Origin of the sequence: Acinetobacter sp., from assembly GCF_041911495.1 — a bacterium.
Taxonomy (GTDB): Bacteria; Pseudomonadota; Gammaproteobacteria; order Pseudomonadales; family Moraxellaceae; genus Acinetobacter.
In genome coordinates, this window is the sequence record NZ_JAYROT010000005.1 from 1 (window position 1) to 57671 (window position 57671).

The following is a 57671-nucleotide window of genomic DNA, read 5'->3' on the forward strand; positions in this document are numbered from 1 at the left end:
TTGGATGAAGTACAAGATTATGCAACAAACTGGTTGTGGCATTACAACCATGAAAGACCACATCAAGCTAACAAAGGAAAGCCACCTCTAATGGCTGCTTAACCTCTACTTTTAACTTCGGTTATTTATGGGAGGATTACCATATAAATATGGTAGTTATCAATCAAAACAAGATTCAAAGAGACTGGATGAGTATTTACCAAGCAGTAAAAGAATTTATTTAATGAAAAAGAATGGAGATATGTATGTCTACTGAAAATCTGATCGGACTAGGGAAAAGACTTGTAGAAGAATTTAAGTTAGAGGATAAAACCGATACATTATCTCAATGGTTGCTTCATTATTTAGCAGAATTATTTGAACGATATAATCTACCCACTTCTCCAGAAGAAAAGCATATAGTAGCTTTAGAAATAAAAGATACTATTTTCAAGTTATGGGATTTTCGACATCAACAGTCCCATTCTCAGAGTAGTTTCAAAAATACAAAGTCTTTAATTTCAACATTAAAGAAATTGAATTTAGATAATGATGATGTTTTCTACTCAGGGTTAATTGATTTTATAAATGCAGAAAGTACTTCAGATCAAAGTAATCCTGACTATTGGTACAGTTATGCGTTAGAGCTCGATAAAGCATCACGCTTCTTGATAAGAGATTGTATCCTCAAAGGCTATGCTATCACTGAAACTGATAACCAAGAAATTGCTAATCTCATTAAGGAGTTTGAGACATTAGACTCGTATGAGAATTTACTGAGTCGTTTTTATAATGATCAATCTAGCGAAGATAAAGAAATTAGAAATATTAAAAAAAACATTTCTAAAATAGAGGAGTTGATGGATGCTTTAGTTGAGCTAAAGACTACTTATGAGGGAAAATTAAATTCATAATAGGTCTACATTACTAGTGACTTTAGTTGAAACCAAGTTCTTTAATAGATGTTTGCGATTTAAGTTGATTTATTCTGCTTACTATATGCTTACTAAAAATCAAAAATTAAAAAAACACCTAGGATTGGTGCAACTAAGTGGTTGATTTATTTGGTGGGCCCAGACAGACTTGAACTGTCGACCAACGGATTATGAGTCCGCTGCTCTAACCAACTGAGCTATAGGCCCTAGATAAAATTCAAAACACGTTTTCGTTCATTTTATAAGAATTTTACGCATTGAATCGGCGCTCATCTTAAACAAGTTAAATCTAAAAGACAAGCGCCACAGCATGCATTCGCTTAAAGTTAAATCAAGCAAATGTTGATGCGAATCAATTAGAACATTGCATCTTCGAAGTTTGCGGAAATCTTATGCACGGATAAATCTGCACCACGGAATTCCTCTTCTTCAGAAAGGCGTAAACCCATGATGAGTTTTAGACCGCCATATACGATAAAGCCACCAGCCAAAGCAAAGACAACCGCAAGTGTTGAACCAATGAGCTGTGACATCATACTTACGCCACCAAGTCCGCCAAAGTATTCCTGTCCCAAAATACCCACGGCAAGTCCACCGAATAAACCACAGACACCATGTAGAGGCCACACACCAAGCACATCATCTACTTTGAGCTTGTTTTGTGTATATGTGAACAGTTTAACGAATATCGCACCTGCAATAATACCAATGATTAAAGCCCCAACAGGGTGCACCACATCAGAGCCTGCGCAGATTGCAACTAAGCCTGCTAAAGGGCCATTGTGCAAGAAACCAGGGTCATTTCGTCCAACAAAGTTTGCACTTAGCGTACCACCGACCATCGCCATCAATGAGTTGATCGCAACCAAGCCTGAGATTGCTTCGACACGTTGCGCACTCATCACGTTGAAGCCAAACCAACCAACGATCAAAATCCAAGAACCTAAGGCAAGAAAAGGAATAGACGATGGTGGATGAGCAGCAATCCGCCCGTCTTTTTTATAACGTCCAGAACGTGCACCAAGCAGGATCACTGCAATAAATGCAATCCAACCACCCATTGCATGCACAACGATTGAACCCGCAAAATCATGGAAGCTTGCACCAAAGTTTTGCGTTAACCAATCTTGTAGACCAAAGTTACCGTTCCATACAATCCCTTCAAAGAATGGATAAACGAGCGCAACGAGTAGCAAAGTCGCGATCGCTTGAGAACGCATTTTTGCACGTTCAGCGATACCGCCTGAAACAATCGCAGGGATTGCAGCAGCGAAGGTTAGTAAGAAGAAACAGCGCATCAAATTGAAACCATGATCTTCGGTAAGCGCTGTCGCTGTATGGAAAAAGTGCAACCCATAAGCGATATAGTAGCCAACAAAAAGATAAGCAATCGACGAAATAGCGAAGTCTGTTAGGATTTTACTGAGCGCATTGACCTGATTTTTATGGCGAACCGTTCCAAGTTCTAAAAAGGCAAATCCAGCATGCATGGCTAAGACCAATACAGCACCCATGAGTAAGAAGAAAAGATCTACATTTTGCATATTTTGCTCAACTATGGTGCAAAAAATAAACTCTATAACGGAATAAGTTTTAATCTGCACCAAATTGGTTAAAAAGTATCATGTGAATAGAGCCCAATCTATAAACATGCATTATGTGAGCTAAAATAAAGCAAAAAACGCACCAACTTTTTATAATAATAGGAATATTTTTGAAATTGCACCAAAATAGTTGTTGTCTTGAGGTGGGGAGTCTACAAAGAAGAAAACATGCAAAGATCAAAGCACGCAAAAAAAAGAAATTGACGATGAAATGAAAAATGATTTTTAAAATATAAATTACATACAATAAAAAAGAGAGCCAATGGCTCTCCTTTTCACTTGATCAGTAAACTGATTACTGAGCAGCTTTTTCAGCAGGAGCGTCAGTAGCAACAGCTTCAGCAGCAGCGTCAGTAGCAACAGCAGCAGCATCAGTAGCAGCGTCAGCAGCATCAACAGCAGCGTCAGAAGCAGCAGCAGCAGCGTCAGTAGCTTGATCTACAGCAGCGTCAGCGCCTTCAGTAGTAGCAGCAGCAGCGTCAGCAGCAGCTTCAGCTTCAGTTGCAGCAGCGTTAGCGTCAGCAGCAGCAGCGTTAGCGTCAGCAGCAGCTTCGTCAGCTTTCTTAGCACAACCAACGAAAGTTAAAGAAGCAGCGATAGCAGTTGCAATAGCGATATTTTTGAATAACATGGCATCTCTCTCTATAAAGTTGAGATTAAAGTTAAGAACAATTTGTTAACTATCCCTCGCATTGGACGTTTTGCTAACAAGTCATTCAGCTTGGTTGTTATGCTATCACCATGCAAATTTATTTTCTACTGGGAAAATTGTAGCAGTTGATGAAAAAAACAAATTGAGAATGCGAAATTAAGTAGATTTGGCAATTATGACAAATTTACAGCATTATGATTTTTGTGTATTTTATTGATATATATAAAATAAATTTAAACGTTAAAAAAATAGGATTTGCTCAAATAATTGGAGTAATTGAGTGTAAAAAAGTGTAATGTTTGTCAACCAAAAATAAATTGTATAAAAAAACGCCAATTTTTGTGAAATTTGACGTTTAAATTAAGCTGAATTGAGCGAAATTATTGCTTACGTTTCATTTGATCGAAGAAATCATCATTAGTTTTTGCTTCTTTCATGCGATCTAGTAAGAATTCCATTGCAGCAAGCTCATCCATTGGGTGAAGTAATTTACGTAAAATCCAAACTTTACGTAGTTTATCTTCATCCATGAGGCGTTCTTCACGGCGAGTACCAGATTTCTTGATGTTCATGGCAGGGAAGACGCGTTTTTCTGAGATACGACGATCTAAGATAACTTCTTGGTTACCTGTACCTTTGAATTCTTCGTAGATAACATCATCCATCTTACTGCCTGTTTCGATCAATGCAGTCGAGATAATGGTGAGTGAGCCACCTTCTTCAATATTACGTGCTGCACCGAAGAAGCGTTTTGGACGTTCGAGTGCATGTGCATCCACACCACCAGTTAAGACTTTACCTGAAGATGGAATCACTGTGTTGTAGGCACGAGCTAGACGAGTGATCGAGTCGAGTAAGATCACCACATCTTTTTTGTGTTCAACAAGACGTTTGGCTTTTTCAATCACCATCTCTGCAACTTGTACGTGACGTGCAGGCGCTTCATCAAATGTTGACGCGATAACTTCACCACGAACAGTACGTTCCATTTCGGTGACTTCCTCAGGACGTTCGTCAATGAGAAGTACGATCAGGAAAACTTCAGGGTTGTTGCGAACAATCGACTGTGCGATGTTTTGTAGCAACATGGTTTTACCCGCTTTTGGTGGTGCAACGATGATAGAACGCTGTCCTTTACCAATCGGTGCGATCAAGTCAACCACACGTGCAGTCAAATCTTCAGTCGAACCATTACCCAACTCCATGACCAATTGCTCGGTTGGGAAAAGTGGCGTTAAGTTTTCAAATAGGATTTTATTGCGTGAATTTTCAGGTGTATCAAAGTTGATTTGATTCACTTTTAATAGTGCAAAGTAGCGTTCGCTTTCTTTAGGTGGGCGAATCGTGCCCGTAATGGTGTCGCCTGTACGTAAGTTAAAGCGACGAATCTGTGATGGGCTGATATAGATGTCATCAGGGCCTGCAAGATAAGAACCTGCTGCAGAGCGCAAAAAGCCGAAACCATCAGATAAAATTTCTAAAACACCATCACCAAAAATTTCTTCGCCGTTCATGGCGTGACGTTTTAATATCGCAAAAATGATGTCTTGTTTGCGATTACGAGCCATACCTTCAAGGCCCATAAATTCAGCAATTTTGATCAATTCGCCGATTGGTTTTTTCTTTAGTTCAGTTAAGTTCATACGAGGATATTCAGTGCTTTAGGCTGCGATAAAAAAATAAGATAGAAAAAGCGGGGATGATAAGTTCGCACGTCGCTTTGCAAAGATGCTGTATTGCGAATAGCAAAATACCTGCACAGATGCATTCAAAATAATTATTGAGGCTAAAAGCTAGATTTGATAAGCCGAGCGGCGATCTTATTGTTCATCAAATCACCTGACAAATGTCATGAATTGGAGGTGACTTAATTGATATAGAACTATAAGAGAGTCTAATTGCTTTGTCAATTGAAAATCTCACAGAATCCATGCTTTTACAGCATGATTTTTGATAACTCCTCTAAAATAGTTCTGTCTACTGTGTAGGAAAAATTTTAGATCATCATCATTTGTACGTTTTAAGCTTTAAGAAAAATGGTAAGAAAATCGCAATTTTCTTACCATCTGTATTTTGCTGACGTATATCTAACTTAGCTGCTAAATCTTATGACCGCTAAATCTTAGTTGTTAATTCAAAGAGCATGCTCTCGAATGAATACTTTAGATTTAGATGTTGCTAGATTTAGATGTTGCTATTGATAAATTCAACCAATTTTGATTTTGGTGCTGCACCAACTTGTTGTGCAACCACTTCACCATTTTTGAAAATCAAAAGAGCTGGGATATTACGGATGTTGTATTTCACTGCAGTATCTTCTGCAGTAGTTACATCGACCTTAGCAATTTTGAGTTTGCCATCATATTCGCCAGCCAAATCTTCAAGTACTGGTGCAATGGCTTTACATGGCGCACACCATGCTGCCCAAAAGTCTACAAGTACAGGGGTGTCGCTGTCTAAAACGTCTGATTTAAATTGCTCATCAGATGTATTAATAATTTTGTCTGACATGGATGACTCCAGTTATTCATTTGATTCGATATCAAGTGCACCTACTTTTTTGATCGGATGTTATTGATCAAGATGGGCAGTGATGCAACTTGGCTTAAGGGAATTATGATGGCATTCGATTTTTTTTCAAGTTTTTCAGCCGAATCAGTCATAGATAGTTTTAATGCTGATCATCGTAATTGGCGATATTTCTATCTAATCTTGCTTTTTATGGAGTTTGATACGTCAAATTTCAGGCGGTATTGGCGATATTTTTCGACAATTATTCTTTTAAAAAGATGCGTTGTCGATTAGGCTATGGAGGTGAGATTTCGGGATCTTTTTTGAGAATGTCAGATTTTTTGATTGATGATGAATTGCTTGCTGCAATTGATATGGGGTCAAATAGTTTTCACTTGGCAATAGCACGTGTTGATCACGGCGAAGTGAAAAAAGTTGCATCAATGTCAGAGAAAGTGCAACTTGCAGCAGGGTTGGATGAGAATAATTATTTGAGTGAGGCTGCGCAACAGCGTGGTTTGGCTTGTCTTTCACGGTTTGTAGGGCGTTTAAGCGCAGTCCCTCGCAATCGCATGCGTATTGTTGCGACCAACGCACTTCGTCAAGCTGAGAATGGCGACGAATTTATGCAAAAAGCAGCGGAAATCTTACCCAAACCAATCGAGATCATTGCCGGGCGTGAAGAAGCACGGCTGATATATCTTGGCGTGTCACATACCATGGCAAATGGCGGGCGTCGTTTGGTGATTGATATTGGTGGTGGTTCGACTGAGTTTATTATTGGTGAAAAGTTTGAGCCTTTGAATACTGAATCATTGCAAATGGGCTGTGTGGCTTATACTAAAGCGTATTTTCCTGATGGTGATATTAGTCAAAAAGCATTTGATAAAGCAGTCGTTGCTGCACGTAAAGAGCTCAGTGCAATCGCCAATACCTACATGAAAACAGGTTGGGACACTGTTGTCGGCTCTAGCGGTACGATCAAAGCGTGTCGTCAGATCATGGTCAATATGAATCTGAGCGATGAGCAAGACAATGTCACTCGTGAAGGTTTGCATAAGCTCAAAGATAAATTATTAAAAGTTGATCATGTCTCAAAAATTGATTTTGATGGCTTACGAGATGATCGACGTCAGGTTTTGCCAGCTGGATTGGCGATTTTGTATGCTGTGTTTGATGTCTTGAAAATTGAAAAATTGGCATTTTCAGACGGCGCATTGCGTGAAGGTGTGATGTACGATTTGCTTGGACGCTTCCGTCATGAGGATATTCGTGATCGCAGTGTACAGGCGATGATGGGTCGCTATGGCGCAGATCAAAAGCAAGCAGAACGTGTGGTAAAAACAGCGCAACAACTCTTCGATCAATCAGCAGAGGTTTTAGATTTATCAGTGGAAGATGGTGATCTACTACGTCGTGCAGCCTATTTGCATGAGATTGGCTTGGCGATTAGTCATGGTGGCTATCATCGTCATGGCGCATATCTACTACAGCATTCGGATATTCCCGGCTTTTCACAAATCGACCAAAATCATTTGTCCCACCTCGTTTCGCATCATCGTCGTAAGCTACGTCAAGATGCCTTGCATGATGTAAAAAAGGTCGGTTCTGAGCGTTTGGCATATCTATGTTTATTGCTTCGCTTGGCAGTTTTGCTCAATCATAGTCGCAGTGATGCGGATTTGCCTGCCTTTCATTTAAAGGTGAAAAATGAGCAGACTTGGCAATTGACGATTTCTGGTGATGTGAAACAATGGCCTTTATTGATCGCAGAGTTGCAAGATGAGCAAGCCCAGTTTAAACATTGGCATATTGAGTTGCTCATTGACTCCGATCAAGATATTGAAGAAGTTTAAAATGGTAAACTAGTTTGAGTAAGGTTTTAAATTATTCAAATGATGATTCAATTTAATATGTCTAAAATCGACTTAGAGATATAACCGAAGGAAAGAGTGCATCGCATGAACAGCAAGGCAAAAATATCTCCAACATGGCAAACTGTGCAGATCGCACGCCATGCAGAACGCCCACAGTTTTTGGACTATGCCAGTGAGATATTCACCGATTTTGATACTTTACATGGTGATCGTGTCTTCGGTGATGATGGTGCTTTGGTGGGTGGAATTGCACGTTTCTACGGTCAGCCTGTGATTGTGGTTGGTCAGCATCGTGGACGTAGCACTCGTGAGCGTTTGCAACACAACTTCGGTATGTGTAATCCTGAAGGTTATCGCAAGTCACAACGCCTTTTTGAAATGGCTGAACGCTTTAACTTACCCGTTTTTACCTTTATTGACACAATGGGCGCTTATCCCGGTGTTGGTGCAGAGGAACGTGGGCAAGCTGAGGCGATCGCAAAAAATCTTGCACAACTCTCTGCGTTAAAAGTCCCTGTGATTGCCACTGTGCTTGGTGAAGGTGGCTCAGGTGGTGCGCTTGCGATTGGTGTTGCCGATCATTTGACAATGCTTTCACACAGCATTTATTCGGTGATTTCACCTGAAGGCTGTGCCTCGATTCTGTGGAAAACTGCGGAGAAAGCAGAGCAAGCCAGTCAAGCGTTGGCATTGACCGCAGATCGGTTGCATCAGCTTGGTATTGTTGAAACGGTGATTGATGAGGGTGAGGGTGCGCATCTCAATCCAATCAAAGTGATGCACGCACTACAAGAACAACTTAAAATCCAACTCGACCGATTAATGCAAATGGATGCAGATGAACGATGCGAAGCACGCTACAAACGTTTGATGAAGTTTGGCAGCAACAATTTCGCCAGCGTTTAATCGCTCAAACGCAAACACCCGATCAAACTTCTCAAGACACTTCAATTGTTCTCGCATGTAGCGGTGGTATGGATTCCATGCTACTGCTTTATTTATTTGCTGATTTGACTGCAGAACAATTGAATCATTGTCGATTCAAAGTCATCTCTATTGACCATCAGCTTCAAGCCGATAGTGCAAAATGGTCAAACTTGGTTGTACAGCACTGTGAAAAACTGGCTGTACCCTGCAAAGTCATCCCAGTCGATGTGGCAGACGGCAATCTTGAAGCGGAAGCACGTAAAGCACGTTATCAAGCTTTTGAAAATGAACTACAAGAAAATGATGTACTAATCCTCGGACATCATCAACAAGATCAAGCCGAAACTTTGCTAATGCGCTTATTTCAAGGTGCAGGGGTGCGAGGTTTGTCTGTAATGCAGGAATGGCAAGCTCGAACCATTAAAAACTCAAATTTATCTGATTTTAAAAAATATTTTATTTGGCGACCGCTTTTATCATTGTCAAAAAAACAGATTCAGCAATGGGCTTCGCAGTTGGGTTTTGAATATGTCAATGATCCAATGAATCTTGATGATGAGTTTGATCGAGTTTGGTATCGCAATCAACTCTTGCCACTGATTGAACATCGTATTCCTCATGCGCAGGATAGTTTGTCGAGAACTGCAATCTTGATGCAAGATGCAGATCAAATTTTGCAGGAAGTTTTAGCTCAAGATATTCAATACTGTGTCGATGATGCGGGGCGTTTAAATATTTGCAATTTAAAAACATTATCTAAGCCACGTCAGCGACAACTTTTATCGGCTTGGATGCAAGCTGATGAAAACTACCGTCCACCGTTGGCGATGGTCGAGCGATTAAATGATGAGGTGATTGATGCACGGCAAGATGCCAGTAGCATGTTGCATTGGTCGCAAGCTTATTTTCTGCGTTATGAAAATGCGTTGTATCGTTATACAACAGCAGCGTGGCAAAGCTTACAGCAGTCAATTGATCCATTTGAAATTCAAATCTCTTTGAACAATGTCATTACATCGGTAGGGCATAATTTCCAAATAGATCGTGTTCAGGGTGAGCGCATTGGACTTAATTTTGATTTATTGAATCAGACTTTAATGTTGAAACCACGGAAAGGTGGTGAAAAAATTCGACGATATGGACGAAAAGATCACCGATTATTAAAGAAAATGTTACAAGAAGCCAAAATCGCACCGTGGTTTCGTCATCAAATTCAAATATTGATGTACCATAATACGCCGTTGGGTGTGTTTACACCGTTGGGATTTTGGTTGGCAGACAGTGGGTTTGTCGAACCAAATGGGTGGTTGCCAATGCTTGAGGGTGAATTTTCACCTGATGAATAGTGCGTAACAGAGCAACTGACAATTTGAATATTTATTTAAAATTTAAAGCATCGAGGTCAATGCTAACAATGGATCAGAATATTACGTTTATTGGTGGTGGCAATATGGCGCAGGCGTTGATCAGTGGAATGATCGCACGAGGTCTGCCTGCAACACGCATTACGGTGTCTGATCCTGTGTCTGAGATTCAAGAGGTTTTGCGTCAGCAAGATATCAATGTCACGGACAATAATGCCGAAGCGATCGCCAATGCAGATGTCGTTGTTGTTGCGGTGAAGCCTCAGATGCTTGCTGATGTATTGACGCCTTTGGCAGATTTGATGACCAATCAATTGGTGATTTCTATCGCTGCTGGTGCAACGATTGGCATATTTAAATCTCTACTTGGTGGTTATGATCGAATCATCCGTGTGATGCCGAATACGCCTGCATTGGTACAGAGTGGGGCACATGGTTTGTATGCACCTGATTATATTGGTCAAGCGGATCGTGATGTTGCATCGCAGATCATGGCAGCGACAGGTTTAACGATTTGGGTGGATAGTGAGAAAAAGATTGATGCGGTGACAGCGGTATCAGGTTCGGGTCCTGCATATTTCTTCTATATGATGGAAGCGATGATTCAAGCAGGGAGAAATCTAGGGCTAGATGAGAAAACGGCTTCGGCATTGACCTTGCAAACGGCACTCGGTGCGGCGCAAATGGCGATCACCAGTGAAAATACGCCTGCACAACTTCGTCGTAATGTCACCTCGCCAAATGGTACGACGCAAGCAGCGATAGAAACTTTTGATCACCATCAGGTGAGTCAGCATATCCAAGCGGCACTTGCCGCAGCGGAAAAACGTAGTGCAACTTTGGCCGAAGAGCTTGCAGAAAAGCTCAATACCAAATAAATTAGGGCGATTTTTTAATATTTTGAGAGAAATACTTTGGCGCTATTGCTTAACGTCTTGCTCAATGTAGTGATTTTATTGGTGTTCTTACGTTTCTTGATGCAACTTGCAGGGATTAACTTCTTTAATCCTGTGGTGCAGTCTACGATCAAGGCGACTAAGTTTGTTGATGTGTTGAATCGCTCACTTCCAAAGCCTGCGAAAGGTCGAATTAACTTAGCAGCGCTTATATTACTGATCATTTTGTACTTGGTGAAAGTATCTGTGCTCAGCAATATGGGCTTAGGGATTACGATCTTTGAGGTGCATTACAAAAATCTTGCATCAGGTGCAGATAGTTTGTTACTTGGTACGTTAATGGCTGTGACCGATGGTGTGGTGAGTTTTTGTCGTTATTTGATTTTTGCTGCGATCATTATGAGTTGGGTGGTGATGTTTACTCAAAAGAGTGGACCGTTTACCGAAGCTATTCAAGAGCTTGCAGAGCCATTGTTTGCGCCATTTCGTAAGGTCATGCCGAATATGGGAATGATTGATTTATCTCCTTTATTGGCGATCTTGGCATTGATTATTATTGATATTGTAATGACCAGTGTGTCTTTTGCAGTGATTGGTGGTTTTCATTAAATTTCTATTTTATAGATATTTACTCAGCAATAAAAAACCGACGCTTAATAAGGCGTCGGTTTTTTTATGTTTTGAATGTAGTTACTTAGAACAGATTCACAGGAATGTCCAAGAATAAACGCCATTCATTGGTGTTACCAATGTAAGTTGCGTCATATTCGTCATCTGCACGGTAGTAAGAGTGACGAACACGTAAACTTGCATCTTTGGCAAAACCACTTTGTACAGTGTATTTCACTTGGCTAAAGAATTCGTATTCTTCAGAGTTATCACTGACCAGTTGAGTGCGATCTAAACCGTCTGCAACATCAATGTCCCAACCATATACAGCTGCATTTGTCCAGTTCAGACCTTTTAAGCCGAAGTTGGCAAAGTTGTAGTTGTATTGCAGATGTACTGATTTTTCATCATTACCGATAAAGTCTGACAAATACGAGTTTGGTACGTAGATGGTTTGACCACCGTCAGCCATACCTTTACCACGATTATAATCATAGCCGACATTACCTGTATTTTGTTGGTAAGCCAACATAATGTTGTGTGGACCAGTGTTATAGCTCGTCGAAACACCCCAAATCGAGTTTTGATAGTCATCATCAGGATTGCCACGCTCTGAATATAATGCAGCATTCGCTTCTTGATCCCAATCGGTGTGATAACCACTGAAGTCGAATGTCCACGTACCTTTCGCAACGGGGTAAGTATAATTAGCATTGGCATAATGGCGTTCTAAACGATCTTTGTTATCCACACCGTAATACGCCAATTTAGTTTGATCATTCAGTTGATATTTCACGCCCCAAACCGTTGCACGATCGAGTTCGTTTTCATCGGTAGAGATTTGATCTGAAAATTGGTTTTTGGTGAACTTACCAGCGATCAATTCGACATTGTCAATTTCACGACTGTTGATCAATGTCCCTGTGAAATACTCAGGGACTAGACGTGCTGTGTTACTTGCCAAAACAGGCAAATCTAAAACTTGTGTACCATAACGCACATCTGTATTTGAAATGCGTGCTTTCACAAAACCGCCACCACGTAACCAGTGATCGTAGGGTTCACCTTGATCGTTACGTGGCACCATGTTGTTGCCAGAATTGTTATTGTCACCAAGTCCAACAGAAAAATCGCCTACAGCGCCCACACCGAATCCAACGATGCCTTTGGTGTAGCCTGAGTCCAAATTCACAATTGCAGTTTGTGCATATGAGCTTTCATCTTTTGGACCACTTTTCTTATCTCGGTGGATAAAGCCAGTACGGAATAAGACAGAGCCATCCGCATCTTCAACAAAACCTTTTGACTCAGATTGTTCGCTAGCGAAAGCGCTGCTGATCATTGCAGATTGAATGAGGAGCAACAGGGCAATTTTTTTCGGTTGCATCGGGTGAAGCCTTAAAAATACAAAGAGGCGGATTGTACAACAAATTTATAAAAAAAAATAAACTGATTCATTCCTATTGGTTATAAATTTAGCAGTTTTTGACTAAAGTATAATATTTTGTAACATCAGCCAGCGACAATAAATCATAAGAATTATTTGACAGTTACTAAACGATCGTTTAAAAATATAGTTATCAATTTAAAATATTGGAAGAGTACAATGAGTGCAGAACAAAATCATCAAGGCAAAGTGAGCCGTGAAATTATCCACGATCATATTTTATTGCTCGGACTTGATCGTGCCGAAAAGTACAATGCCTTTGATAGTCATCTGATTCATGCCTTAGCCGAAGAGTTAACCGCCTATGAAGCCGATGACAATTTGCGCTGTGTAGTGATCTTTGCACATGGTAAGCATTTCACTGCTGGGCTAGACCTGATGGAGCTGCAGCCAAAAATTAAAGATGGTGTGTTCAATTTTGACGCAGAAACCATCAATCCGTGGGGAATCAAAGGGAAACAACGTACTAAGCCGATGGTCGTCGCGGTGCATGGTTATTGCTATACCGCAGGCATAGAGTTGATGCTCAATGCCGATGTGGTCATTGCCAGTGAACAGACTGAGTTTGCGCAAATGGAAGTACAGCGTGGCATCATGCCGTTTGGGGGAGCGACGGTGCGCTTTGTACAGGCTGCGGGTTGGCAAAAAGCCATGCCATATTTATTGACTGGTAAAAAGTTTGATAGTCAAACTGCACTAGATCTCAATCTAATTTCTGAAATTGTCAAAGATGGTGAGCAACTTGAACTTGCGATTGAGATGGCACAAGAGATCAGTGCTGCTGCACCGCTTGCGGTCAAAGCGCTCATTGCAGCAGCGACCGAAGCGCAACTGCATGGACAGCAATACGCCTTTGATCGAATGAATAGTTATCTACCTGCATTGTTTGCTTCGCAAGATGCAATGGAAGGTGTGATGGCAATGATGCAAAAACGCCCACCAAAGTTTCAGGGTAAATAGTCGTTTTCTATTTATTCATTTTCAAATTTCATGATTTTAAATTTTGTCAAAACCATTTCCTTTTATCTAGAGAAATACGATGAATGCGCAAACACAATTCTCCCTACAAGCAGTAGACCAACAGTCGTTGACCTTTCAAGCCTTAGACAATTATGCGTTGTCGGGCGTTCGTTATCGTCCAAAATCGCAGATTATTGCGAACATGATTATCGCCAATGCGACAGGTGTGCCACAGGCGTTTTATCGTCGCTTTGCGCTGTATATGGCGGAACGAGGTTTTCAAGTGTTTACCTTTGATTATCGTGGTATTGCGCAGTCTGCACCGAAAAATTTAAAAGGCTTTGAGATGGATTATCTCGACTGGGGACAGTTGGACTTGTCAGGTGTGATTGATCAGGTTGCCAAAGACAGCGAAAAAGATGGCGTTAAGACTTTTCTCATCGGACATTCATATGGCGGGCAGGCGCTCGGTTTGGTGAATAATTCGCAGAAACTCACGGCGTGTATGACCTTTGGTAGTGGCGTGGGTTGGAAAGGTTATATGCCTAAAGTTGAAGCCTTTAAAGTGTCGATCATTTGGAATGTGGTCTTTCCTGCGATGGCGCTACGCTATGGCTATGTGCCGTGGAGCAAGCTGAAGATGGGTGCGGATTTGCCCTTAGGTGTTTATCAGCAGTGGAAGCAGTGGTGCAAATACCCAAACTATTTCTTTGACGATCCTGATATGCAATATCTGCATGCGCAATATGCCAAAGTGACCACGCCAATCATCGCTGTGACTTCGATCGATGATGAATGGGCGATGCCGATCTCACGTGATGCTTTGCATGTGCATTATAAAAATGCACAGTTGACCAATGATGATATTACACCGCAACAATTCGGCTTAAAGCAGATTGGACATATGGGTTATTTTCGTCAAGGCGCTGAGCAGATTTGGGATCATGTGATTGGTCAGTTTCAGCAGTATTTGTAATTTGAAAACTATTTAAGATGATGCAATTAGGACAGAAAAATCATGCGTCCAAATAAACTGAGTCGTAGCGAAATCATCAACCACTGTGCCAAGCAGTTTAAGCAACATGGCTATGCAGGCACCAGTATGCAGATGTTGGCAACGTCTTGTGGGCTGACGAAAGGTGCATTTTATTATTACTACAATAATAAAGAGCAGTTGTTGATGGATATTTTGCAAGAGATTCATCAGCAGTTGATTGGCTATTTAAATCCCATTGCGAATGATCAAAGCCTGAGTGTTGCAGATCGCTTCGCCACCATGCACAGCAAAGCGGTGCAGTATTTTTCCAATGGTGAAATTGGCTGTCTGATGGCGATTATTTCCATTGAGTCTTTACACACTTTAACGGAAGCCAAGCCGTTGATTCGTGATTTTTTTCAAGATTGGGAAAATGCCATGTATCCTCTGTTTGCGGAAAAGTATGATGAGGTGGAAGCACGACGACTTGCCAAGCAGAGTGTTGCGGACTATGAGGGGGCGATTTTGATGTATCGCTTTACCGAAGATACTTTTTATATAGAGCAGGTGGAAAGGCGGATCAAAGCCATCATTGGGTGAATAGGTTATGCGCTTTATCTATGAAAAGTTGAGCTACCCATTCGTTTGGATGCAAGCGGGTTTATTCTATTTTAAAATGAAAAAATTGGATGATCCCAAGGGGGAGCGAATTGTTCACATTGGATCGAGTGAAAAAATAGTCCGTATCCTCGTTGTTGGCGATTCATCTGCGCTTGGTGTGGGTTGCGATGAGATTTCTCAAAGTAGTGTGGGTGTGATTGCAGAAAGATTATCAGAGCAATTCACTGTGCAGTATCAAGTCTGTGCATTCACAGGTTTCGCGACGAAGCAAATATTTGAAAAAGTAAAAGAAATTCCAAAGCAGTCTTTTGATTTTATTGTGATTTCTTTAGGAACGAATGATATTTTACAGCGGACGAAATTGCCTGATTGGGTAAAGCAAATTACAGAGTTAATGACTTATTTGCAGATAAGTTTTTGTCCACAAAAAATATTTATCAATGCCGTGCCACCGTTTCAAAAGTTGAGTCATTTACCAAATTCATTTCGCACTTATTTATCGAATAAATCACAGAAAATGAATCAGTATTTATCTTAACTGTCTGTTGGAAGTTCAGCCTATCAATTTGTGGATATGGATTTTGATTTTCACGCTGACTACATTTCCGCTGACGGTTTTCATCCGAGTGTCTTACTTTATCAATTACAAGGTGAAAGATTAGCGACTTTTATGCTTGAGAAATTAGTGGGTGAAAATGACGTTGCTTAGGTAAAGTGCCTTAGACATGCCATTTTTATAATTTATTTCCTCAAAAAGTAAACCCCACGCCGTAGCGTAGGGTTTATCTATTTTTGCCTCACATCAGCTTAATGACGTGCGGCTTTACCTTCATCAACCGCTTTGACGATCGGTGTTTTCGGTAGTGGCTTCGGTTTCTCAGTCAATGCCAATGGCAAGATGTCATCAATGCTTTTCACCGCTTTGATGTCTAAACCTGCTTTTACATTGTCTGGGACTTCTTTTAAGTCACGGACATTATCCTCAGGGATAAACACTTGCTTGATACCACCACGATGCGCTGCAAGAAGTTTCTCTTTCAGACCGCCGATGCGTAGGGCATTACCACGAAGTGAGGTTTCGCCTGTCATTGCAATGTCAGCACGGATTGGAATCCCAGTAAACGCAGATACCAATGCTGTGGTCAATGCAAGACCCGCCGAAGGCCCATCTTTCGGTGTCGCACCCTCAGGCAAATGCACATGCACATCGGTTTCCTCAAAGCGAGAAGATTCGATGCCCAGCTCATCAGCACGAGTACGCACCACGGTCATCGCAGCAGTAATCGACTCTTTCATCACATCACCGAGTGAACCAGTCGTGATGAATTTGCCTTTACCTTTCACCGCAGCTACTTCGATGGTTAATAGCTCTCCACCGACCGAAGTCCACGCCAAACCATTGACACGTCCGATCTGCGCTTCTGTTTCTGCGATACCGTAATCGAACTTATGTACGCCTAAGTACTCAGGCAAGTTCTCTTGGGTCACTTCGATCTGCAAGTTTTTAGTTTTGTTCGCCACGGCTTGCTTCACGACTTTACGGGCGATCTTTGATACTTCACGCTCTAGACTACGCACACCTGCTTCACGGGTATAGTGACGCACAATGTCACGAATCGCTTCTTCGTGTACAGACAGTTCTTTTGCACGTAAACCATTGTCTTTGATTGCTTTTGGGATAAGATAACGATCTGCGATATTGACTTTCTCTTCCTCGGTATAACCCGGCAAGCGGATCACTTCCATACGGTCGAGTAGCGCTTCAGGAATGTTCATGCTATTGGCTGTACAGATGAACATCACTTCTGACAAATCTAAGTCCAAATCAAGATAATGGTCATTAAATTTGCTGTTCTGTGATGGATCGAGCACCTCAAGCAATGCAGAAGCAGGGTCGCCACGGTAGTCCTGTGCCATCTTATCAATTTCATCGAGTAAGAATAGTGGATTCTTTACGCCGACTTTATTTAAGGATTGCACAATTTTACCTGGCATCGCACCGATATAGGTACGACGGTGACCACGGATTTCCGCTTCATCACGTACACCACCAAGCGCCATACGGATGAACTCACGACCAGTCGCTTTGGCAATCGATTCACCGAGTGAAGTTTTACCAACACCTGGAGGACCAACTAAGCAAAGGATTGGACCACGTAATTTTTTCACACGTGACTGGACTGCAAGATATTCCACAATACGATCTTTGACATCATCCAAGCCATAATGATCCTCATCGAGAATTTGCTGTGCTTTATTCAAATTGATGCTGACTTTACTGGCTGTGTTCCACGGTGTATCAAGGATCACTTCCAGATAGTTGCGCACTACAGCAGATTCACTAGAAGCAGGTTGCATGCCTTTGAGTTTACGGAATTCGCTTTCAGCTTTTTTACGTACATGCTCAGGCAAGTCTGCTTCGGCAAGACGCTTTTCGATCTCGGCAACATCATCTTCACCGCCACCGTTCATGTCAGACAGCTCACGTTGAATGACCTTCATCTTTTCATTGAGGAAGTATTCACGTTGATTTTTTTCCATCTGACGTTTGACGCTGTCATGTAGACCTTGTTCGATCTCTTGCTCTTCCGACTGTTGAAGCAAATAGGTCATCAATTCTTGTAGATGCGCTTCAAAGTCATCAATTTCCAAGAATTTTTGTTTGACTTCAATGCTCAGCGGGACACGAGTCGCCACGAAAAACATGAGCTGTGCAAGATCAGTGATCTTTTCAGCCGCACTGATGAGCTCACGGGCATTACGCAATTTTGCTTCTGCATATTGTGCAAATAGTGCATTCAGCTCTTGCAAACGTGTTGTTTGCGTTTCTTCATTGAGCGGATTATGCATCGGGCTAAGTGCATGCTCAGCTTGTAGATACTCGTCACCTTCGATGATGGTTTCCAATTTTGAGCGATGTAAGCCTTCGATCAACACTTTGATGCAATTGTCATCATTTTCATGATTGACCACTTGCACGATGCGCGCCACCGTACCGTATTGGTACAGGTTGTTATGGTCTATGTCTTCGGTGAGCGAGTCTTTCTGAGCAACTACAAACACCGAATTGTCACTATTGCGAGCGATTTCAACCGCATTAATTGATTTTTCACGACCAACAAATAGCGCAATCTGCATGTGTGGATAAACCACAACATCACGCAATGCGAGTAAGGGTAAAGTTGCAGGAATCTCTTGTTCCTCAACGATCACTTGGTCTTTAACGATATCAGTCATATGCACTCCTAATGAGTGACAAATTATTTTGTCATAATTCATTAGTGAAGCATTTTTAAAAAAATACAAGGGGTATTGTTTGAAATTTTAAATGAAATGTTTGCTTTGCTTGTAATTTAAACAGTTTGTATGTGCAAACACTATTTTTCCCAAACCAAATCAGCGACTTCTTGCGGTTCAATATGCGTGATTTTTTGCCCGAAACCACGTAGCCACCATACCAGTTGTAGGTTAAATGGTACGGTTGCACTAATGCACTTCATGTCATCTTCAAGGTCGGTGATTTGTTGATCTTTAGATAATTTTGACTCCATAAAGGTCATGGCATCGTATTGGTGCATGTGAAGTTTGAGTTGGACTTCTTCAGTTGGTAGCTCAAGTTTGACACGGAAGCCAAGCGTACCTTTATCAATAAATTGATCAATATCAAAGCCAACAGGGTGCAACGCTCGACTATCCAAAACTGTCGCTGATTTAAAACGATGTAGGGCAAAAGTTTGTACATCAGATTTATCTTGACGTGTACAGACCAGATAAATAATTGCACCACGTTGAACTAGAGCGAGCGGATTCAATACATAGGTCTTTTCTTCTTTTTGTACATTGCGCTTCACATAGATACATTCCAGTTGGCGATCTTGTAGTAAAGCCTCGTAGACGGCTGTTTGTGCTTTGCGATCAACTAAAGGTGGAATGAGTGGCTGTGTCGCAGGAATGATCCGTACACGATTGATCCATTGACGTACATTGTTTTGGTGCGAAGACAGGCTTTTTCGAGCCAAATCAAACCACGGATTAATCTCAGCCAATAGACTTGGTGGTAATAAGTGTTTGAGGTGTTCCTCAACCATCATAAAGGTCACAGCTTGCGAGCTATTCATATGTGGAATGCTCTGAATTGGTGCATCGGATTTCCAACGCCAACCTTGCGGTGTTGCACCATTATTTTCAATCGGGAAGCGCTCGGCGATTTGATTTAAATCACGTTGAATAGTACGCAGGCTAATGTCGATGCCTTCACGTTGCAGTTGTTCTTGTAGCTCACGTGTACCAATCCATTTGCCATTGGGTAGGCGAGATAAAATCTGCCATTGGCGATGTAGACTGTTCCCTGTTTCTTTTTCTGTTTTGAGGTGTTCAACTTTGCTATTTTTCGATGGAGTCGTCATGCGCTGTGTCTGTTTTATATCAATTCATGCAGATGATTGAGATTGTGCATAAAAGCTTCTCTAAGGTCAATGTAACAATTTATCTCATTGAAACTTCATGTAAAAAATATTGGTGATTGATTTTCAATTTTCAAAATCATTGATTAGATATGCTAATTTGTTAGCTTGATTTAATACTTGCGTGATGAATATGGCATTCAATTTGCTTAATTGAATATAACAGGCAATTAGTAAAGCCATGAACCAAGAAGGGGGTGAATATGCTCGATACGATGGAAAAATCCGTGACCACAGCATCGCCCAACACTGTACAGCAAGCAGATGAGAATCAGACCAATTCTATCGGTGAAAATCGCTGTCAATTTTTCAATGAAATGCGTCATAGCGACGGCTCAATTCGTGAAGAATTTGCGCAAATCCAACAATGGCTCGCCAATAAATCTTTGGCAGAAATTGAATCGCTGAATCAGCAAGCGAAAGAACATTTTGTCTATCAAGGCATTACTTTTACTGTCTATAACGATGCGCAGGGTACGGAGCGAACCATTCCGCTAGACCTTGTACCACGAATTATTGCCAAGAAGCAGTGGGACATTGTGTCTGATGGTTGTAAGCAACGTGTCAAAGCTTTGAATGCGTTTTTACATGATATTTATCACGGTCAGGAAATTTTAAAAGAAGGCATTATTCCTGCTGAGCAAGTGCTACAACATGAAGCGTATCAGCCGTGGATGCTGAACTTTGAGGTGAAAGGACAGATTTATTCGCATATTAGTGGTGTGGATATTATCCGTGATGATGTCGGCGATTTCTTTGTCCTAGAAGATAATTTGCGTACACCGTCTGGTGTGTCTTACATGCTCGAAAGTCGCAAAATTAGTGAAAAGCTGATGCCTGAGATTTGCAGTCAATATCGCTTGCAAGGTATCGAACATTATCCGCAATTGCTCAAGCAGACTTTGCTTGAAAGTACCGATGTGGATCATCCGTTGATCGTGGTGCTGACTCCAGGACATTTTAACAGTGCGTTCTATGAACATGCGTTCTTAGCACGTGAGATGGATGTGCCGTTAGTTGGTGCGAAAGATTTGTTTGTGGAAAATGGCAAAGTCTTTCTAAAGTCGGTGAAAGGGCGTAAGCAGGTCGATGTGATCTATCGTCGTTTAGATGATGATTTCCTTGATCCGTTGGCATTCCGAGCAGATAGCGTACTTGGCGTAGCAGGGCTGATGTCTGCCTATCGTAACCGCACTGTGGTGATCGCCAATGCACCGGGTACAGGTGTTGCCGATGATAAGTCGATCTATCCCTATGTTGATGACATGATTCGCTACTATCTCAACGAGCAACCGATTTTAAAAAATGTGCCGACGTATCAATGTCGTAAGGCGGATGAGTTGGACTATGTACTCGCCAATCTTGAAAAATTGGTGGTCAAAGAAGCGCAAGGCTCAGGTGGCTACGGTATGTTGATTGGTCCTCAAGCTGAAGCAGAGCAGATCGAAGAGTTCCGTCAAAAGTTGAAATTCCGTCCGCATCTGTATATTGCACAGCCGACTTTATCCTTGTCAGTTTCACCGATCATGGGTGAGCAAGGTTTTGTTGATCGTCATATTGATCTGCGTCCATTTGTACTCAGCTCTCCGCAAGAGATGCGTATCGTCGCAGGTGGTTTGACACGTGTGGCGTTAAAAGAAGGCTCATTGGTTGTGAACTCCTCGCAAGGCGGTGGTATTAAAGATACGTGGGTGATTGATATTTAAAACTTTAACTTTAAATCATCTTTATAGATATAAAGCTACGGTATTAAGCATACATAGATATTAAGCTTAGATAAAAGCATCGTAAAGATCAGGAGAAATAACATGTTATTACTCAGTTCAGCTGCACAAAGTATTTATTGGTTGGGACGCTATTTGTCACGGATACAATTTGCCTGTCAGATGCTCCCATTCGAAAATGATCAAGAAGCGGTGAAATTTGCAAACGCATTTTGCCTACCTGCATGGGATGCAAATAGCTTGAATGCGATCTATCTCGACCCTGAACAGCCATTTTCTATTTCGACGCAGTTTTACAATGTGCAAAACAATATCCAGCAACTTCGTGCAGTGTTGACACCACATGCCTATTCCGAGCTGAATCAATTGACCAAACTCAAAGATAATCAGTCCGAGTCGGTTTGTGCTGTGATTGGCGCATGTGCAGAAGTGCTTGAGGCAGAAGAAGAACAAGTTTTTTTGTTCTATAGCTTAGGTCGTGAGATGGAAGTTTTAGATCAGCAATGCCGCCTAGAGCAAGTAAGCGAAAATCAAACGGAAAAGATTGCGTCTATACTATCGATACTCGATGACAATTGTTGGGGGTCATGTGAACGAACGTGGTCGGCATTCCTACAAGATCAAAGCATGAGTAGTTTGTACAACATTAATGATGATATTAGTGCCAAGTTTGAGGTGTGTGAATGAAACTGTTAATCAACCATCAAACTTTATATAGCTACGAAACGCCTGTAAAAAGTGCCATGCAATATTTGCGCATGATTCCGCAAGATACCGATCACCAAAAAATTCTGCATTGGGGGATCAGCGTACCCGGTGAAAAAATCCAACAACTTGATGGCTTTGGCAACCAATGGTTAACCTGTTCACAGCGATTTGAATATCAACAATTGATGATCATGGCGCAGGGCATGGTTGAGATTGACCCAAATGCGAAATATGCCAAAGATGATCGAATCAATCCATTGATCTATATGCAGACGACTAAGCAAACGCAGTGTAGCCCTGAGATGATCCAATTTGCCCATATGCACAGCGTCGATACAAAAAATGCGCATTTGATTGATCTTGCTGAAGCTTTACTCGACAAAATACCGTACACCGCAGGGCAGACTTCGGTAGAAACGACGGCATCGGAAGCCTTTGAACAAGGGCGAGGTGTTTGCCAAGATCATGCACAAGTTTTTGTCGCTATGGCACGTTATTTGGGCTATCCTGCACGCTATGTTTCAGGCTATCTGTTTGTCGAGCAAGGTCAACATCTTGCAAGCCATGCGTGGGCGGAAGTGTATATTGATGGCTATTGGCATTGTTATGATGTGAGTAATCAATTGTTCACGCCACAGTGTCATGTACAGCTTGCGGTCGGGCGTGATTATGCCGATGTTGCGCCGATACGTGGTGTACGTGAGCAAGGTGCGGAAGAAAGTATGGAAACCTTTGTTCAAGTCTTGGCGTGTTGATTCGCTTTGACTGAGTAAATTTTTGAATTAGGAATTGATGTGAAATGACCTACTGCGTTGCACTGCTTCTCAAGGAAGGCTTGGTTTTTATCAGTGATACTCGCACCAATGCGGGGGTTGACCATATTTCTTCATTTACCAAGCTATTTCGTTTTGGGATTGAAGGTGAGCGTTTTATGGTGGTGCAAACCGCAGGGAATCTTGCTACCACGCAGTCTGTTGTGACACGACTGCAACATCAGATCGCAGCGCAAATCGAACCAAATCTCAATACGGTTGGCAGTATGTTTGAAGCCGCAGAATTGATCGGCGCAAGCTTACGTCGTGTGCTCAAAAACGTATCTGAAAGTCCAGAACAAGAAGCAATGTATGGCTGTAGTATTTTGCTCGGTGGGCAGATCGCAGGGCAGGAGATGGAGCTCTACAATATTTATCCGCAGGGCAACTTTATCCGTGCGACTTTGGATACGCCGTATTTCCAAATTGGTGAAATCAAATATGGCAAACCAATCATGGATCGTGCGCTCAGCCACTATACGCCTTTAGATCAAGCTTTGCGTTGTTCGCTGATTTCTTTTGATTCCACGATTCGATCGAATGTATCAGTTGGTATGCCACTCGATGTTATGGTTTACCCTGCAAATAGCTTAAAACTTCCAAAGGGCAAACGAGTGACAGAAAATGATGAGTATTTCCACGAGATACGCAAAGAATGGTCAGATATTCTTAAACAAGGTTTGCAAAATATTGCACCGCCGACGACAGATTATTTTGACTGATTTTGTGGCTTAATCACTTTTAAAATGTGCTTTTAGAGCTTCCCTTTAAAGCACAGCACAAAGGTCTAATAAGCGGTTTGCATATCCCCACTCATTGTCATACCACGCAAAGACTTTGACCTGACGACCAACTACCATCGTTTGGGTAAGATCGACAATTAGAGAATAAGGCGAATGATTAAAATCACTCGACACAAGATATTCGTCGGTAGTTTGCATGATCTCATGAAATTGTGTTTTTGAAGCGTCCATCAAAGTTTGATTTACAGCTTGAGTATCTAGCTTGCTTTTCGCCACAAAAGTTAAATCAATCGCAGCGACATTAATGGTCGGTACACGGATCGAATAGCCATCAATACGATGTTCCATATGTGGCATGACTTGCTTGAGTGCACCAAGCGCACTGGACGTCGTCGGTATGATATTTTGCCCTGATGCTCTAGCACGGCGCAGATCACGATGGGCGTGATCAAGTACCGACTGATCGGCAGTCACTGCATGAATCTCTGTCATCAATGCGGTATCAATACCAAAAGCATCGTCCATGATCTTCACCAACGGCACGAGGGCTTGCGTAGTACAAGACACGCTGGAAATGATTTGATCGGTAGCTTTGATGTCTTGATGATTGACACCGTAGACCACCGCTGCATCGACGCTATCAAATGGTGCAGCACCAATAATCACACGTTTTGTACCTGCTTGAATGTGTTTCCCTGCATCAGCTCGTGAGCGAAACAATCCTGTACACTCCAGTACCACATCAATCGCTAAATCTTTCCAATTTAACTGGATAGGATCGGCGCATTGTAATAGTTGAATCTCTAAAGACTTCTGTGCAGTAGATACTTTTAAAATGCGTTGAGCATTGTCTTCAACAAGCTCTACTTGTCCTGCAAAACGTCCGTGCGTGGTGTCGTATTTCAACAAGTGCAGTAGCGTTTCTGCATCGGCAATATCATTGATCGCCACGATCTGAAAATCATAGCCTTGCGCATGCTCAAACCATGCACGTAGCACATTTCGACCGATACGACCAAAACCATTGATGGCGATACGTTGCATGGAATACCTCAAATAAAAAGCTGAAACTAAAATCAGGCGACACAAAAGAGAAGTGCTATGTTAAAGCAAAACTTAGAAATGTGGGAAATGAATCTTTTGAGATAAGGGTTTTTGTTGTATCTTGTTGCTTGGCGTACACAAAAAATTGTGTACATATGTTATTTAACATAATTTGAAGTTATGTGGCTTCCAAATAGCTTTCGTTCAAGGAATAAAAAATGGGGTTAAAAGTACACTCTTTACAAAATGTTCCTCAAACAGAAAATAGAGATTTTTTCATTTATTTACTTGATTATGGATGGCATGAACCACTATCCAAAACTTTAAGAGAGAACTTTGACTTAATGGCTAAAAAAGCTGCTGTAAATAGCGCAGTAGTTATTCAAGGAACTGAAATTGGACATTTTGAAGATGAAGTTTTTTCGTGGCATGGAATTAATGGTGTTGATGCAGAAGATTGTTTGCCAGCAATCTTGATTACAAATACACACCCCTCTCATTTTAGAGATAGAGGATTTAGACCTAAAAGGTTTTACGGGTTAAATGCAGACCCAAGTCAAACTCTGAAACTTATTTTAATTCCTTTGAAGAAAGTCTGTACAACAACTACCGATGTGGCATCTTTGATTGAAAAAATATTTTTAGATATTGAAAATGGAAAAGATTTAGTAAATTTTAAAGTGACAAAAGAATTAAAAGCAGGGGTTGGTAGAGCTTTTTATGACTCATTAATTCTTGAACCAAATTTTAATGGACTTGGTTTTAATATTAAGCAGTTTTTCAATTATTTTAAGTAGCAAACAAGAGTCCACGCTGTCTAATAGTTGGTTCTTCTACATTTCCCATAAAAATACACCACCAAACAATCATCCCCAAAACATCGTTGAACTCATGTAAAAACATTGGTCTTGACCCAAAACTTCGTTATAATTTAGCGCTTTTATGCCTTCGTCTACGTATTTTCATGCTTCGTGTGAAATTCGCATCGTCGATGAACTAATTTTTTATCATGCCCAATGTATGGAGTCACTTGCAGTGAGCACACCTTTGATGACCGTCGCTGATATTCGTGAAGCGTTTTTAAGTTATTTCGAATCAAAAGGGCATACACGCATCGCCTCAAGCTCACTTGTGCCAAGTGATGACCCAACTTTGCTGTTTACTAACGCAGGCATGAACCAGTTTAAAGACTGCTTCTTGGGACTAGAAAAACGTGATTACGTGCGTGCAACCAGTTCGCAAAAGTGTGTCCGTGCGGGTGGTAAACATAACGATTTAGATAATGTCGGCTACACCGCTCGTCACCACACGTTCTTTGAAATGTTGGGTAACTTCTCCTTTGGCGATTATTTTAAGAAAGATGCCATTCTCTTTGCATGGGAATTTTTAACCGTAACTTTAGCACTACCTAAAGATCGTCTATACGCAACGATCTATCATACCGATGATGAAGCTTTTGAGATTTGGAATAAAGACGTTGGACTAAGCGCAGATCGCATTATCCGTATTGGCGATAAAGGCGCAAAATACGAATCAGACAACTTCTGGGCGATGGGCGATACAGGTCCTTGTGGTCCGTGTTCTGAGATTTTCTATGACCATGGCGACCATATTTGGGGTGGTTTACCAGGTACGCCTGAAGAAGATGGCGACCGTTTTATCGAGATTTGGAATAACGTCTTTATGCAGTTTAACCGGACTGCAGATGGCGTGTTGCATCCATTGCCCGCACCGTCAGTCGATACAGGCATGGGTTTGGAGCGTATTTCTGCGGTATTACAACATGTCAATTCCAACTATGAAATCGACCTATTCCAACATCTATTAAAATCTGCTGCGGACATTATTGGCATTCAAGATGAAGGTCAGCCGTCGTTACGTGTAGTTGCCGACCATGCACGTTCGTGCTGTTTTTTGATCGCAGACGGTGTGAATCCATCGAATGAAGGGCGTGGTTATGTGCTACGTCGTATCATCCGCCGTGCGGTGCGTCATGGTAATAAACTCGGCGCAACAGGCACATTCTTCTACAAAATGTTGCAACCGCTCATCGAGGTAATGGGTCAAGCCTATCCTGAGCTTGAAGCCAATAAAGCACGCATCGAAGCGGCATTGATCAAAGAAGAAGAACAATTTGCCAAGACTTTGGAACAAGGTTTGAAATTGCTCGAAGGTGAGTTGGCGAATCTACAAGGTAAAGTCATTGCAGGTGAAACCGTCTTTAAACTGTATGATACTTACGGCTTCCCAACAGATTTAACTGCTGATATTGCACGTGAACGTGAACTCAGTATTGACGAAGCAGGCTTTGAAGTGGAAATGGCGGCACAGCGCCAACGAGCTCGTGATGCAGGAAAATTCAATGTCGATTACAACGCCATCGTCAAAGTCGACGGCGATACCCAGTTTGACGGCTACGATGCGACACAAGGTCAAGGTCAAATCATTGCGATCTATAAAGACGGCGAGCAAGTGGATGAAGTGGTTGAAGGCGATGAAGCTCTGATCGTACTGAATCAAACGCCATTCTACGCAGAAAGTGGTGGTCAGATCGGTGATACAGGGATATTCAAAAATGAAACAGGTATTTTTGAAGTCCAAGACACCAAGAAGTCAGGCGGTGCATTCGTGCATCAAGGCATTGTCACCGTTGGTCAACTAAAAGCATCACAAAAAGTTGAAGCGATTGTCAAAGCGGATATTCGAGCGAATACGGCAAAAAATCACTCTGCAACGCATCTACTCCACGCTGCTTTACGTCAAATCTTAGGTGCACATGTACAGCAAAAAGGCTCATTGGTTGCCAGTGATATTTTGCGTTTTGACTTTGCCAATGATCAGCCTGTGACATTTGCACAACTTCAAGAAATCGAGCGTTTGGTGAATCGTGAAGTGATTGCCAATACCCCAGTATTGACAGAAGTGCTTGACATCGAAACGGCGAAGTCCAAAGGCGCAATGATGCTCTTTGGTGAGAAGTACGGCGATGAAGTACGTGTATTGACCATGGGTACAGTGACTGATGAGCGTAATTTCTCTATCGAACTGTGCGGTGGTATCCACGTCAAACGTACTGGTGATATTGGGCTATTTAAGATCGTCTCGGAAGGTGGTATCGCAGCAGGTGTGCGTCGTATCGAAGCGGTCACAGGTAGCAAAGCGATCGAAACCGTACAACACGCAGAAAGTACCATTGCACAGATCAATGGTTTGCTGAAAGCGCAAAAAGATCAAACTTTAGAAAAAGTCCGTGCGACTGCTGATCAAGCTGCGCAATTGCAAAAGCAAATCGAGCAACTCAATCAAAAATTGGCAAATTTCCAAGCGACCGAACTCTTGTCAAATGTGCAAGAGATCGCAGGTCGCAAGACTTTGATCGCACAGGCGAATGGTATTGATGCGAAGTCTTTGCGTCATCTTCATGATAGTGTCAAATCAAAATTGGATGATGCGGTGATCGTTCTTGTGGGCACAGAGTCGGATAAAGTCAGTTTGCTTGCTTCAGTTGCCCAAGTACATCAAGGCGCAATCAAAGCAGGGGATATTATCAAACATCTTGCCAATGAATTGGGCGGTAAAGGCGGTGGTAAACCTGATTTGGCTCAAGGCGGTGCGCCGATGAGTGATCAAGTGGAAACTGTGATCGCAGGATTGAGTAATTGGTTATCTACACAATAATTGATGATCAAAATAATGCTTGATGGTTATTATTGTTAAAAGTGTTGTTAGGTTCTGATTTTAAATTTAAAAAATCAAGAATTTAGGTTTTAAGTATTTTGGGTGAATTTGGAATAATTCTATGGCTTTAATCGTTCAAAAATATGGTGGTACGTCAATGGGTACACCTGAGCGCATCTTGAATGTGGCTCGTCGTGTAAAGCGTTGGCATGATCATGGTCATCAAGTGGTTGTCGTTGTATCGGCGATGAGTGGTGAAACCAACCGCTTATTGGCTTTGGCAAAGGCAATTACTGAAACGCCTGATCCACGTGAGCTTGATCAAATGGTATCAACGGGTGAGCAAGTCACCATTGCAATGTTGGCAATGGCACTCAACTCGATTGGTACAGAAGCCAAATCATTGACAGGTCGTCAAGTCGGTATTCGTACCGACCATGCGTATAACAAAGCACGTATTGAAGCGATTGATACCGATGTCATGACGGACCACTTAAATGCAGGCCGTGTGATCGTTGTTGCAGGCTTTCAAGGCTTCGATTCGGAAGGGAATACCACGACATTAGGACGTGGTGGTTCGGATACTTCTGGTGTTGCACTGGCTGCTGCACTGAAAGCGGACGAATGCCAAATCTATACCGATGTAGATGGTGTCTATACCACTGATCCACGTGTCGCACCGAAGGCGAAGAAAGTAGATCGTATTTCTTTTGAAGAAATGTTAGAGATGGCATCGCTCGGCTCAAAAGTATTACAAATTCGCTCAGTCGAATTTGCAGGAAAATATCAAGTTCCGCTACGTGTTTTATCAAGTTTTGATAACGACGATGACGGCGCATTTGATGATCATTTTAAACAAACTGTCGGTACACTCATTACAACAGAATCGGAAGACACTATGGAACAACCTATTATCTCTGGTATTGCTTTCAACCGTGATGAAGCAAAATTAACTATTCTTGGTGTACCTGATGAGCCAGGCATTGCGTCAAAAATCCTTTCTCCTATAGGTGATGCCAACGTCGAGGTAGACATGATCATCCAAAACGTCGAAGAAGACGGCACGACTGATTTCACCTTTACTGTGAATCGCACAGAAATGTCAAAAGCCAAAAAGATTTTGGAAGATACTGCACAGAAGATCGGTGCACGTGAAGTATCAACACGTGATGATATCGTGAAAGTATCAATCGTTGGTGTCGGCATGCGCTCTCACGCAGGTGTGGCGAGCAAAATGTTTACCGCACTTGCAGATGAAGGTATCAACATCTTGATGATCTCAACGTCTGAAATCAAAATCTCAGTGATCATTGATGAAAAGTATTTAGAATTAGCAGTTCGTGCATTGCATACTGCTTTTGGCTTAGATCGTGAACATGGTGAAAGTAGCGCACGTGCTTAAAAAATAAGCACTTAGCGACAAATCTCAGGGCAAATGCGAATTAAATTTCAGTTTGCCCGACAATGTGCCACTATACTTCTATAGTGGCTCTGTTATATTAGTCCTTTCGATTTATATGCAAACAAATAAAAGCGGTTGTGCGAAAAGAAGTTTTTCTTTGCCTTGTATTTAGATTTGAAATTCATCAGTTTCACGCATATTAGCAAGGAGGCAATAATGCTAATTTTGACACGTCGTGTAGGTGAAACACTCATGATCGGCGATCAAGTGAGTGTAACAGTACTGGGTGTGAAAGGTAATCAAGTGCGTATTGGTGTTAATGCACCGAAAGAAGTTTCAGTACATCGTGAAGAAATTTATCAACGAATTCAACACGAGCGTGCGATGCATGAGCATCTTCAGCATTTAGATGATGATTTTAGCCCAAATTTTAACGACGACGACTACTCCCAGTTCAATCGTTAATCTCTCTGTAGTAATAAAACCATTGGTCGATATCAATGGTTTTATTTTGCCGAATTAAAAAGCACTGAAAATTCTCAAAATATAAAAATAATCAATTTTTTCATCTGTTTTCGACAAGTGGTGATAGATTCGATTGCACCTCAATGACAAACTTGTTAAGTTTATTGCATAAAATGTCATCAATGAAGATGAAAAAACAACAAATGCTGAAGGGGATGTCACATGAAACAGTGGTTTAAGCAACTGCTGCCGATGCTTGCAGGGATGGCGATTATCACTTCGCAATCGACTCTAGCGGTACAACCTGTTTCTGATGATGAACTCGCAGAAACAGCCAGTAAAAATTCTCTCGTCCTCAATGAAGCTGTTGCTGAAAATAAAGTATTCATTATTCAACAAGATCAAAGCCTAAGTGAAACTCCAAGTTATCAAAGTTTAAATATCTTAGCTCTACTCTATCCTGAAGATTTTGTTCGTGAGATTGGGCAACAACATGATTATTTCACGCGTAATTTTGGTAATGAATGGTATAGCTTCAGATGGGCTGGAAATTACGATGAGATTTGGGCGAATAATCAATATTACGAAATTCAATTTAATCATGAAACAGGATCATATGAAGCAAATAACGTGAGAGGGCGTGTTTGGACGATTGTTGAACCTTATTATTCCAATTCTGATGATTAAATTGGATGTTAAATAAAGCATTAAACTGTTGAAAATTTGTGCAAACTAACTGTCATACATAAGTTGTAGCAAGATGATAAACTTTAGTACTTGAAAGTTGGGGCAGAACCCTCTACAAATAGTCATAGGTTATCACAGGGAAAAACAATGAAGCTGTATTACACGCCAGGCGCTTGCTCATTGGCTGCACATATTATTTTGAATGAAATAAACGTCGATTTTGATTTAGAACGTGTTGATTTAAAGACACATACCACTGAAAAAGGTCAGGATTATTATGCAATTAATCCTAAAGGCTATGTACCCGCACTTGAAATCAATCCAGGCTTAGTGTTGACTGAGAATGTAGCTGTTTTACCATTCCTTGCACAGCATGATCCACGTCAGGATTTGATTCCACCATCGGGTCTTGGTCGTGCTAAAGTCCTTGAGTGGCTAGGTTTTCTCAATTCAGAAGTACATGATGCCTATGCGGTATTCTCCGGTCGTGAGTTAAGCGATGAAGAAAAAGCACGTGGCTATGCCGAGATTGATCGTTTATTGCAATTTGTTGAAGATTATCTTGCGGAAGTTGATACCGATTTTCTAGTCGATGACAACTTCGGTCCTGCTGATGCGTATCTATTCGTTTTGACCAACTGGTCGAAATCAATTGGACATGATTTGTCAAAATTTAAGGAAATTAACGATCTTCGTGATGTGGTATTCCAACGTCAATCTGTTCAGATCGCTATGCGTGATGAAGGTTTGATTAGCTAAAACTTTTTATAAATCAATGCGATTAAAAAAGCACCTATATAGGTGCTTTTTTACAACTTAGATTCTTCAACTTAGATTGTCAGTTTAGATTCTTCAATGTGAATCATCATTTATGACCTAAGCACATTGAATGCACTTGGATCACGAACCATGATTCATAATGATTTCATCATTTATTTATGATCATCAAACTCATTGTGCTGCGGTGCAGGGCGTGTGAATCCACCTGTTTTATACGCAAGGTAGAATACACCGACAGCAGCCCAAGTCAGACCTGCTTTCAATGATGTTTCATCTGTTTCAATCCATAGCGCAGCAATACTGATAAAGCCAAGCACTGGAATAATGACAAAATTCAAAATTTCTTTGAATGACTTGGTACGACGGTCACGTAGCGCATAGCGTGAAATGACTGACAAATTCACAAAGCTAAATGCAGTCAATGCACCAAAGCTAATCAATGAAATCACAAAATCCAAGCTCATAAAACCCGCAGTCAATGCGACAGCGCCAACGATCAAAATGTTATATGACGGTGTGAAGCTCTTTGGACTGATATGACCAAAGATTTTCTTATTGATAATGCCATCACGACCCATCACGTACATCAAGCGAGATACACCTGCGTGCGCAGAAATCCCTGATGCCATCACCGTAATAATTGCAAATGCTAAGACATAAGATTGGAATAGCGAACCACCGACCAAGAGTAAAATATCAGGCTGTGTCGCTTCGATATCAGCAAAGTATTTTGCAGGATCATTCGGGAAGTAGATTTGCATAAAGTAGGTACTGATAACAAAAATTACCCCAGCAATCAATGCTGTTAAGAATATCGCTTTAGGCAAAGTCTTTTCAGTATCTTTAGTTTCTTCAGCAAGTGAGCTTAAAGAGTCAAAACCTGTGAATGAGAAGCACAGTAAAGTCGCACCTGTGATCAATGCACCAACAGAGGTCAGCTCATTCCAAAATGGCTCCAAGCTCCACAGTTGATAGCGTGTTTCAGCGGTAATAGGTCCTTCGACATTCGAACCAAGTTGCAACTTGGTATAAATCAGATAGGTAAAGATACCGATGACAAGCAACTGTACAAAGACGATCAAGCTATTAAAATTCGCAACGAAACGTGCACCACGTAAGTTGACCCCAGTCATAAATGCAGTCAGTACAACCACCCAAACCCAATGATTAATACTTGGGAACAAGGCTTCTAGATAAATCACCGCAAGAATGATGTTGACCATCGGCGATAGTAAATAATCAAGCCATGAAGACCAACCGACCAAAAAGCCGACATTTGGATGGATCGACTTTTGTGCATAAGTATATGCAGAACCCGAAGAAGGGTAGCGACGGATCATATGACCATAGCTAATCGAGGTTAATAAAATCGCAACGAGGGCAATCAAATAAGAAGTTGGAACGTGGAAATTACTTTCGTCAGACACCAAACCAAACGTATCAAATAAAGTCATCGGTTGGATATATGCCAAGCCGATAATAATGACGTGCCAGAGTCCTAGCGTTTTTTGTAGCTTCACAGCCGATTGTGTACCAGCAAAATTAGACAATGTCGTTATCCCCTTGAGTGATGACTTCTTATGATTTAAAGCCAAGGATCGCGATGTATCAGGATCAACAACTGATCCCCCCAAAATACTTTTTAAAAAGAGCGCAACAAAATAACGCAAAACCTTAGCTTTTGTCAGCAACTCTAGGGCAAAAAATAGCAAAAATTTAGCCAAAATAAAGCAAAATAAGAAAAATTCTTAAAATAAATCGACAAGCTGTTTTTATGATAAAAAATTGTAAGCATAAAAAAGATGGCTAATCCATAGCCATCTTTTTAAAAATCATAAGCTTATTACTTTGCTTGTAAGAAAAGTTTTTTGAATCTATTAGATTTGCTGATTCACATCAATATTTTTACTTTCTTTCATACAAAGGAAAGCAATTAACGAGATCGTTGCTGCACCTGCAAGATAATAGCCTACAGCGTGTAAACCATAAGTCGTTGCAAGATAAGTGGCAATTAATGGTGCAAAAGATGCACCCAAAATACCCGCCATATTAAAGGTTAGTGCTGATCCTGTATAACGCACAGAAGTGGGGAATAGCTCGGATAGCACAGTACCAATTGGACCATACGTTAAGCCCATGATTGCCAAGCCCAGACATAGGAAAGCAAATACAGAACCGACGTTATTGGCAACTAATAAATCTGCAAAGAAGAAACCAAAAATGATACAAATAATACAGACTACAATCGAGGTCGCCTTACGTCCAAACTTCTCCGCCAAAATCGCAACGAGAGGAATAAATGCTGCAAAGGCAAAAGTCGCTAAAGTCACTAAGAGCAAGAACTGCTCACGTGGATAACCGAGTGCTTTAGTCCCCCAGCTTAATGAAAACACTGTTGTCAGATAGAACACCACAAAGGTACAAATCGCTGCTAAAGTCCCGAGAATCAATTGAGGCAGATTATTTTTAAAGACTGCTGCGACTGGGACGCTTTTTTCTTCTTGCTTATCCAAAACACGTTGGAATGCAGGTGTTTCATGCAGTTTCAAACGAATATATAAACCGACGATGACTAAAATCGCACTGGCTAAGAACGGAATACGCCAACCCCATGCCAAGAATTGTTCATCAGTGAGCACTGAACCTAAGAAAATAAAGAAACCATTTGCCAAAATCAAACCGAATGGTGCGCCAAGCTGTGGAAACATACCGTACCAAGCACGTTTGCCTTCGGGTGCATTTTCTGTGGCAAGGAGGACTGCACCACTCCATTCGCCACCAAGCCCAATCCCTTGTCCCAAACGGCAGATTGCAAGCAAGATCGCTGCGGTAATACCAATGTCTTGATAAGTTGGCAATAAACCAATGGCAATGGTGGATAGACCCATCGTGAGTAATGCAGCAACTAGTGTGGTTTTCCGTCCGATACGATCACCGAAATGCCCAAATAATGCAGAACCTAACGGACGTGCTAAGAATGCAATGGCAAAGGTCGCTAAAGACTGCAACACCGCTGTTTGCGGATTACTGGATGGGAAGAACAAATGAGGAAATACAATGACTGCCGCTGTGGCATAAATATAAAAATCATAAAACTCAATGGTTGTTCCGACCATACTGGCGGTGAGCACACGAGCCTTGGAGTTAGTTGGTTGCGTTGCAGTCGATTGCATGGTTGATCCTAGTTTTTCTCGTTTCAGCGGTAATTCACTTTTAAAGTCAGACAGTTTAACCACTTGAAAACGAATTACAAAGCAAAAACTGATCAAAGCCAAATTTTTAAAATACTCTTGATATTTTTAGATGATTTTTCAAAGTGCTTTACAACATCACCCAGATTGCAAAAAAGTGCGCCACTGCGCCAAGAATGACAAATAGATGCCAAATGACATGCGTGTAGGTATATTTTTTCATGGCATAGAAAATCGTACCAACGGTATAAAATATGCCACCAAGGATGAGTAACCGTAATGACAATGTACTGAGATAAGTACGCATATCATCAATCACAAACACCGCAAGCCAACCCATTGCAAGATATGCTATCAGCGACAATGCTTTAAAACGTTCGATAAAATATAGCTTAGACAACGTGCCTAAGAAAGCGATCGACCATAATGCCACCAATAAAATTTTCGCTTTCGGTGTAGGAATATATAGAGCAAGGAAAGGCGTGTACGTTCCTGCGATGAGGTAATAAATCGCCGTATGATCTAACTTCTTTAACCATGCACGACGCTCCATAGTCGTTGCACCGTGATACAAGGTCGAAGCGGAAAATAGCAAAACCATACTTAGACCATAGACCAACATGGTAAATCCTGCACCGAGCGATAGGGCATAGGCCTCTATACACAGTAGTAACGTAGCGATCATTGCGGCAAAAGCCGCTAAACCATGCGTAAGTGCATTCAGACGTTCTTCATGTGGATGATAGTCAAGTATTTCATCGACAATATCCTGAGTGCTGATAGATTGGTGATTTGAGCAGTCTAAATTGTTAAGCATAGGAATTTGAATCTGCGAAAGAATGCAATTACTATACACTTGTATTTTTAAATTAAAATGACAATTTTTACTTGTTCGCTTTATAAAACTGCAAATCAGACAATCAGCTTGCTACAAGACAATGTGTCAAAACATCTTTCCAAAGATTAGTGAAGATGCTTAAAACGTATGAATCAGTTAAAATAGTACCTTCGGTTTTAGTTTGAGTTCATGATAATGGCGATCAGTTTGCAAGGGCAAGCATTTGAATTTTTTCAGCATATTCAACATGCTTGGCAGTCGAGTACTTTGCAACGCTTGATATTGAACCAATATCAAGGAGATGAACCGAATCTGCAAAAGTTGATGATTCGCCCAATTAAACTCAAAGATGAATTGCAACTCCAAGTCGTGTATCGTTATCAAACCAAAGACATCACCAAAAACTATACATGGCAAGCGTTTGAATCATTGCTTACTGATTGGCTCGATCAATTTAAGCAAAGTAATTTGTTTACAGATCAAGCTGAATTTCAACTCAAAATTAAAAAGCAACAATGGCAATTGACGCAAACAAAAATTAAAACTACAAAACATACCGCATCTAATCCGCAGGAAAACATAAATACAGCGCAACAACATAATCGCCAAAAACAGCGTTGGATTGAACAAGATCGCCCATTTTTACAGTTAATTGGTGTGACCGATCAAAAGCATCAGATCATTCCAAGCATGTCGAGGAAGTGGAAGCAGATTAATAAATTTGTGGAGATTTTCGCAGGGGCAGTCAATCAAGCAGGATTTACTGAACATCAAAATTTACATGTAGTGGATTTTGGGTCAGGTAAAGGCTATCTGACTTGTGCCGTTTATGATTATTTACAAACGCATCAGTTTGCGCCACAGGTGACTGGTGTAGAGCTACGTCAAGAGTTGGTAGATTTTTGCCAAAATGTCGCCACGCAAAGTGATTTTCAACACTTACAATTCTTTCAAGGCGATGTGCGTAGTTATCAGCCAGAGCAAACGGATGTGATGATTGCGCTACATGCTTGTGATATTGCGACGGATTTTGCCATTCATACCGGGATCCGCTTGGGTGCCAAAGTGATTATGTGCGCACCATGTTGTCATAAAGAGTTGCGTCCGCAAATGCAATCGCCAACGGTACTATCCCCGATGCTGGTCTATGGCGTACATATGGGACAACAGGGGGAGATGCTCACCGATACCATTCGAGCTTTATTTCTACAAGCCTATGGCTATGACACCAAAGTGTTGGAATTCGTATCTTTGGAGCATACCAGTAAAAATAAAATGATTTTGGCGACGAAAAAGCGTAATGCGGAAAGTCAGCCAAATCAAAAAGTGCTACAGCAAATTGCTGATTTAAAAGCATTTTATGGTATACGCAATCATGCCTTAGAAAATTTACTCAGAGATCTGCCAGTCGATGATCGACATGGCTGTGCGTGCTAGCGGTGTAAAGCGCGACTTTAAATGATAAATGAATTGTCATAAAACTGACTTAAACTTTTCATGTGGCTGAAATATCAATGAATTATTTTAAGCATAGGTTAATTAAAAACACAGGACATGTGATGAAAATAACCCATGCGCTACAACAAAAAGTGATCGGCAAATATAAAGATATTCTTGAACATCAACTGTCGATCATCGAAGCACAGCAACAACAAATTGAAAAATTACAACGTGAGCTGAATGCATTTAAACAACAACACAGTTTTACTGAAGAAAGAACAACTTGGCAAACACTGCGCTTAAAAGTATTTAAGAGTCAGGATGTTGTCGTAAATCCACGAAAATCATAGATTAGCAATAATTATAGCTAACCAATTTATTCTAAAAACGAATTACATCGAGAATGAAACGCTTAATGCGCTTCATCCCAATTCTGACCTTGACCCACTTCAACCACAAGCGGTACATTTAGCGTGAGTACATCTTGCATGGTGTCTTTGATCAATGTTGTTGCATCAACAACATAATCTTCATCGACTTCAAAGACCAATTCATCGTGGACTTGCAGTAACAACAATGCACGACTTTGATCCAGTTTCTTTTCAATGGCAATCATCGCCAGTTTGATAATATCCGCAGCACTACCTTGTAATGGCGCATTGATCGCCGCACGTTCTGCGGCTTTTCGTACCATCATATTGCGAGCATGAATATCAGGTGTATACAGTCGACGACCAAGTAAGGTTTCGACAAAGCCTTGTTCCTGCGCAAGCTGACGCGTGCGTTGCATGTATTCGTAAATACCTGGATAACGCTGAAAATATTGTTTGATATAGTTTTGCGATTCTTCACGAGTAAAGCCAAGCTGACGAATCAAACCAAATTCGGACATGCCGTAGAGTAGACCGAAGTTGACGGCTTTGGCTTGACGACGTTGATCAGAAGTCACTTCATCCAGTGGAATATTTAGCACTTCTGAAGCGGTCGCTTGGTGAATGTCTTGTCCTTCGTTAAAGGCTTTGACCAATGCTTCGTCTTCGCAGAAATGTGCCATCAAACGCAGTTCGATTTGTGAATAATCGGCAGCGAGAATCACACGACCTTTCGGTGCAACGAAAGCTTTACGAATCTGACGACCAATCTCACCACGAATCGGAATGTTTTGTAGATTAGGATCAGTTGAAGATAGACGACCAGTTGTGGTGACGGCTTGATGATAACTGGTGTGGACACGTTGAGTTTTAGGATCTGCTTGTTCGACCAAACGATCGGTGTAAGTACTTTTCAGTTTAGCAAGGGTACGATAATCCAAAATGATTTGCGTGATTGGATGATCAATTTTTTCCAGTACGGCTTCACCGGTGCTGTATTGTCCCGAAGCGGTTTTTTTACCGCCTTTTAAGCCTAATTTATCAAATAAAATCTCGCCGACTTGTTTTGGTGAAGCGATGTTAAATTGCTCCCCTGCGATTTCAATGGCTTGTGATTCGTAGCTTTGCATGTCTTTTTCAAACTCTTGACTTAAGCTGGTCAAAAAATCTGGATCAAGCTGAATACCACGAGATTCCATATTGCACAACACTTGTGCTGTTGGTAGCTCGACACGTTCAAGTAGTGCTAAAAGTTCAGGGTGTTCAGCAAGTTTTTCTTTTAACACTTCAAATAAGCGATAGGCGACATGCGCATCTTCGCAGGCGTATGGTGCTGCGATGTTTAAATCAATTTGGTTAAAGGTCAGTTGCTTAATCCCTTTGCCTGCGACTTGCTCATAAGTCGTGGTCAGATGACTTAAATACAACCGTGCCACATCGTCCATATTATGACGAGTTGCTGTTGGATTGAGTACATACGAGCCGAGCATGGTGTCAAAGCCCCAACCTTGCAGTTGGATACCGTGATTGGCAAAGATATGTGCATCATATTTTAAGTGATGACCAATTTTCGCCACGCTTGGACTTTCCAAGATTGGTTTGAGTTGCGCCAAGATTGTTTCACGATTGAGCTGTTCAGGCGCACCGTCATAGTCATGCGTGAATGGCACGTAGTAGGCATCTTTGCTGTCGAATGCCACAGACAAACCGACCATTTCTGCAATACGATAATCTAAGCTGGTGGTTTCGGTATCGATGGCGAATTGCTGTGCATTTTCAAAACGTTTAAATAAGTGATCCCAATCAGCTTGATTTAAGACGGTGTGATAATTTGCTTGACCGAGCTGATCATCGTCGCTACTCAGTTGGGCATTGCTTTCTATATCATTATTGGCAGTTTCACTTCCATTGTCTTTAGACTTTGATTCAGTCTTTTTGCTTTGATTGGCTTGCAGATTTTTTTCATTATCAGGATTATTCGGATGGTTTAACGATTGTAATTGGGTGCGGAATTCCAGTTCTGTATACAGACGGCGTAGTTCATTAACATTGGGATTGCTCAGCTTGAGATCATCCCACGTCAAGGTCAAATCTATGCCTGTGATAATGGTCGCCAGTTGATGATCAAGTTTGATATTGTCGAGATTGTCTTTGATATTTTGGCTGACTTTACCTTTGATCTGATCGACGTTGGCAATGATGCTGTCGAGTGAGCCAAATTCATTGAGCAGTTTCGCTGCAGTTTTCGCCCCAACACCTGGCACGCCTTTGATGCCGTCGGATGCGTCACCCATTAAAGTCAAATAGTCAATGATCTGATGCGGATGCACGCCGAATTTCTCAAATACGCCTGCCTCATCAAGCTGACGTTCTTTAAAGCTATCTTCTAAGGTGACGTTGGGATTGACCAGTTGCGCCATGTCCTTATCGCCAGTAGAAATCAGCACTTGATGACCTTCGGTAAGCGCACGTTGCGTCAATGTACCAATAATGTCATCAGCTTCAACACCCGCCAAGCTATACAGCGGAATGCCAAGCGCACGAATCAAATCATGTAAATACGGAATTTGCTCGCCGAGTTCGTCAGGCATCGCAGGGCGGTCGCCTTTATAAATCGGTGACAGTTTATGCCGAAAGGTCGGCTCTGGTGTATCAAAAATCACCGCCATATGCGTTGGTTGGATACGGCGCATCAGCTTTTGAATCGCCGAGCTTGCGCCACGCACTGCATTGGTGTGTAGACCTTGTGAAGTGGTCAACGGCGGTAGGGCGTGAAAAGCACGAAATAAGAAATAAGACCCATCAACCAAAACAAAAGGTGGCATGTGTGATTCCATTGATATTTTAAAGACTGGTTATAGTGTACCGCAAAGCTGATTTACTGCAATGTGATGTGCGCAATAACAAATCAAGCTTTACGCTTTGTTATAAATCAGTTACATCAACAAAAAGACATGCTAAATTGTTTTTTAATAGAACATGAAAATATTGAATAAATGACGAATCCAAATACGCCAAATCATTTTAATAAAAGCAACGACGCTTTGCACACACAGCATGCGCAGACGACTTCGCTATTTCGATTTCCTGATGCCACTTGGGCGAGAATGTTGTTGATTATTTTTGCGATACTTTTTTTAGGGCAGTTAGTCTTTGGTGGCGGTGTCGATACCGTGTGGTGGTTGGCACTACTTGGGAGTGTGATTCTTGCTTGTAATGCCAATGAAAATCAAAATATGCAAATCAAACAATTACAGCAAAGTACCTTTCAACTTCAACAGCAAGTCGATCGCCTATCACAAGGTCAAATTCACGGTTCAAATTCAGCAATTCAAGTCGATGTGCAACGAGATGCAAGCATAGAAGAAAGTAAAGAAGTCGTCGCAGAAACAAATCGTTTTCCTGAGCAGGTTTCGCCGTCATATCAAAATGAAATTATTCAAGACAATCAGAATGTTGAAAATATTTCCACAGATTCACCTGCAACGGATTCACCTGAATGGATGAATGCAAGTTCTGCACAAGCGAAACAAACGATCCGAGTAGATGATGCACTAGAAAATCAAATGGATCGAATTGCAAAGCATGACGAACTCAAAACCATGACTTCGATGTGGGATGCTGCATTGAACTGGTTTAAAGGTGGCAACAGTATCGTGCGTATTGCGGTGGTGATTTTGCTGATCGGCGTAGTGTTGTTATTGCGATTTGCTAGTGAATATTGGCAATTGACCTTATCTGCGAAAATGGCAGGGATTGGCGCAAGTGGTATAGCGCTGACAGGGCTTGGTTATTTCTTGCGTCAACGCCGTTTTGATTATGCGATTAGCTTGCAGGGTCTAGGACTTGGCGTTTTATTTCTCGTTTTATTTTCCAGTTTCCATCTAGGTGTGATTCACTCAGTCACATTATCTTATGTCGCATTGATCACCATACTTGCCACGACCTTATGGCTTGCGATTCGGCAGAATGCGTTGATTTTGGCATTTATCGCTTTGGGCAGTGGTTTTATTGCGCCGTTTATCCTCAATACTGGCAGTAATAATATTCCTGCATTAATGGCATATTTCTTTGTTTTAAACCTTGCATTAGCGATTATTGCCTACTTTAAACCGTGGCGGATTCTCAATACTTTAGCGTTACTGATCACGTTTGGCTTAGGTGGTTTTGCCATTTGGAGCAAAGCCGAAGATGCGCAGGCTTTCCAAATTGCCTGTTGGGTGTGGGCAATTTTTGCGATCTATCTCTTTATCTCGATTCGCTATAGTCAACATATTGTCGCCCTAAAAACCCAGTTCAAAGACATTCCCTATATTGATACCTCGCTGATTTTCGCTACGCCATTTATGGCATTTAGCCTTTATGCAGGCTTGGTGTCGTCTGACGGCTATGCGCTGTCGATTGCCAGTGCGGTCTTGGCGAGTGTCTATTTAGTCTTAGCGTACGTTCTTCATCAAAAAACCAAGCAATTACTCATTTTGACGCAATGTTTTTACGGCTTAGGCTTTGTGTTTTTGGCGTTGATTTTACCATTCGCCTTTGATGCCTATTGGAGTAGTGTCGGTTGGGCGATTCATGGCTTGGTGATGCTGTGGCTCGGTTGGCGTTATGCGATCGTCAATGCACGATATTTCGGTGTGGCGCTATTGCTAGCGAGTGGTGTGGCGACTTTGTATGTGGTCTTATTTAATAATCAAAGTGCGCTGTTTGCAGGATGCTTGTTGATGGCGAGCTATGCGATTGCAACGTATTTATTATTGCATCCTAAAGAGGAAACGGATCATCAAACTGATACTTCAAATGCAACTGCTATGGCAAGTTTCTGTGGCATGACATTGTTGCTTTTGTCCTTGATCCTTGCACCTGTAAATTATTTTTATGCGATTGATGAGTTCTACGGACTTGATCTTGAGTGGATTAGCTTGCCGTTATTGCTTTGGACATTTGTACTTTATCTTGGGTATGGTTTTTTTGCCAAATCTCAAACACATTTTCTATGGAAAATCAGTGCTTTTATCGTCTTGGCGATTACGGCGTTTGAAATGTTAATTGGCAATGCCGGTTATGAGCTCGAAGGTAAATCTTATCTTGCCATGACATATCACGGAGGCTATGAATGGTACGCCTTGATAGGCTCGGCAATATTGTGGCTGACCGTATTTGCCTTGTTGGTCATTGACACTGTCTTTAAAAATCAGCGCATTGTATTAGAGCAGCCATCAAATTCATATTTCTTCAATGTTGCGGTACAGATTTATACCGCTGTCGCTGTGTTGATGTTGGCGATACTGGGCGGTGGTTTTGCAAGTGAAAATAGCTACGTGGCGATGCTTGCCGTACTTCCAATCATTGTCTTTGCGCTGAGCTATTTTGTGAAAAGATTACACCACTGGCAAAGTCTATGGGTGGGTAATCTTGCTGTGATAGCAGTGCTGTGGTATTGGCTCGTTTCAGTGAGTTTTGCCAAAGATGGCGTTTGGTCGCTACCGTTTGTTCCAGTACTTAATCCAATTGATTTCGTGAGTATTATTGTATTTGTGATACTGACTTTTGCCCTAAAACCATATTTGCTCAGCGCATCACGAGCATGGCAGTTTGCCTCTGCAAGTGTATTGCTTGGGACAGGTATTTTATTGATCAGCAGTCTGATGCTTCGTGTGCTCACGCATTATGCAGGCTTACCGTACTGGCTCGACGGTGCATGGCAAAATGGCACGGTGCAGGCAAGTTTAACCATTCTGTGGACGTTGATTGCGCTGATTCTCACTACGCTAGCGAGTCGTCAGTCGTGGCGCTATATCTGGATGCTCGGGATTGCGGTACTTGGTTTGGTGATTTTTAAATTGATCTTCCATGATCTGTCGCAAAGTCAGACTCTGACTCGGATTATTTCCTTTATTGGTAGTGGTTTGATCATGTTGGTGATTGGTTATTTTTCACCGTTGCCACCGAACAATAAGCGGTTAGGGGATTGAGGGATAAAAAGCTTTGTTTATTGAGGGTTGAATTGGCATTTGACATTTAAACATGTGCGAAAGAGTAACTCCATTCTTGAGTTTTTTTTAAATTTTACGATCACCAACTAAGTCGAACGTGGATGATTCAAATCATTACGAGTCACGACATCAGCATCATTACCGTCGATTTCACTTCTATTGCCACTAAGCGTAGGCTCAATCAAACCCATTTTCGGGATTGGAATCTCAATATTATTATCAATAAAGCCATTACGTACACGTTCCTGAATCTCATCATGCACTTGGATGTAATACTGCTGTTTCGTCCAAACCGTGAACAATAGCTCAATGGTCGATTCCCGAAATGCGGTCACTGCGACCTGCGGACGTGGCTCATCCAGTACCAAAGAATAAGCATCGGCAACATCAATCAACACTTGGCGGACTTTGACAATATCCTCATGAAAGTTGATAAATAACGTGATCGGAATCCGTCGAATAGGGAATTTTGATAAGTTAAATACAGGTGTTCTAATGAGTTGCTCATTCGGCAAACGAATAAAGATATTATCCAAAGTCAGGAGTTTGACCGAAAGTAAATCAATCGAGATCACTTGACCTTCGATAGTATGACCACGAATCATGGTCACTTGTATGGTATCGCCAACCTCGAATGAACCTTCTCCGATCAAGAATAAACCACTGATCAAGTTCGATGCAGAAGTCTGTGAGGCAAAACCAAGAGCAACCGTTAAAATCCCTGCGGCACCTAGAAAAACGCTGAGTTTAAAGCCTGCTTCACGCAAGCTTGCGATCATAAAAAGTAGGAAAATAAAATAGAAAATCCCACGTCGCCAAATCAATTTTTGATGTTGATTCAGACGCTTGCCAATGGTTGCAGTAAAGCCATTACTGATGATACGTGCGACAAAAAATCCAAGCACGATAAAAATCAGGGCAAAAATCATATCTTGAAAACGATCTGAACTCAGCCCAGAGAGAAAACCTTTGAGCGTATTATTAAGTTCTTCGACGATTTGAAGTTCTGCCATGCAAAATTCCTAAATTCTCTGATTCCCAAATTCTATTTCTAAAGCTTAGCCATGCCATGAATATCTTGGCTGTTAAAACATGGATTCAAACATATTACTGATAAAGCTTGCACTATCTGAACGTGCAGGTTGAATAAATGAAACCTGTTCAGCCATTGGCGGTGTGCGTGATTCGATGCGAATGCGTGGCGGTTTATCCACTTCATTTTGATAGACTTTGATTTCCGAAGTCCATAGCCGTCCTGTACTTTCACTATAGAGCAGAGGAAGCGATGGTGCAGGAACATTAATTCGTTCAAGACGCATCTGTTGATGACTATCATTATAGAAGTGAATTGGTGTCACGGCACGAAATGGATTAATGCTCATTTCTGCGAGATTGGTCGTACCGTCAACTTGCGTGGCGTAGCACATTTGACCTTCTTGATAGTTCATCCCGAACCAAGTGTCTTTGGTTTGAAAAACAGGGAAATCGAAAATCGGCGTTTTTTGATTTTCCACGATCCCTGCTAGCCATAAAGGTGTGCTAATAAATAACGTCGCACGTTGACCCGCAGGAATATGAATCGGTTGAACAGGTTTAATCACCACGCCACGATCGGCAAGGCGAGGCATCAGAAAGAACTTTTCCTTACTGCGATTAAACATAAAACGTTCAAACTTACTTGGTTGAGGCAGTTGCGTTTCTTCGTCGAGCCTTACCCAATCTTTTCGCATTTCAGTCTGTTTGTGCAGGCGATGATATTCCACAAGCCAATCTTTTTCACGACGAAATAGACGAAAATACAGTGGACCAAGTCGCCACGCATGTGATTGATTCAGTTGGAATTTGTATTCACCCCACCATGTCTTTGACTTAGGATAAGGTGCGGTATTTTCTGCGTCTTCAGTCATATCAAAATAGTTACATTCACAATGCTATTCAAATTACACAAAGATTGATTGTACAAACTTGTCACAATATCAACGATAGCCTTTCATCTTATATCATACTTGAAGTAAACTGCTGTTTGTATTCATATGATTTTTGAAAAATAGAAATTTTGAGACGAGCAAGATGCTAAGACAAATACAAATACCGTATAGCTTTGCCAAACGACATGGTGTGTTGTTGAAATATGACGGTGATCATGCGCAGATTATCCGTTGCCAAAATACACCGATTGAGGCATTGCAAGAAGCTCGTCGCTATTTAGGGCAATCGGCTACACATCAGATCGTCACCACACAAGATTTTCAAAAAATGCTCAGTGCGGCATTCGCAGGGGATACTGGCGAATCACAACAAGTCGCAGCAGGTTTAGAAGATCATCCTGATTTACTCAGCCTAGCCGATCAAGTCCCTGAAACAGAAGATTTGATGGATCAAGAAGATGATGCGCCAATCATTCGCTTGATCAATGCGCTATTGTCCGAAGCGATTAGGGTTAATGCGTCGGATATTCATATTGAAGTCTTTGAAAAACGTCTGTCTGTACGTTTACGTGTCGATGGGCAACTCCGTGAAATTGTTCAACCACGTCGTGAGCTTGCACCGCTACTGGTTTCTCGTATCAAAGTCATGGCGAAGCTCGATATTGCGGAAAAACGTATTCCGCAAGATGGTCGTATTTCATTACGTCTTGCAGGGCGAGAAGTCGATGTGCGTGTATCGACCTTGCCATCGTCACATGGCGAGCGTGTGGTGATGCGGCTTTTGGACAAACAAGCAGGGCGTTTGAACATGACCCATCTGGGCTTGATGCCGAATGACTATGAACGTCTGAGCTATTTGGTACATCGTCCGCATGGCATTATTCTCGTTACAGGTCCTACAGGTTCGGGGAAAACCACGACCTTATACGCTGCACTTTCAGACTTGAATGACAATACCCGAAATATCCTCACTGCCGAAGATCCGATCGAATATCAGCTTGAGGGGATTGGACAGACGCAGGTGAATGCAAAGGTTGATATGACCTTTGCCCGTGCGCTCAAAGCCATGCTCCGCCAAGATCCTGATGTGGTGATGGTCGGTGAGATTCGCGATTTAGAAACTGCCGAAATTGCTGTACAAGCATCCTTAACAGGTCACTTAGTCCTTTCCACACTACATACCAATACAGCGATCGGTGCGGTCACTCGATTGAAAGACATGGGCATTGAGCCATTTCTATTGTCTAGCTCGTTGATCGGTGTGGTGGCACAGCGTTTGGTGCGTACTTTGTGTTCGCAATGTGTGACTTGGGCGCCTGCCGATGAGTTTGAACGCCAGCTATTCTCAGGTGTAACTACCGATAGCGAGTTGAAACTTCCGCATCCTGTTGGCTGTGATCAATGTAATCAGTCAGGATTTACAGGGCGTACAGCGATCTATGAGGTCGTACCTGTCGATGAGCAAATGCGCCGTTTGATTCATGGTAATGCGCCTGAGTTTGAGCTTGAGCAATATGCTCGAAATCAAGCGCAGTCGATCCGTCAAGATGGTTTGCAAAAAGTATTGGCAGGGAAGACCACGGTGGAAGAAGTCTTGCGAGTAACGCAAGAGGAGTAATGTGTAGAAAATTGCTTGATTGTGCTTTCAATAGTTAAGCCTAATGAGTTTGAATAAGATTACTTTGTTAGTTTGGATTAATAAAGATATGGCTTTAAATAACTATTATGATTATCTCAAAGAAAAGCCGATTTACTACAGTATCATTGTTTGGGGAGCAATTTCTCTAATATTTCTAAATTTTTATATGAGTATATGGGGTTTTGAAAAAATTGCTATATACAAAGCAAAAGATCAATCCAATATTATTGAGGGATGTGCTTATCATCGTGGTGAGTTTAAAACGAAATATGGAGGAGGATACTATTTAAATATTGGTGGTACTACGATTAAAGATGATCTTATAACTAGTAAAAAATTTCCATTTAATATCAAAAAAAGAGAGTTTTACAAAGATATTAATGCGGATCACTTTGGATGCCATACAGTAAAATATATAAAAATTGATCTTTACGTAACGAAAAAGATATTTTTATATGATTACCTCAAGTAGTTTGTCTTGTTAATTCATTAAACTATTTGTCTGATTCCACCGCTGTGTGGTCGAATCCCAAACAGGTCGATGTGTGGATGTCAGGATTTTGTTAGGATCAGATCGTCAATCGTTTGGCATTCCGATCTACAAGCACGGAACAAGGCAATTTAAAATCGCTACTTGAGAAACACATTTCTCAGGTGGTTTTTATTTGCACTACTTAATAACAGTTGATAAAATTTTATGAATTATTATCAAGTAAAGGTCAAAGAAAATGATTAGTGCAGAATTAGGAAAGCCGCTTGAAAGCTATGTACAAGAGTTGGTTTCATCAGGTCGGTACGGTTCAAAAAGTGAAGTGCTACGTGAAGGCGTACGTATGATCCAAGAGCGAGAAACTCAGCAAGAAGCACTCAAAGCGTTAATTATGCAAGGAATGGCTGACATTGAAGCAGGACGAACACATTCTGCTGAAGATGTTTTTGGCGCAATGCGAGAACGCATTCAAGCTACTATTCAAGAGAAACAATGAAAATTCAATTTTCAGCAAAAGCTAAGGCAGATTTGTTGCACATTGCTGTTTTCATTGCACAAGACAATCCTGATAGGGCGTTTTCATTCACTGATGAACTAGAGCAAAAATGTCTATCCATCGGCGATATGCCTAAGGCATTTCAAATTGTTGATGAGCTAGCAGAATTTGGAGTACGCAGACGGATATATCAAAACTATTCAATATTTTTTACTGTTGAAAACGAGAGTATCTTTATTATTCGTGTGCTAAATTCGGCAGTTGATTATGCGACTTTATTTGAGCAAAAGTCTTGCGAGTGACGCAAGAGGAGTAAATTATAATGCTTTGCTTGATTCGACTTTAACAACTTAAACTAAATTAGCATGTATTAGATTACTTTTGGATTTTTAAAGGCATGACTTTAAATAACTATTATGACTATCTCAAAGAAAAGCCGATTTACTACAGTATCATCGTTTGGGGAGTAATTTCTCTAATGTTTCTAAGTTTTTATATGAGTATTTGGGGATTCCAAAAAATTGCTATATACAAAGCAAAAGATCAATCCAATATTATTGAGGGATGTGCTTATTATCGTGGTGAGTTTAAAGAGAAATATGGAGTAGGCTATTATTTAAATATTGATGGGACTACGATTGAAGATAACTTCATAACTAGTAAAAAGTTTCCATTTAATTTCAAACAAAGAGAGTTTTATAAGGATATAAGGGCGGATCAGTATGGTTGTCATACTGTGAAATATATAAAAATTGATCTTTACGTGATGAAAAAGATATTTTTATATGATTATATCAAGTAGTTTACTTTGTTGATTCATCAAATAATTTTCCGATATAACCCTGCATAGATAATTCCCACCTTATTATTTTTTATCTGTTGCCAACTCTTAGGTAGGTTTAAATTTTCAAGCAGACGATCTGCCTCTACATAGATCAAAGCATTTTCATTGAGCTTTTCATCTACAAGTTTTGAGAGTTCTTCCCAAAGATTGAGCGCATAGGGCGGATCAAGAAACAACACATCAAATGATTCATTGATTTTTGCTAAAGCCTGTTGCGCTGTAGAAGCATAGACTTTGGCATTCTCGATATTGAGTAAAGTAAGATTCTGCTTGAGAAATTTCACTTGTTCTAAGTTTGGCTCGATCAGATGTACAGACTTTGCACCACGTGATAATGCTTCAAAAGACAACGCACCAGAGCCAGCACAGGGATCAAGCACTTTTGCGCCTTCGATATCCCACATCAACCAGTTGAATAATGTTTCACGTAAACGATCGGGTGTCGGACGTAAGCCCTCAATATTTGCAAAAGCGAGCTGACGACGCTTGTGTACACCACCAATGATACGAAGCTGATTTTTCATCTGAATTTTCATCTAATCTTTTATCTAGTGTGCCGTGATGGTACGAGGTATCGGTTGCGTCGCGTTGGACGTGCCCGCCGATTGAGCCACTACTGTGTTTGTATTCTCTTGCGCACTATCCGTTGGTAGTTCACCGGGTTTGATACCTGCGGTCATCAGTCCTGCATTGATATGGACATTCGCAGGGATAATTGGCTCTTTCTCACGTTTTAGCAGCCAATAATCCATTAACGGACGAGCAAGCTGTGCTGCTGAACCACCGTGCTTACCATTTTCCCATACTACAGCCACGGCGATCTTTGGATTATCCGCAGGCGCAAAGCCGACGAAGAGTCCATGATCACGTTGACGCTCTTTTAAAGCGGCTTCATTATAGCTTTTGCCTTGTGCAATACTGACGACTTGAGCCGTTCCAGTTTTTCCTGCGATGCTGTAGTTATAGCTTTTGATACCACGACCAGTACCACTTTGGATCACTGCTTCCATTGCATGGTGCATCTTTTCCCAGTCTTCTCGTGTACCGCTAAAGTTGATTTTGCCATTGGTACCATTGTGTATTTCCAGGACTTTTTCACCTTTAGTTTCACGTAAAACGTGTGGTTTGACATGCTGTCCGTAGTTTGCGGTGATTGCCGTTGCCATTGCAAGCTGTAGTGGTGAAGCGGTAAATGCACCTTGTCCGATACTTACCGAGATAGTTTCACCACGTGACCATGCTTTGCCACGAGTTCGCATTTTCCACTCAGGTGAAGGGTAGAGTCCTGAGTTTTCACTTGGCAGGTCGATACCTGTCTTTGCGCCAAAGCCAAATTGGGTCATCCAGTCGTGCATACGATTGATACCCATTTGATAGGCAAGAATGTAGAAGAAAGTGTCACAAGAGATCGCAATAGATTTGGTGATATCTACGACGCCATGACCTGACTTTCTCCAGTCACGAAAGCGATGGCTATCGCCTGGTAGATGGAAGTATCCAGGATCAGAAATTCGTGTATTCCAATCAATAATTTTGTAGTGTAATCCGCCCATCGCTGCCATTGGTTTGATGGTCGATCCGGGTGGGTAGACACCTTGCACAGCCCGGTTATACAGCGGTTGATCTGGATTGTCGCTCAGTGCTCGGTAGTCTGTATGGCTAATCCCAGTCACGAATAGATTTGGATTAAAGCTTGGGCTCGATACCAGTGCAAGGATTTCCCCAGTATTAGGATCCATCGCAACGATTGCACCACGCTTATCGACCATTTGTTCAGCGGCGACCATTTGCAAGCCATAATCTAAGGAAAGATATAAGTCATTACCACGAGTTGCTTCGGTACGTCCGAGATGACGTAATACATTGCTGTGCGCATCGGCTTCGACCGACTCATGACCGGGCAAACCATGTAGCAAATCTTCATAAGATTTTTCTACGCCGATTTTGCCGATTAAGTTGGTGCCTGCATACAGCTCTTTGTCGATGCTTTTTAGTTCACGATCATTAATGCGACCAACATAGCCAATCACATGCGCAAACAAGTCACCATGTGGATAGTAGCGAGTCATTTGGGTTTCGATACGCACGCCGGGGAATTCTTGTTTTAACTCACTAAACTTGGCAATGTCTGTTTCAGTCAAATTCAGTTTGAGCGTTAAGACTTCTGTTTTGCGAGCAGTTTTAGCACGTTTGCCAAATTGCTCAATATCTTCAGGGCTTAAGCTTAATACAGGAGTGAGGCGACGGATCGTTGTATCCACATCTTCGATATCAGCACGAGTGATCACGGCAGAAAAGACTGGATAATTATCAGCGAGTAAAATCCCATTACGATCGTAAATAAAGCCACGAGCAGGAGGGAGGGCTTGCAAACGAATACGGTTATTATCGGATTCAGTTTGAAAGTGCTCATGCTGTTGTAATTGCAAATAGCCATAACGTGCCATTAACACCAAAAAAAAGAACGCCACAACCGCCACAGCAAAAAAGATGCGATGGCGAAAAATCTTCTGCTCAAGTTGGATGTTCTTGATTTGCGTGGGGTGTTTGGATTTCGGCATGAGGAATCAGAATATAGCTACAGGCGTATTCTAACCAATTGTGCAAACAGGGTATAGCATTTTTGAGTGGTTCTAAAACCAAGCTGTTCTAATGCCTAGCTTAGTCATCAAATTTGAAAAATGATATTTGATAGAACTCGATTTTCAACCACAGATAAAAAAGCACAACAGTGGTGCTGTGCTTTTAACTAACCGATCTGAATATCAAATTAAGACTCAATGTTTGGTGCATCTACATCGTCTACTGCTTCTGCATCAGGTTGCTCCATATCCGCCGGCATAGCCTGTGGTGCGACTGCTGGATGAGTGTTCATCGCAGGTGGTGCAGATGGCATTGGTGGTGCAGAGATTGGTTGCGGTGCAGACTGATTTTCCTGCATTTGTAATGGCGTACTCACTGGTGCAGGCGCGTTCGCAGGTGGCATTGGTGGTTGAAATTTTAACTTACCATCATCCGCAGGCTGACATGTACCATTATAAATCACACCTTTGTAAGCATAAGTCACAGGTGTACCTTCAGATTTGCTCTTACAGACAGAAATTTGTTTTTTCTCGTGTGCATCTGCTGCATGGACGACGCCAAAAGCTGTCATACACAAAGCTGATACAGATAATGCTTTGATTAAATTGTTCATTATTCACTTCCTCTTTTTAATGCAGTGAAACTGCCAAATCATCTTAAAGTTGATTTACTTCAACCATATTACTGCTAAGCATTTCATTGTGAATTGTTTTTTCTAAGGCTTCGTGCAACAGTTTGTCAAAATATGTAATGTGCTCGTGAAGAAACGCATAAAAATCATGAGAAAAGTAGACGTCGGTTGTGCATTTTTTTGCTTCGGTTTTTTTGTTATAATATTTCGTCCTATTTTCTTGGTATGTTCTAGCCATGCACTATCCTAAAGTTTACGATGTCATTGTTATCGGTGGCGGTCACGCAGGTACCGAAGCGGCACTTGCTGCGGCACGTATGGGGCGACAGACTTTGTTGCTGACGCACAATATCGAAACTTTGGGGCAGATGAGCTGTAATCCAGCGATTGGTGGTATTGGCAAGTCACACCTTGTTCGTGAGATTGATGCGCTTGGCGGTGCAATGGCGTTGGCGGCGGATAAAGGCGGCATTCAATTCCGTATCTTAAACTCTCGTAAAGGTGCTGCGGTACGTGCCACACGGGCCCAAGCCGATCGTGTGCGCTATAAAGCTGCCATTCGTCATACTCTAGAAAATCAAGCGAATCTTGATATCTTTCAACAAGCCGCTGATGATTTGATCGTTGAAGGCGATACCGTCAAAGGCGTCGTCACGCAGATGGGCGTGCGCTTTGTATGTAAAACGGTGGTGCTGACTACAGGCACATTCTTGGGTGGTGTAATTCATATTGGACTGGAAAAATCTAGCGGTGGTCGTGCAGGTGATCCGCCGTCGATTGCGCTGGCTAATCGTTTACGTGAATTAAATCTTCCCGTTGGTCGCTTAAAAACAGGTACACCACCACGTATCGATGCACGATCAGTTGATTTCTCGGTGATGACCGCACAGCCGGGTGATTTCCCATCGCCGACCATGTCGTTCATGGGTGATGTGTCGATGCACCCTGAACAGGTCAATTGCCATATTACCCATACCAATGAAAAAACCCATGACATTATTCGCAATGGACTAGATCGTTCACCGATGTATACCGGTGTGATCGAAGGTGTTGGACCGCGTTACTGTCCGTCGATTGAAGATAAAATTCACCGTTTTGCCGACAAAGATTCACATCAAGTCTTTATCGAGCCCGAAGGCTTGGATACGCATGAGTTGTATCCGAACGGTATTTCGACCTCATTGCCTTTTGATGTTCAATTTGAATTGGTGCGTTCAATCAAAGGTATGGAAAATGCGCATATTCTGCGTCCGGGTTATGCCATCGAATATGACTATTTCAATCCGCAAGCCTTAAAATTCACCTTGGAAACCAAAGCCATCAATAATCTTTACTTTGCAGGTCAGATTAACGGCACTACAGGTTATGAAGAGGCGGGCGCACAAGGTTTACTTGCAGGTTTGAACGCTGCACGTCGTGCTTGGGATCAAGAACAATGGACGCCAAAACGTGACGAAGCCTATATTGGTGTATTGGTCGATGACTTGATCACACTCGGTACAAAAGAACCGTATCGTATGTTTACTTCACGTGCCGAATATCGTCTGATGCTCCGTGAAGACAATGCCGATCAACGTCTGACGAAGATTGGTCGTGAGCTTGGCTTAGTTGATGATGCACGTTGGAATGCCTACTGTGAAAAAATGGAAGCCGTAGAGAGTGAAACAGCACGTCTTCAACATCTATGGGCTGCGCCAAATAACCCAATGGGTAAAAAGTTTGTCGAAATGACAGGTGCAGATTTATCTAAAGAATGCTCTGCGATTGATTTATTAAAACGTCCAAATATTAATTTTGCCCAAATTGCCGAGCTTACTGATTCAGAAGTGTCTGCACAAGTCGGTGATCAGATCGAAATTGCCGTGAAATATCAAGGTTATATCAGTCGTCAGCATGAAGATGTGGCGCAGATGAAACGCTTGGAAGAAACGCAAATTCCAAGTGATTTTGATTATGACATCGTGTCGGGTCTATCTCGTGAGATCACGCAAAAGCTCAATACGGTACGTCCTGAAACCTTAGCTCAAGCGGGTCGTATTCCGGGTGTTACACCTGCGGCAGTACAATTGGTGATGATTACAATTCGTAAAAATGCCATGACGAAAAAGTCGGCATAATTGCTAGCGCAAAAACATTTTGAAATCGTTTTTAAAAATTTCATGACAAATTAAGGAAATAGTGATGAAAAAGGCTTTCATTGCAGTTGCTGCATTATCAATGAGCTTAGTGGCTTGTACCACAACGACTGGAACTTCAACTTCAGGAAATACATCGACTGCGGGATCAGCAGTAACGATTGGTACAAATATCTTTAAGGCAGCGGTAGATAATCAATGCCGTACCGAACTGAATAGCAACAACGCTTGGCGTGCAATCGCTTTGACCATGACAGCAGAACAGCAAACAGCGATGGAAAATAAAATCTGTGGTTGTGTCAGTGAAAAAGCACCGCAAAATGTCACTGCTGTAGATTTGGCGACTGCGGCGATAGATCAAAATGCACGAGCACAGATCGTTGCCAATACAGTGGCGAAGACGTTGACGGCGTGTTACTCAGAGTTTGTTAAGAAATAAAATCTGAACACTATAAATCTAAAAGGCGAAATATCATTGATGATGTATTTCGCTTTTTTTATGGCAATTATTTCATTTCAAATCTAAGTTGTAAGAGAAAAACATGACACAAATTCAATTGATTGCAGGTGTAGACGAAGCAGGGCGTGGACCATTGATTGGCTCAGTCGTCGCTGCGGCGGTCATTTTAGATCCCAATCAGCCGATTGAAGGATTGAACGATTCCAAAAAACTCACTGCAAAAAAACGTGAGAAGCTCTTTGAAGAAATTCAGCAAAAGGCACTGGCATGGTCGATCGCTGAAGCCAGTCATGAAGAAATAGATGAGATCAATATTTTGCAAGCAACCATGCTTGCGATGCAACGTGCAGTTGCAGGGCTAAAGGTACAAGCGGATTTGGTGCGAATAGATGGCAACCGTTGTCCTGATTTAAGCTTGCCTTGTGAAGCTGTGGTTGGTGGTGATGCTTTGTATCAAGAGATTAGTGCAGCCAGTATCTTGGCAAAAGTTGCTCGAGATCGTCAGATGCAGGCGCTTGATGCTAAATATCCTGCTTATGGTTTTGCAAAACATAATGGTTATCCAACCAAAGCGCATTTAGAAGCGATCGAAGCACACGGCGTCTTAGCACAACATCGCCGTAGTTATAAGCCAATTCGACAAATCTTAGATCTGTGATTTACGGTTTAAGGTGCAGAAGTTGTTGAGGATTTAAAACCGTTTTAAAAATGCAACGCTGTGACAAGATAATCAGCCTATACGATATTTTAAAATTGCATAATAATAATGATCTTACGATGTTTGCGACATTCGTACTACATCCACACAACATCGCATGAAATTGCACTGTATTGATCACTCAATTATTTAGGAATCATCATGAACACTTTGCCTGGCTTGTTTATTTCACATGGTTCGCCGATGCTCGCCATTGAAGCGGGACAGGTCGGTCCTGCACTTGAGCGGATTCGTTTCAATCTACCGAAGCCTGAAGCGATCGTGGTGCTTTCTGCACATTGGGAAGATGATGCACTCGAAGTCAGCACAGCAGTGCGTCCAAAGACGTGGCATGATTTTCGTGGCTTTCCTGAAGAGCTGTATAAAATCCAATATCCTGCCGCTGGTGAACCAGTGCTTGCCGAAGAAATCATTTCACTACTACAACAGGCTGGCTTTGATGCACATGCCAATGCGATGCGTCCACGTGATCATGGCGTATGGATGCCTTTGTTGCATATGTATCCTGAGGCAGATATTCCTGCCATTCAATTGTCATTGCCACGTTTTTATACGGCGAAACAGCTCTATGACATGGGGCAGGCTTTGGCAGTGCTTCGTGAGCGTCAAGTGTTACTCATAGGCTCAGGCAGTATTACGCACAATCTTGCAGAACTGAGTTGGTCAGACGATGCTGACGTGCCTGAATGGGCGAGTGAATTTCGCAATACCGTAGCGCAGTATTTGCAATCAGGTGACTACGAATCAGTTTTGGATTGGAAAAATTTACCGCATTTGCGCCGAAATCACCCAACGACTGAGCATTTTGCACCTTTATTTTTCGCGATGGGAACAGGGTCGAGAATGAGTTTGGTGCATTCCAGTTTTAGTATGGGAGCATTAGGCATGGATATTTATCGTTTCGATTGAGGAAGTCAAATAACTTGAATCTGCTAATGCGTTAACCTCACTTGAAGTAACATGTGTACACCTTCGTTCGGTTGCCTTGTATCAGAAACTTGTATCAGAATAGGTTTCTTCGACTATTTCCATTCGTTTAGCGGATAAGTTTTTAAGCCATCATTTGATGTCGTGTTAGCAAGGGCAGTTTATGAAATGATTACACACTGTTTCAGCTTTTAAACAATCCTTGCAAGTCTGCCCTTAATTTTTCGCTATGCTAGTGCCAATAAAATTTTGAGGGAAATTCGACATGAAACAGCGTTTAATTTTTTCTGCGTTGGCATTGTCATTTGTAGCCACTTTAACTGCATGTCAGTCTAGGTCGCAAACGGAGACCGAAGCGAAGAATAACAACTCATCAATGCAGGAGGCGCAGATGATGCAAACCAAAGCGCAACTGTTGCAATCCTACGTGTGGACGTATCAAACGACCAATATGCCAAAACCAATCATTCTAAACTTCCAAGATGGGCGTGTTGGTATAGATGCAGGTTGTAATGGTATGGGCACAGATATACAAGTCGATGATAAAGTGATCAAAGCGGGCAATGTCATTAGTACGATGAAAGCTTGTGAGCCATCTATCATGAAGCAAGAGCAAATGGCAGGAAAGCTATTTGCCAATCGTGATGTGCCATACGAGTTGGACTTGGCAAATTTGAATCAACCAGTTTTGATTTTAACGACGGCTGACGGTCAAAAACTGCGCTTTACAGGTGAGCCAACCGCAGAAATGAAATATAAAGGTCAGGCTGAGATTCAATTTTTAGAAATTGCACCTGAAACAAAAGCTTGTGTAGGCGTTGCGCCGATGCAATGTCTGCAAGTTCGTGAAATTAAATATGATGATGGTAAAAAAGTTGCAGTCGATGAATGGTCAAATTTTTATAGCCAAATTGAAGGTTATCAACATCAAGAAGGCATTCGAAATATTATCCGTGTAAAACGCTTTACCCGCACCAATCCTGCGGCAGATCAGTCGAAATATGCCTATGTACATGATTTAACGGTCGAAGCAGAGCAGGTCAAATAATTTGAATTTTACTTTGTAATTGCATTATCTAGACAAAAGCCAAATCATCTGATTTGGCTTTTTAAATGGAAG

50 protein-coding genes, 1 tRNA gene and 1 pseudogene are annotated in these 57671 nt (G+C 41.6%); 34 read left to right on the forward strand and 18 right to left on the reverse strand.

The genetic code is table 11. From position 1 onward, the window contains the following. Both ACE3PQ_RS00235 and ACE3PQ_RS00240 read left to right on the forward strand, forming a co-directional pair. A partial coding sequence (locus ACE3PQ_RS00235; RefSeq protein ID WP_374294210.1) for an integrase core domain-containing protein occupies nt 1-102 on the forward strand: 102 nt, incomplete at its 5' end. A gap of 143 nt (nt 103-245) precedes the next feature. Continuing rightward, a complete protein-coding gene (locus ACE3PQ_RS00240; RefSeq protein ID WP_374294097.1) occupies nt 246-893 on the forward strand; it encodes a hypothetical protein in 648 nt (215 codons plus the stop codon). A 151-nt stretch (nt 894-1044) separates the two neighbouring features. On the opposite strand, the gene ACE3PQ_RS00245 is transcribed toward ACE3PQ_RS00240, so the two are convergent. From ACE3PQ_RS00245 to trxA, 5 genes and pseudogenes are all read right to left on the reverse strand, one after another. Further along, nucleotides 1045-1121, reverse strand: a tRNA-Ile gene (locus tag ACE3PQ_RS00245). Nucleotides 1122-1270: 149 nt separating this feature from the next. Continuing rightward, a complete protein-coding gene (locus tag ACE3PQ_RS00250; protein ID WP_374294100.1) occupies nt 1271-2458 on the reverse strand; it encodes an ammonium transporter in 1188 nt (395 codons plus the stop codon). A gap of 424 nt (nt 2459-2882) precedes the next feature. After that, nucleotides 2883-3149 (reverse strand): annotated as a pseudogene (locus tag ACE3PQ_RS00255) (hypothetical protein); the annotation flags it as partial. Between the two features lie 401 nt (nt 3150-3550). Continuing rightward, nucleotides 3551-4813, reverse strand: a complete 1263-nt coding sequence (rho, locus tag ACE3PQ_RS00260; protein WP_374294102.1) for a transcription termination factor Rho — start codon at nt 4811-4813, stop codon at nt 3551-3553. A gap of 541 nt (nt 4814-5354) precedes the next feature. Then, entirely contained in the window at nt 5355-5681 is a 327-nt protein-coding gene (trxA, locus tag ACE3PQ_RS00265) for a thioredoxin (RefSeq protein WP_374294104.1), read from the reverse strand. A 329-nt stretch (nt 5682-6010) separates the two neighbouring features. Here trxA and ppx point away from each other — a divergent pair, with 329 nt between their 5' ends. The 5 genes from ppx to ACE3PQ_RS00290 all read left to right on the forward strand — a co-directional run bounded on the left by ppx (nt 6011) and on the right by ACE3PQ_RS00290 (nt 11354). After that, nucleotides 6011-7537, forward strand: a complete 1527-nt coding sequence (ppx, locus tag ACE3PQ_RS00270) for an exopolyphosphatase (protein WP_374294105.1) — start codon at nt 6011-6013, stop codon at nt 7535-7537. A gap of 105 nt (nt 7538-7642) precedes the next feature. Then, entirely contained in the window at nt 7643-8464 is an 822-nt protein-coding gene (locus ACE3PQ_RS00275; RefSeq protein WP_374294107.1) for an acetyl-CoA carboxylase carboxyltransferase subunit alpha, read from the forward strand. Then, nucleotides 8404-9831, forward strand: coding sequence for a tRNA lysidine(34) synthetase TilS (tilS, locus tag ACE3PQ_RS00280; protein ID WP_374294110.1), 1428 nt, complete (start codon nt 8404-8406; stop codon nt 9829-9831). The genes ACE3PQ_RS00275 and tilS overlap by 61 nt, the downstream gene beginning before the upstream one ends. Nucleotides 9832-9890: 59 nt before the next feature. Then, nucleotides 9891-10727, forward strand: coding sequence for a pyrroline-5-carboxylate reductase (proC, locus tag ACE3PQ_RS00285; RefSeq protein ID WP_374294112.1), 837 nt, complete (start codon nt 9891-9893; stop codon nt 10725-10727). 36 nt (nt 10728-10763) lie between these two features. After that, entirely contained in the window at nt 10764-11354 is a 591-nt protein-coding gene (locus ACE3PQ_RS00290) for a YggT family protein (protein WP_374294114.1), read from the forward strand. Nucleotides 11355-11439: 85 nt separating this feature from the next. On the opposite strand, the gene ACE3PQ_RS00295 is transcribed toward ACE3PQ_RS00290, so the two are convergent. Then, the gene (locus tag ACE3PQ_RS00295; protein WP_374294117.1) at nt 11440-12741 is read right to left on the reverse strand and encodes an OprD family outer membrane porin; all 1302 of its coding nucleotides are present in this window, start codon (nt 12739-12741) and stop codon (nt 11440-11442) included. A gap of 219 nt (nt 12742-12960) precedes the next feature. On the opposite strand from ACE3PQ_RS00295, the gene ACE3PQ_RS00300 reads away from it, so the two are divergent. The 4 genes from ACE3PQ_RS00300 to ACE3PQ_RS00315 all read left to right on the forward strand — a co-directional run bounded on the left by ACE3PQ_RS00300 (nt 12961) and on the right by ACE3PQ_RS00315 (nt 15896). Then, the gene (locus ACE3PQ_RS00300; RefSeq protein WP_374294119.1) at nt 12961-13761 is read left to right on the forward strand and encodes a crotonase/enoyl-CoA hydratase family protein; all 801 of its coding nucleotides are present in this window, start codon (nt 12961-12963) and stop codon (nt 13759-13761) included. A gap of 79 nt (nt 13762-13840) precedes the next feature. Further along, nucleotides 13841-14737, forward strand: coding sequence for an alpha/beta fold hydrolase (locus tag ACE3PQ_RS00305; protein ID WP_374294122.1), 897 nt, complete (start codon nt 13841-13843; stop codon nt 14735-14737). Between the two features lie 42 nt (nt 14738-14779). Beyond that, nucleotides 14780-15337, forward strand: coding sequence for a TetR/AcrR family transcriptional regulator (locus ACE3PQ_RS00310; RefSeq protein WP_374294125.1), 558 nt, complete (start codon nt 14780-14782; stop codon nt 15335-15337). A 7-nt stretch (nt 15338-15344) separates the two neighbouring features. Continuing rightward, nucleotides 15345-15896, forward strand: a complete 552-nt coding sequence (locus ACE3PQ_RS00315; RefSeq protein ID WP_374294127.1) for an SGNH/GDSL hydrolase family protein — start codon at nt 15345-15347, stop codon at nt 15894-15896. A 269-nt stretch (nt 15897-16165) separates the two neighbouring features. Here the strand turns inward: ACE3PQ_RS00315 and lon are convergent, their stop codons facing one another. Both lon and ACE3PQ_RS00325 read right to left on the reverse strand, forming a co-directional pair. After that, on the reverse strand, nt 16166-18595 hold the full coding sequence (lon, locus tag ACE3PQ_RS00320; RefSeq protein WP_374294129.1) for an endopeptidase La: 2430 nt from the start codon (nt 18593-18595) through the stop codon (nt 16166-16168). Between the two features lie 140 nt (nt 18596-18735). Beyond that, entirely contained in the window at nt 18736-19764 is a 1029-nt protein-coding gene (locus tag ACE3PQ_RS00325; protein WP_374294131.1) for a helix-turn-helix transcriptional regulator, read from the reverse strand. A 260-nt stretch (nt 19765-20024) separates the two neighbouring features. On the opposite strand from ACE3PQ_RS00325, the gene ACE3PQ_RS00330 reads away from it, so the two are divergent. The 4 genes from ACE3PQ_RS00330 (at nt 20025) to ACE3PQ_RS00345 (ending at nt 23787) form a co-directional block, all read left to right on the forward strand. Further along, nucleotides 20025-21527: a circularly permuted type 2 ATP-grasp protein gene (locus ACE3PQ_RS00330; protein WP_374294133.1), complete on the forward strand. Its 1503-nt coding sequence runs from the start codon at nt 20025-20027 to the stop codon at nt 21525-21527. 102 nt (nt 21528-21629) lie between these two features. Next, the gene (locus ACE3PQ_RS00335; protein WP_374294135.1) at nt 21630-22232 is read left to right on the forward strand and encodes an alpha-E domain-containing protein; all 603 of its coding nucleotides are present in this window, start codon (nt 21630-21632) and stop codon (nt 22230-22232) included. After that, entirely contained in the window at nt 22229-23008 is a 780-nt protein-coding gene (locus ACE3PQ_RS00340; protein ID WP_374294138.1) for a transglutaminase domain-containing protein, read from the forward strand. Before ACE3PQ_RS00335 ends, ACE3PQ_RS00340 begins: the two co-directional genes overlap by 4 nt. A gap of 44 nt (nt 23009-23052) precedes the next feature. Further along, nucleotides 23053-23787: a peptidase gene (locus tag ACE3PQ_RS00345; protein ID WP_374294140.1), complete on the forward strand. Its 735-nt coding sequence runs from the start codon at nt 23053-23055 to the stop codon at nt 23785-23787. Nucleotides 23788-23832: 45 nt separating this feature from the next. Here the strand turns inward: ACE3PQ_RS00345 and ACE3PQ_RS00350 are convergent, their stop codons facing one another. Next, nucleotides 23833-24852 (reverse strand): type I glyceraldehyde-3-phosphate dehydrogenase, encoded by a 1020-nt coding sequence (locus tag ACE3PQ_RS00350; protein WP_374294142.1) that lies wholly within the window; start codon nt 24850-24852, stop codon nt 23833-23835. A 218-nt stretch (nt 24853-25070) separates the two neighbouring features. Here ACE3PQ_RS00350 and ACE3PQ_RS00355 point away from each other — a divergent pair, with 218 nt between their 5' ends. The 6 genes from ACE3PQ_RS00355 (at nt 25071) to ACE3PQ_RS00380 (ending at nt 31843) form a co-directional block, all read left to right on the forward strand. Continuing rightward, nucleotides 25071-25649, forward strand: coding sequence for a hypothetical protein (locus ACE3PQ_RS00355; RefSeq protein WP_374294144.1), 579 nt, complete (start codon nt 25071-25073; stop codon nt 25647-25649). 238 nt (nt 25650-25887) lie between these two features. Beyond that, nucleotides 25888-28530 carry an alanine--tRNA ligase gene (gene alaS / locus ACE3PQ_RS00360; RefSeq protein WP_374294146.1) on the forward strand — a complete coding sequence of 881 codons (2643 nt, stop codon included), beginning with the start codon at nt 25888-25890 and terminating at the stop codon, nt 28528-28530. Between the two features lie 121 nt (nt 28531-28651). Continuing rightward, a complete protein-coding gene (locus ACE3PQ_RS00365) occupies nt 28652-29932 on the forward strand; it encodes an aspartate kinase (RefSeq protein ID WP_374294148.1) in 1281 nt (426 codons plus the stop codon). A 216-nt stretch (nt 29933-30148) separates the two neighbouring features. Further along, nucleotides 30149-30397: a carbon storage regulator CsrA gene (csrA, locus tag ACE3PQ_RS00370; RefSeq protein ID WP_241572293.1), complete on the forward strand. Its 249-nt coding sequence runs from the start codon at nt 30149-30151 to the stop codon at nt 30395-30397. A 222-nt stretch (nt 30398-30619) separates the two neighbouring features. Next, the gene (locus ACE3PQ_RS00375) at nt 30620-31084 is read left to right on the forward strand and encodes a hypothetical protein (RefSeq protein WP_374294151.1); all 465 of its coding nucleotides are present in this window, start codon (nt 30620-30622) and stop codon (nt 31082-31084) included. Between the two features lie 147 nt (nt 31085-31231). Next, nucleotides 31232-31843, forward strand: a complete 612-nt coding sequence (locus ACE3PQ_RS00380) for a glutathione binding-like protein (protein ID WP_298892536.1) — start codon at nt 31232-31234, stop codon at nt 31841-31843. A 173-nt stretch (nt 31844-32016) separates the two neighbouring features. On the opposite strand, the gene ACE3PQ_RS00385 is transcribed toward ACE3PQ_RS00380, so the two are convergent. The 3 genes from ACE3PQ_RS00385 to ACE3PQ_RS00395 all read right to left on the reverse strand — a co-directional run bounded on the left by ACE3PQ_RS00385 (nt 32017) and on the right by ACE3PQ_RS00395 (nt 35872). Beyond that, the gene (locus tag ACE3PQ_RS00385; protein ID WP_374294153.1) at nt 32017-33414 is read right to left on the reverse strand and encodes an APC family permease; all 1398 of its coding nucleotides are present in this window, start codon (nt 33412-33414) and stop codon (nt 32017-32019) included. A gap of 327 nt (nt 33415-33741) precedes the next feature. After that, nucleotides 33742-35037 carry an MFS transporter gene (locus tag ACE3PQ_RS00390; RefSeq protein WP_374294155.1) on the reverse strand — a complete coding sequence of 432 codons (1296 nt, stop codon included), beginning with the start codon at nt 35035-35037 and terminating at the stop codon, nt 33742-33744. Between the two features lie 148 nt (nt 35038-35185). Next, nucleotides 35186-35872 (reverse strand): hemolysin III family protein, encoded by a 687-nt coding sequence (locus ACE3PQ_RS00395; protein ID WP_374294157.1) that lies wholly within the window; start codon nt 35870-35872, stop codon nt 35186-35188. Between the two features lie 216 nt (nt 35873-36088). Between ACE3PQ_RS00395 and ACE3PQ_RS00400 the strand changes: the two genes are divergently transcribed. Then, nucleotides 36089-37330, forward strand: coding sequence for an SAM-dependent methyltransferase (locus ACE3PQ_RS00400; RefSeq protein WP_374294159.1), 1242 nt, complete (start codon nt 36089-36091; stop codon nt 37328-37330). Between the two features lie 122 nt (nt 37331-37452). Further along, nucleotides 37453-37683, forward strand: a complete 231-nt coding sequence (locus tag ACE3PQ_RS00405; RefSeq protein ID WP_374294161.1) for a hypothetical protein — start codon at nt 37453-37455, stop codon at nt 37681-37683. Between the two features lie 62 nt (nt 37684-37745). Here the strand turns inward: ACE3PQ_RS00405 and polA are convergent, their stop codons facing one another. Then, nucleotides 37746-40529 carry a DNA polymerase I gene (gene polA, locus ACE3PQ_RS00410; protein WP_374294163.1) on the reverse strand — a complete coding sequence of 928 codons (2784 nt, stop codon included), beginning with the start codon at nt 40527-40529 and terminating at the stop codon, nt 37746-37748. Nucleotides 40530-40700: 171 nt separating this feature from the next. On the opposite strand from polA, the gene ACE3PQ_RS00415 reads away from it, so the two are divergent. Then, a complete protein-coding gene (locus ACE3PQ_RS00415; RefSeq protein ID WP_374294165.1) occupies nt 40701-43679 on the forward strand; it encodes a DUF2339 domain-containing protein in 2979 nt (992 codons plus the stop codon). Between the two features lie 107 nt (nt 43680-43786). Here the strand turns inward: ACE3PQ_RS00415 and ACE3PQ_RS00420 are convergent, their stop codons facing one another. Both ACE3PQ_RS00420 and ACE3PQ_RS00425 read right to left on the reverse strand, forming a co-directional pair. After that, the gene (locus tag ACE3PQ_RS00420; RefSeq protein ID WP_374294167.1) at nt 43787-44713 is read right to left on the reverse strand and encodes a mechanosensitive ion channel family protein; all 927 of its coding nucleotides are present in this window, start codon (nt 44711-44713) and stop codon (nt 43787-43789) included. A gap of 72 nt (nt 44714-44785) precedes the next feature. Further along, on the reverse strand, nt 44786-45607 hold the full coding sequence (locus ACE3PQ_RS00425; protein WP_374294169.1) for a hypothetical protein: 822 nt from the start codon (nt 45605-45607) through the stop codon (nt 44786-44788). A gap of 163 nt (nt 45608-45770) precedes the next feature. Here ACE3PQ_RS00425 and gspE point away from each other — a divergent pair, with 163 nt between their 5' ends. From gspE to ACE3PQ_RS00450, 5 genes are all read left to right on the forward strand, one after another. Beyond that, nucleotides 45771-47246: a type II secretion system ATPase GspE gene (gene gspE / locus ACE3PQ_RS00430; RefSeq protein WP_374294171.1), complete on the forward strand. Its 1476-nt coding sequence runs from the start codon at nt 45771-45773 to the stop codon at nt 47244-47246. Between the two features lie 88 nt (nt 47247-47334). Further along, nucleotides 47335-47739 (forward strand): hypothetical protein, encoded by a 405-nt coding sequence (locus tag ACE3PQ_RS00435; protein ID WP_374294173.1) that lies wholly within the window; start codon nt 47335-47337, stop codon nt 47737-47739. Nucleotides 47740-47995: 256 nt separating this feature from the next. Next, nucleotides 47996-48253 (forward strand): type II toxin-antitoxin system ParD family antitoxin, encoded by a 258-nt coding sequence (locus ACE3PQ_RS00440; protein ID WP_374294175.1) that lies wholly within the window; start codon nt 47996-47998, stop codon nt 48251-48253. Beyond that, a complete protein-coding gene (locus ACE3PQ_RS00445) occupies nt 48250-48555 on the forward strand; it encodes a type II toxin-antitoxin system RelE/ParE family toxin (RefSeq protein WP_374294177.1) in 306 nt (101 codons plus the stop codon). Before ACE3PQ_RS00440 ends, ACE3PQ_RS00445 begins: the two co-directional genes overlap by 4 nt. 95 nt (nt 48556-48650) lie before the next feature. Continuing rightward, complete coding sequence (locus ACE3PQ_RS00450) at nt 48651-49055, forward strand: hypothetical protein (RefSeq protein ID WP_374294178.1); 405 nt, start codon at nt 48651-48653, stop codon at nt 49053-49055. 17 nt (nt 49056-49072) lie between these two features. Here the strand turns inward: ACE3PQ_RS00450 and rsmD are convergent, their stop codons facing one another. The 3 genes from rsmD to ACE3PQ_RS00465 form a co-directional block, all read right to left on the reverse strand. Next, complete coding sequence (gene rsmD / locus ACE3PQ_RS00455; protein ID WP_374294180.1) at nt 49073-49621, reverse strand: 16S rRNA (guanine(966)-N(2))-methyltransferase RsmD; 549 nt, start codon at nt 49619-49621, stop codon at nt 49073-49075. Between the two features lie 24 nt (nt 49622-49645). Then, on the reverse strand, nt 49646-51658 hold the full coding sequence (mrdA, locus tag ACE3PQ_RS00460) for a penicillin-binding protein 2 (protein WP_374294182.1): 2013 nt from the start codon (nt 51656-51658) through the stop codon (nt 49646-49648). Nucleotides 51659-51867: 209 nt separating this feature from the next. Then, nucleotides 51868-52293: a hypothetical protein gene (locus tag ACE3PQ_RS00465; protein ID WP_374294184.1), complete on the reverse strand. Its 426-nt coding sequence runs from the start codon at nt 52291-52293 to the stop codon at nt 51868-51870. Between the two features lie 254 nt (nt 52294-52547). Here ACE3PQ_RS00465 and mnmG point away from each other — a divergent pair, with 254 nt between their 5' ends. The 5 genes from mnmG (at nt 52548) to ACE3PQ_RS00490 (ending at nt 57599) form a co-directional block, all read left to right on the forward strand. After that, complete coding sequence (mnmG, locus tag ACE3PQ_RS00470) at nt 52548-54428, forward strand: tRNA uridine-5-carboxymethylaminomethyl(34) synthesis enzyme MnmG (protein WP_374294186.1); 1881 nt, start codon at nt 52548-52550, stop codon at nt 54426-54428. Between the two features lie 64 nt (nt 54429-54492). Further along, the gene (locus ACE3PQ_RS00475; RefSeq protein WP_374294188.1) at nt 54493-54885 is read left to right on the forward strand and encodes a hypothetical protein; all 393 of its coding nucleotides are present in this window, start codon (nt 54493-54495) and stop codon (nt 54883-54885) included. Nucleotides 54886-54988: 103 nt separating this feature from the next. Next, nucleotides 54989-55564 carry a ribonuclease HII gene (gene rnhB, locus ACE3PQ_RS00480; RefSeq protein WP_374294190.1) on the forward strand — a complete coding sequence of 192 codons (576 nt, stop codon included), beginning with the start codon at nt 54989-54991 and terminating at the stop codon, nt 55562-55564. A 195-nt stretch (nt 55565-55759) separates the two neighbouring features. Then, nucleotides 55760-56533 (forward strand): class III extradiol ring-cleavage dioxygenase, encoded by a 774-nt coding sequence (locus tag ACE3PQ_RS00485; protein ID WP_374294212.1) that lies wholly within the window; start codon nt 55760-55762, stop codon nt 56531-56533. A 283-nt stretch (nt 56534-56816) separates the two neighbouring features. Continuing rightward, nucleotides 56817-57599, forward strand: a complete 783-nt coding sequence (locus ACE3PQ_RS00490; protein WP_374294191.1) for a DUF4377 domain-containing protein — start codon at nt 56817-56819, stop codon at nt 57597-57599. The last annotated feature ends 72 nt before the right edge of the window (nt 57600-57671 follow it).

Excerpts from the sequence above, each read along its gene's own strand:
- ACE3PQ_RS00240 (WP_374294097.1), top strand. The coding sequence starts at position 246 with ATGTCTACTGAAAATCTGATCGGACTAGGGAAAAGACTTGTAGAAGAA.
- ACE3PQ_RS00250 (WP_374294100.1), bottom strand. The coding sequence starts at position 2,458 with ATGCAAAATGTAGATCTTTTCTTCTTACTCATGGGTGCTGTATTGGTC.
- rho (WP_374294102.1), bottom strand. The coding sequence starts at position 4,813 with ATGAACTTAACTGAACTAAAGAAAAAACCAATCGGCGAATTGATCAAA.
- trxA (WP_374294104.1), bottom strand. The coding sequence starts at position 5,681 with ATGTCAGACAAAATTATTAATACATCTGATGAGCAATTTAAATCAGAC.
- ppx (WP_374294105.1), top strand. The coding sequence starts at position 6,011 with ATGTCAGATTTTTTGATTGATGATGAATTGCTTGCTGCAATTGATATG.
- ACE3PQ_RS00275 (WP_374294107.1), top strand. The coding sequence starts at position 7,643 with ATGAACAGCAAGGCAAAAATATCTCCAACATGGCAAACTGTGCAGATC.
- tilS (WP_374294110.1), top strand. The coding sequence starts at position 8,404 with ATGCGAAGCACGCTACAAACGTTTGATGAAGTTTGGCAGCAACAATTT.
- proC (WP_374294112.1), top strand. The coding sequence starts at position 9,891 with ATGCTAACAATGGATCAGAATATTACGTTTATTGGTGGTGGCAATATG.
- ACE3PQ_RS00295 (WP_374294117.1), bottom strand. The coding sequence starts at position 12,741 with ATGCAACCGAAAAAAATTGCCCTGTTGCTCCTCATTCAATCTGCAATG.
- ACE3PQ_RS00300 (WP_374294119.1), top strand. The coding sequence starts at position 12,961 with ATGAGTGCAGAACAAAATCATCAAGGCAAAGTGAGCCGTGAAATTATC.
- ACE3PQ_RS00305 (WP_374294122.1), top strand. The coding sequence starts at position 13,841 with ATGAATGCGCAAACACAATTCTCCCTACAAGCAGTAGACCAACAGTCG.
- ACE3PQ_RS00310 (WP_374294125.1), top strand. The coding sequence starts at position 14,780 with ATGCGTCCAAATAAACTGAGTCGTAGCGAAATCATCAACCACTGTGCC.
- ACE3PQ_RS00315 (WP_374294127.1), top strand. The coding sequence starts at position 15,345 with ATGCGCTTTATCTATGAAAAGTTGAGCTACCCATTCGTTTGGATGCAA.
- lon (WP_374294129.1), bottom strand. The coding sequence starts at position 18,595 with ATGACTGATATCGTTAAAGACCAAGTGATCGTTGAGGAACAAGAGATT.
- ACE3PQ_RS00325 (WP_374294131.1), bottom strand. The coding sequence starts at position 19,764 with ATGACGACTCCATCGAAAAATAGCAAAGTTGAACACCTCAAAACAGAA.
- ACE3PQ_RS00330 (WP_374294133.1), top strand. The coding sequence starts at position 20,025 with ATGCTCGATACGATGGAAAAATCCGTGACCACAGCATCGCCCAACACT.
- ACE3PQ_RS00335 (WP_374294135.1), top strand. The coding sequence starts at position 21,630 with ATGTTATTACTCAGTTCAGCTGCACAAAGTATTTATTGGTTGGGACGC.
- ACE3PQ_RS00340 (WP_374294138.1), top strand. The coding sequence starts at position 22,229 with ATGAAACTGTTAATCAACCATCAAACTTTATATAGCTACGAAACGCCT.
- ACE3PQ_RS00345 (WP_374294140.1), top strand. The coding sequence starts at position 23,053 with ATGACCTACTGCGTTGCACTGCTTCTCAAGGAAGGCTTGGTTTTTATC.
- ACE3PQ_RS00350 (WP_374294142.1), bottom strand. The coding sequence starts at position 24,852 with ATGCAACGTATCGCCATCAATGGTTTTGGTCGTATCGGTCGAAATGTG.
- ACE3PQ_RS00355 (WP_374294144.1), top strand. The coding sequence starts at position 25,071 with ATGGGGTTAAAAGTACACTCTTTACAAAATGTTCCTCAAACAGAAAAT.
- ACE3PQ_RS00365 (WP_374294148.1), top strand. The coding sequence starts at position 28,652 with ATGGCTTTAATCGTTCAAAAATATGGTGGTACGTCAATGGGTACACCT.
- csrA (WP_241572293.1), top strand. The coding sequence starts at position 30,149 with ATGCTAATTTTGACACGTCGTGTAGGTGAAACACTCATGATCGGCGAT.
- ACE3PQ_RS00375 (WP_374294151.1), top strand. The coding sequence starts at position 30,620 with ATGAAACAGTGGTTTAAGCAACTGCTGCCGATGCTTGCAGGGATGGCG.
- ACE3PQ_RS00380 (WP_298892536.1), top strand. The coding sequence starts at position 31,232 with ATGAAGCTGTATTACACGCCAGGCGCTTGCTCATTGGCTGCACATATT.
- ACE3PQ_RS00390 (WP_374294155.1), bottom strand. The coding sequence starts at position 35,037 with ATGCAATCGACTGCAACGCAACCAACTAACTCCAAGGCTCGTGTGCTC.
- ACE3PQ_RS00395 (WP_374294157.1), bottom strand. The coding sequence starts at position 35,872 with ATGCTTAACAATTTAGACTGCTCAAATCACCAATCTATCAGCACTCAG.
- ACE3PQ_RS00400 (WP_374294159.1), top strand. The coding sequence starts at position 36,089 with ATGGCGATCAGTTTGCAAGGGCAAGCATTTGAATTTTTTCAGCATATT.
- ACE3PQ_RS00405 (WP_374294161.1), top strand. The coding sequence starts at position 37,453 with ATGAAAATAACCCATGCGCTACAACAAAAAGTGATCGGCAAATATAAA.
- polA (WP_374294163.1), bottom strand. The coding sequence starts at position 40,529 with ATGCCACCTTTTGTTTTGGTTGATGGGTCTTATTTCTTATTTCGTGCT.
- ACE3PQ_RS00415 (WP_374294165.1), top strand. The coding sequence starts at position 40,701 with ATGACGAATCCAAATACGCCAAATCATTTTAATAAAAGCAACGACGCT.
- ACE3PQ_RS00420 (WP_374294167.1), bottom strand. The coding sequence starts at position 44,713 with ATGGCAGAACTTCAAATCGTCGAAGAACTTAATAATACGCTCAAAGGT.
- ACE3PQ_RS00425 (WP_374294169.1), bottom strand. The coding sequence starts at position 45,607 with ATGACTGAAGACGCAGAAAATACCGCACCTTATCCTAAGTCAAAGACA.
- gspE (WP_374294171.1), top strand. The coding sequence starts at position 45,771 with ATGCTAAGACAAATACAAATACCGTATAGCTTTGCCAAACGACATGGT.
- ACE3PQ_RS00435 (WP_374294173.1), top strand. The coding sequence starts at position 47,335 with ATGGCTTTAAATAACTATTATGATTATCTCAAAGAAAAGCCGATTTAC.
- ACE3PQ_RS00440 (WP_374294175.1), top strand. The coding sequence starts at position 47,996 with ATGATTAGTGCAGAATTAGGAAAGCCGCTTGAAAGCTATGTACAAGAG.
- ACE3PQ_RS00445 (WP_374294177.1), top strand. The coding sequence starts at position 48,250 with ATGAAAATTCAATTTTCAGCAAAAGCTAAGGCAGATTTGTTGCACATT.
- ACE3PQ_RS00450 (WP_374294178.1), top strand. The coding sequence starts at position 48,651 with ATGACTTTAAATAACTATTATGACTATCTCAAAGAAAAGCCGATTTAC.
- rsmD (WP_374294180.1), bottom strand. The coding sequence starts at position 49,621 with ATGAAAAATCAGCTTCGTATCATTGGTGGTGTACACAAGCGTCGTCAG.
- mrdA (WP_374294182.1), bottom strand. The coding sequence starts at position 51,658 with ATGCCGAAATCCAAACACCCCACGCAAATCAAGAACATCCAACTTGAG.
- ACE3PQ_RS00465 (WP_374294184.1), bottom strand. The coding sequence starts at position 52,293 with ATGAACAATTTAATCAAAGCATTATCTGTATCAGCTTTGTGTATGACA.
- mnmG (WP_374294186.1), top strand. The coding sequence starts at position 52,548 with ATGCACTATCCTAAAGTTTACGATGTCATTGTTATCGGTGGCGGTCAC.
- ACE3PQ_RS00475 (WP_374294188.1), top strand. The coding sequence starts at position 54,493 with ATGAAAAAGGCTTTCATTGCAGTTGCTGCATTATCAATGAGCTTAGTG.
- rnhB (WP_374294190.1), top strand. The coding sequence starts at position 54,989 with ATGACACAAATTCAATTGATTGCAGGTGTAGACGAAGCAGGGCGTGGA.
- ACE3PQ_RS00490 (WP_374294191.1), top strand. The coding sequence starts at position 56,817 with ATGAAACAGCGTTTAATTTTTTCTGCGTTGGCATTGTCATTTGTAGCC.